44 protein-coding genes, 3 rRNA genes and 1 pseudogene (2 of these 48 only partly in view) are annotated in these 57,671 nt (G+C 57.6%); 34 read left to right on the forward strand and 14 right to left on the reverse strand.

What is annotated here, in order from left to right:
• Both pheT and AC1Z3F_RS02685 read left to right on the forward strand, forming a co-directional pair.
• A protein-coding gene (gene pheT / locus AC1Z3F_RS02680; protein WP_131089901.1) for a phenylalanine--tRNA ligase subunit beta crosses the window boundary here: on the forward strand, positions 1-2,388 show its 3' portion. The gene continues 153 nt to the left of window position 1, outside the view; 2,388 of the gene's 2,541 nt are visible here — the last part of the coding sequence; the start codon falls outside the window, past its left edge; it ends in the stop codon at positions 2,386-2,388.
• Between the two features lie 206 nt (positions 2,389-2,594).
• Positions 2,595-2,756, forward strand: a complete 162-nt coding sequence (locus tag AC1Z3F_RS02685; RefSeq protein WP_165477351.1) for a hypothetical protein — start codon at positions 2,595-2,597, stop codon at positions 2,754-2,756.
• A gap of 17 nt (positions 2,757-2,773) precedes the next feature.
• On the opposite strand, the gene AC1Z3F_RS02690 is transcribed toward AC1Z3F_RS02685, so the two are convergent.
• The gene (locus AC1Z3F_RS02690; RefSeq protein ID WP_131089900.1) at positions 2,774-3,229 is read right to left on the reverse strand and encodes a GNAT family N-acetyltransferase; all 456 of its coding nucleotides are present in this window, start codon (positions 3,227-3,229) and stop codon (positions 2,774-2,776) included.
• Between the two features lie 115 nt (positions 3,230-3,344).
• On the reverse strand, positions 3,345-3,866 hold the full coding sequence (locus tag AC1Z3F_RS02695) for a phosphoribosyltransferase (protein WP_131089899.1): 522 nt from the start codon (positions 3,864-3,866) through the stop codon (positions 3,345-3,347).
• Positions 3,867-4,160: 294 nt separating this feature from the next.
• Between AC1Z3F_RS02695 and AC1Z3F_RS02700 the strand changes: the two genes are divergently transcribed.
• The gene (locus tag AC1Z3F_RS02700; protein WP_131089898.1) at positions 4,161-5,675 is read left to right on the forward strand and encodes a DUF5129 domain-containing protein; all 1,515 of its coding nucleotides are present in this window, start codon (positions 4,161-4,163) and stop codon (positions 5,673-5,675) included.
• Complete coding sequence (locus tag AC1Z3F_RS02705; RefSeq protein WP_131089897.1) at positions 5,675-6,370, forward strand: 4'-phosphopantetheinyl transferase family protein; 696 nt, start codon at positions 5,675-5,677, stop codon at positions 6,368-6,370. The genes AC1Z3F_RS02700 and AC1Z3F_RS02705 overlap by 1 nt, the downstream gene beginning before the upstream one ends.
• 8 nt (positions 6,371-6,378) lie before the next feature.
• Here AC1Z3F_RS02705 and ppk2 read toward each other — a convergent pair whose 3' ends face one another.
• The 4 genes from ppk2 to AC1Z3F_RS02725 form a co-directional block, all read right to left on the reverse strand.
• Positions 6,379-7,275 (reverse strand): polyphosphate kinase 2, encoded by an 897-nt coding sequence (gene ppk2 / locus AC1Z3F_RS02710; protein WP_131089896.1) that lies wholly within the window; start codon positions 7,273-7,275, stop codon positions 6,379-6,381.
• Positions 7,276-7,341: 66 nt separating this feature from the next.
• Positions 7,342-8,643, reverse strand: coding sequence for a M1 family metallopeptidase (locus tag AC1Z3F_RS02715; RefSeq protein ID WP_131089895.1), 1,302 nt, complete (start codon positions 8,641-8,643; stop codon positions 7,342-7,344).
• Positions 8,644-8,657: 14 nt separating this feature from the next.
• The gene (locus tag AC1Z3F_RS02720; protein ID WP_131089894.1) at positions 8,658-12,593 is read right to left on the reverse strand and encodes a Pls/PosA family non-ribosomal peptide synthetase; all 3,936 of its coding nucleotides are present in this window, start codon (positions 12,591-12,593) and stop codon (positions 8,658-8,660) included.
• A gap of 251 nt (positions 12,594-12,844) precedes the next feature.
• The gene (locus AC1Z3F_RS02725) at positions 12,845-13,813 is read right to left on the reverse strand and encodes a quinone oxidoreductase family protein (protein WP_131089893.1); all 969 of its coding nucleotides are present in this window, start codon (positions 13,811-13,813) and stop codon (positions 12,845-12,847) included.
• 176 nt (positions 13,814-13,989) lie between these two features.
• On the opposite strand from AC1Z3F_RS02725, the gene argC reads away from it, so the two are divergent.
• The 7 genes from argC to AC1Z3F_RS02760 all read left to right on the forward strand — a co-directional run bounded on the left by argC (position 13,990) and on the right by AC1Z3F_RS02760 (position 21,927).
• Positions 13,990-15,021 carry an N-acetyl-gamma-glutamyl-phosphate reductase gene (argC, locus tag AC1Z3F_RS02730; protein ID WP_131089892.1) on the forward strand — a complete coding sequence of 344 codons (1,032 nt, stop codon included), beginning with the start codon at positions 13,990-13,992 and terminating at the stop codon, positions 15,019-15,021.
• The gene (gene argJ, locus AC1Z3F_RS02735) at positions 15,018-16,232 is read left to right on the forward strand and encodes a bifunctional glutamate N-acetyltransferase/amino-acid acetyltransferase ArgJ (protein WP_262198069.1); all 1,215 of its coding nucleotides are present in this window, start codon (positions 15,018-15,020) and stop codon (positions 16,230-16,232) included. The genes argC and argJ overlap by 4 nt, the downstream gene beginning before the upstream one ends.
• Before the next feature lie 11 nt (positions 16,233-16,243).
• The gene (argB, locus tag AC1Z3F_RS02740) at positions 16,244-17,182 is read left to right on the forward strand and encodes an acetylglutamate kinase (protein ID WP_483566521.1); all 939 of its coding nucleotides are present in this window, start codon (positions 16,244-16,246) and stop codon (positions 17,180-17,182) included.
• Complete coding sequence (locus AC1Z3F_RS02745; RefSeq protein ID WP_396267940.1) at positions 17,179-18,435, forward strand: acetylornithine transaminase; 1,257 nt, start codon at positions 17,179-17,181, stop codon at positions 18,433-18,435. Before argB ends, AC1Z3F_RS02745 begins: the two co-directional genes overlap by 4 nt.
• Positions 18,436-18,465: 30 nt before the next feature.
• On the forward strand, positions 18,466-19,425 hold the full coding sequence (gene argF / locus AC1Z3F_RS02750) for an ornithine carbamoyltransferase (protein WP_207306519.1): 960 nt from the start codon (positions 18,466-18,468) through the stop codon (positions 19,423-19,425).
• A 4-nt stretch (positions 19,426-19,429) separates the two neighbouring features.
• Positions 19,430-19,933 (forward strand): arginine repressor, encoded by a 504-nt coding sequence (locus tag AC1Z3F_RS02755; RefSeq protein ID WP_131089888.1) that lies wholly within the window; start codon positions 19,430-19,432, stop codon positions 19,931-19,933.
• A 128-nt stretch (positions 19,934-20,061) separates the two neighbouring features.
• Positions 20,062-21,927 carry an HNH endonuclease signature motif containing protein gene (locus AC1Z3F_RS02760; protein WP_483566522.1) on the forward strand — a complete coding sequence of 622 codons (1,866 nt, stop codon included), beginning with the start codon at positions 20,062-20,064 and terminating at the stop codon, positions 21,925-21,927.
• 109 nt (positions 21,928-22,036) lie between these two features.
• Here AC1Z3F_RS02760 and AC1Z3F_RS02765 read toward each other — a convergent pair whose 3' ends face one another.
• The gene (locus AC1Z3F_RS02765) at positions 22,037-22,588 is read right to left on the reverse strand and encodes a macro domain-containing protein (RefSeq protein WP_131089886.1); all 552 of its coding nucleotides are present in this window, start codon (positions 22,586-22,588) and stop codon (positions 22,037-22,039) included.
• Positions 22,589-22,805: 217 nt separating this feature from the next.
• On the opposite strand from AC1Z3F_RS02765, the gene argH reads away from it, so the two are divergent.
• Positions 22,806-24,224: an argininosuccinate lyase gene (gene argH / locus AC1Z3F_RS02770; protein WP_131089885.1), complete on the forward strand. Its 1,419-nt coding sequence runs from the start codon at positions 22,806-22,808 to the stop codon at positions 24,222-24,224.
• A 147-nt stretch (positions 24,225-24,371) separates the two neighbouring features.
• Positions 24,372-25,112 (forward strand): maleylpyruvate isomerase family mycothiol-dependent enzyme, encoded by a 741-nt coding sequence (locus tag AC1Z3F_RS02775; protein ID WP_131089884.1) that lies wholly within the window; start codon positions 24,372-24,374, stop codon positions 25,110-25,112.
• Positions 25,113-25,179: 67 nt separating this feature from the next.
• On the opposite strand, the gene AC1Z3F_RS02780 is transcribed toward AC1Z3F_RS02775, so the two are convergent.
• Positions 25,180-26,088, reverse strand: coding sequence for a helix-turn-helix domain-containing protein (locus tag AC1Z3F_RS02780; RefSeq protein WP_131089883.1), 909 nt, complete (start codon positions 26,086-26,088; stop codon positions 25,180-25,182).
• A 146-nt stretch (positions 26,089-26,234) separates the two neighbouring features.
• Between AC1Z3F_RS02780 and AC1Z3F_RS02785 the strand changes: the two genes are divergently transcribed.
• The 20 genes and pseudogenes from AC1Z3F_RS02785 (at position 26,235) to AC1Z3F_RS02880 (ending at position 50,654) form a co-directional block, all read left to right on the forward strand.
• A complete protein-coding gene (locus tag AC1Z3F_RS02785) occupies positions 26,235-27,071 on the forward strand; it encodes an SDR family oxidoreductase (RefSeq protein ID WP_131089882.1) in 837 nt (278 codons plus the stop codon).
• A gap of 80 nt (positions 27,072-27,151) precedes the next feature.
• Positions 27,152-28,129 (forward strand): aldo/keto reductase, encoded by a 978-nt coding sequence (locus tag AC1Z3F_RS02790; protein ID WP_131089881.1) that lies wholly within the window; start codon positions 27,152-27,154, stop codon positions 28,127-28,129.
• A gap of 80 nt (positions 28,130-28,209) precedes the next feature.
• Positions 28,210-28,743 (forward strand): adenine phosphoribosyltransferase, encoded by a 534-nt coding sequence (locus AC1Z3F_RS02795; protein ID WP_483566523.1) that lies wholly within the window; start codon positions 28,210-28,212, stop codon positions 28,741-28,743.
• 202 nt (positions 28,744-28,945) lie between these two features.
• The gene (locus tag AC1Z3F_RS02800; protein ID WP_483566524.1) at positions 28,946-31,195 is read left to right on the forward strand and encodes a HelD family protein; all 2,250 of its coding nucleotides are present in this window, start codon (positions 28,946-28,948) and stop codon (positions 31,193-31,195) included.
• A gap of 189 nt (positions 31,196-31,384) precedes the next feature.
• Positions 31,385-32,704, forward strand: coding sequence for a tyrosine--tRNA ligase (gene tyrS, locus AC1Z3F_RS02805; protein WP_131089879.1), 1,320 nt, complete (start codon positions 31,385-31,387; stop codon positions 32,702-32,704).
• Between the two features lie 523 nt (positions 32,705-33,227).
• Positions 33,228-34,753 (forward strand): 16S ribosomal RNA (locus tag AC1Z3F_RS02810).
• 20 nt (positions 34,754-34,773) lie between these two features.
• A complete protein-coding gene (locus AC1Z3F_RS02815) occupies positions 34,774-35,100 on the forward strand; it encodes a hypothetical protein (RefSeq protein WP_262198064.1) in 327 nt (108 codons plus the stop codon).
• Positions 35,101-35,429: 329 nt separating this feature from the next.
• Positions 35,430-38,565 (forward strand): 23S ribosomal RNA (locus tag AC1Z3F_RS02820).
• Positions 38,566-38,730: 165 nt separating this feature from the next.
• Positions 38,731-38,847 (forward strand): 5S ribosomal RNA (rrf, locus tag AC1Z3F_RS02825).
• Together the 16S, 23S and 5S rRNA genes form the textbook arrangement of a ribosomal RNA operon.
• Before the next feature lie 528 nt (positions 38,848-39,375).
• Positions 39,376-40,728 (forward strand): annotated as a pseudogene (locus tag AC1Z3F_RS02830) (hypothetical protein); the annotation flags it as partial.
• A 168-nt stretch (positions 40,729-40,896) separates the two neighbouring features.
• Positions 40,897-41,682: a tetratricopeptide repeat protein gene (locus tag AC1Z3F_RS02835; protein WP_207306443.1), complete on the forward strand. Its 786-nt coding sequence runs from the start codon at positions 40,897-40,899 to the stop codon at positions 41,680-41,682.
• Between the two features lie 49 nt (positions 41,683-41,731).
• The gene (locus AC1Z3F_RS02840; RefSeq protein ID WP_131087706.1) at positions 41,732-42,739 is read left to right on the forward strand and encodes an HAD-IIA family hydrolase; all 1,008 of its coding nucleotides are present in this window, start codon (positions 41,732-41,734) and stop codon (positions 42,737-42,739) included.
• A 2-nt stretch (positions 42,740-42,741) separates the two neighbouring features.
• On the forward strand, positions 42,742-42,915 hold the full coding sequence (locus tag AC1Z3F_RS02845; protein WP_165477242.1) for a hypothetical protein: 174 nt from the start codon (positions 42,742-42,744) through the stop codon (positions 42,913-42,915).
• The gene (locus tag AC1Z3F_RS02850; RefSeq protein ID WP_131087707.1) at positions 42,912-43,700 is read left to right on the forward strand and encodes a TlyA family RNA methyltransferase; all 789 of its coding nucleotides are present in this window, start codon (positions 42,912-42,914) and stop codon (positions 43,698-43,700) included. The genes AC1Z3F_RS02845 and AC1Z3F_RS02850 overlap by 4 nt, the downstream gene beginning before the upstream one ends.
• Positions 43,701-43,774: 74 nt before the next feature.
• On the forward strand, positions 43,775-44,803 hold the full coding sequence (locus tag AC1Z3F_RS02855) for an NAD kinase (protein WP_131087708.1): 1,029 nt from the start codon (positions 43,775-43,777) through the stop codon (positions 44,801-44,803).
• A gap of 116 nt (positions 44,804-44,919) precedes the next feature.
• Complete coding sequence (recN, locus tag AC1Z3F_RS02860; protein ID WP_131087709.1) at positions 44,920-46,662, forward strand: DNA repair protein RecN; 1,743 nt, start codon at positions 44,920-44,922, stop codon at positions 46,660-46,662.
• A gap of 122 nt (positions 46,663-46,784) precedes the next feature.
• Positions 46,785-48,461 carry a CTP synthase gene (locus AC1Z3F_RS02865; RefSeq protein ID WP_131089738.1) on the forward strand — a complete coding sequence of 559 codons (1,677 nt, stop codon included), beginning with the start codon at positions 46,785-46,787 and terminating at the stop codon, positions 48,459-48,461.
• A 119-nt stretch (positions 48,462-48,580) separates the two neighbouring features.
• Positions 48,581-49,225, forward strand: coding sequence for an NUDIX domain-containing protein (locus AC1Z3F_RS02870; RefSeq protein WP_262198062.1), 645 nt, complete (start codon positions 48,581-48,583; stop codon positions 49,223-49,225).
• A complete protein-coding gene (gene xerD, locus AC1Z3F_RS02875) occupies positions 49,222-50,145 on the forward strand; it encodes a site-specific tyrosine recombinase XerD (RefSeq protein ID WP_131087711.1) in 924 nt (307 codons plus the stop codon). The genes AC1Z3F_RS02870 and xerD overlap by 4 nt, the downstream gene beginning before the upstream one ends.
• Positions 50,146-50,147: 2 nt before the next feature.
• A complete protein-coding gene (locus AC1Z3F_RS02880) occupies positions 50,148-50,654 on the forward strand; it encodes an 8-oxo-dGTP diphosphatase (protein ID WP_483566525.1) in 507 nt (168 codons plus the stop codon).
• 28 nt (positions 50,655-50,682) lie between these two features.
• On the opposite strand, the gene AC1Z3F_RS02885 is transcribed toward AC1Z3F_RS02880, so the two are convergent.
• From AC1Z3F_RS02885 to AC1Z3F_RS02910, 6 genes are all read right to left on the reverse strand, one after another.
• Entirely contained in the window at positions 50,683-50,895 is a 213-nt protein-coding gene (locus AC1Z3F_RS02885; RefSeq protein ID WP_131087713.1) for a helix-turn-helix domain-containing protein, read from the reverse strand.
• On the reverse strand, positions 50,895-51,371 hold the full coding sequence (locus AC1Z3F_RS02890) for a DUF2975 domain-containing protein (RefSeq protein ID WP_483566526.1): 477 nt from the start codon (positions 51,369-51,371) through the stop codon (positions 50,895-50,897). Before AC1Z3F_RS02890 ends, AC1Z3F_RS02885 begins: the two co-directional genes overlap by 1 nt.
• Before the next feature lie 148 nt (positions 51,372-51,519).
• Positions 51,520-52,659: a bifunctional 2-methylcitrate synthase/citrate synthase gene (locus AC1Z3F_RS02895; protein WP_483566527.1), complete on the reverse strand. Its 1,140-nt coding sequence runs from the start codon at positions 52,657-52,659 to the stop codon at positions 51,520-51,522.
• A gap of 88 nt (positions 52,660-52,747) precedes the next feature.
• A complete protein-coding gene (prpB, locus tag AC1Z3F_RS02900; protein WP_131087716.1) occupies positions 52,748-53,677 on the reverse strand; it encodes a methylisocitrate lyase in 930 nt (309 codons plus the stop codon).
• Between the two features lies 1 nt (position 53,678).
• Entirely contained in the window at positions 53,679-55,196 is a 1,518-nt protein-coding gene (locus tag AC1Z3F_RS02905) for an MmgE/PrpD family protein (RefSeq protein WP_483566528.1), read from the reverse strand.
• A gap of 4 nt (positions 55,197-55,200) precedes the next feature.
• Positions 55,201-55,848 carry a GntR family transcriptional regulator gene (locus AC1Z3F_RS02910; RefSeq protein WP_131087718.1) on the reverse strand — a complete coding sequence of 216 codons (648 nt, stop codon included), beginning with the start codon at positions 55,846-55,848 and terminating at the stop codon, positions 55,201-55,203.
• A gap of 183 nt (positions 55,849-56,031) precedes the next feature.
• Here AC1Z3F_RS02910 and AC1Z3F_RS02915 point away from each other — a divergent pair, with 183 nt between their 5' ends.
• On the forward strand, positions 56,032-57,671 hold the 5' portion of the coding sequence (locus AC1Z3F_RS02915) for an AMP-binding protein (RefSeq protein ID WP_444613104.1). The gene runs 277 nt beyond the window's last position; the window shows 1,640 of its 1,917 coding nt (coding positions 1-1,640); it begins with the start codon at positions 56,032-56,034; its stop codon lies off the right edge, out of view.

Consider the following 57,671-nt stretch of genomic DNA (forward strand, 5'->3'; position numbering starts at 1 on the left):
CAGGTGCTCTCCTTGGAAAAGGAAGTTGCCTCCAACGGCAAGACCATCAACTGGTGCCAGGTCCGCGTGGTCCCAGAAGGTACCGAGCAGACCCTGACCGGTAAGGGCATCGACCCAACAGGTGTACAGGGCATCGTTTGCGGTGCGCACAACTTTGTGGAGGGCGACAAGGTAGTTGTCACGCTTCCCGGCGCTGTGCTGCCCGGTGACTTCAAGATTTCGCCACGCAAGACCTACGGCCACACCTCGGCTGGCATGATCGCTTCCTCGCGCGAACTGGGCATCGGTGATGACCACGACGGCATCATCGTGCTTTCCAACTACGGTCTTGACCCAGAAGTTGGCACCGACGCATTCGAGCTCTTCGGACTTGATGACCAGGCTGCTGAAATCAATGTGACCCCGGACCGTGGCTACTGCTTCTCCATTCGTGGCGTAGCCCGCGAATACGCACTGGCCACCGGCACTTCCTTCACCGATCCAACCACCACCGTGGTTGTTTCTGAAGCTAGCGCTGCGGGCCACGAAGTCACTTTGGCTGACGCTGCACCGATCTACAACGTTCCTGGCTGCAGCCGTTTTGTCACCCGCGAAGTCACCGGCATTAACCCGAGCTTGCCAACCCCACGCTGGATGGCTTCACGCCTACAGCTGGCTGGCATGCGTTCGATTTCTCTACCCGTAGACATCTCCAACTACGTCATGCTTGAACTCGGTGCACCACTGCACTTCTACGACGCTGACAAGCTCACCGGTGGTATCACCGTGCGCCGCGCCAACGCTGGCGAGAAGCTAACCACCTTGGACGACAAGGAGCGCGAGCTCTCCACCGAGGACCTGCTGATCACCGACGAGTCCGGAGCACTAGGCATTGCCGGTGTTATGGGGGGAGCGTCCACCGAAGTCTCGGGGACCACCAGCCGCGTGCTGATCGAGGCCGCTCACTTTGATGCGGTATCCATCGGCCGTTCACGTCGCCGTCACAAGCTACCTTCCGAAGCATCCAAGCGTTTTGAACGCGGCGTAGATCCACACATCATGCAGGTTGCAGCACAGCGTGCGGTCAACTTGTTGGTGGAACTAGCTGGCGGTACCGAAACCACCAACATCACCGACGCTGGCGCGCAGCCAGCCGACGTGCAGATTCAGTTGCCTGCTGGTTTTGCCGGCGCACTGATTGGTGTTGACTACACCGACGAGCAGACCGTTGCTGCCCTAGAGGGCATCGGTGCAAGCGTTGAGCAGAACAGTGCTGGCTTCTTGGTCACCGCTCCAAGCTGGCGCCCAGACCTGGCCATCAAGGAAGACCTGGTTGAAGAAGTAGCCCGAGTAGTTGGCTACGACAAGATTCCAGCAACCTTGCCAGTGGCGCCTCCGGGCCGTGGTTTGACTCGTGCACAGTCGCAGCGTCGTCGCCTGCTTCAGGGCTTGGCTGACGCCGGACTGACCGAGATTCTGTCCTACCCGTTTGTCTCCGAGTCGCAGAACAACACCTTCGGTGCTGCGCAGGCTGGGACCGAGGTCAAGGCCATCTCGTTGGCTAACCCGATCTCCAAGGAATTCCGATTCCTTCGCACCAGCTTGCTACCAGGACTGCTGGAAACCGCACGCCGCAACATTGGCCGTGGCTTCCGCGATCTGGCCTTGTACGAGGGCGGTCTGGTGTTCTTGCCAGGAGCGCAGCTCGGTTCCTCGGTACTTCCACCGTTGGGCGTCAAGCCTAGTGATGAAGTACTGGCCGAATTGTTCAATGGTGTACCTAACCAGCCATGGCACTTGGCTGCAGTCTTCACCGGTAACGAGGCTTCGGCTGCGGCCGGCTTCGCGCCACGTGCGTGGGATTGGGCTGACGCACTGGACGCGGCCCACACCGTGGCAGAAATCCTCGGCGTAGAGCTCGAAGTTGCTCAGGGAAATCACCAAGCATTCCACCCGGGCCGTGCCGCAACCTTGAAGGTTGCCGGCGAGGTTGTTGGTTACGCAGGTGAATTGCACCCACAGCTGCTCAAGGATTCGGACCTGCCAGCACGCACCGTGGCTATGGAACTGAACGCCGCAGCACTGATGGAGGCAACTCCTGCTGTGGTAGTTGCGCCGCAGCTTTCCACTCAGCCGCTGGCTACTCAAGACGTCGCCTTGGTCGTTGACCAGGACGTCGTTGCCGGAGACGTACTAGCTGCACTGCGCGAAGGCGCAGGGGAGCTGCTTGAAGATGTTGCACTCTTCGACGTCTACCAGGGCAAGGGTATTGAAGAAGGCAAGAAGTCTTTGGCTTTCGGTCTTCGCTTCCGAGCTACTGATCGCACCCTGACTGCTGATGAAGCTTCAGAGGCGCGGGCCGCCGCCGTCGCAGTGGCAGCAGACAAGTTTGGTGCTACTCAGCGCTAACGCAGGTTTGCCGATGCCCCGGTGTTTGTTTCGATTTTTTTATCTGAGCAAGCACCGGGGCATTCTTGTGCGCAACCGCGCCCGAAAGTGGCGACTACAATTAATCTTGAGAAAGCTCTAAAGGGCTACGAGATGCAAAGGTGGAGTGACCGGCAGTGAAGGGTCTACGTTCTTGTGGTGCGGTACTTCTAATTTTATTTCTTGGAATGCTCGCCATTGCTGCACTAATCGCTGCTGGCTGGGGTGTTGTAGTCTTCATCGAACGCGGCGCCGGGGCACACCTCAAAGATGAACCGACACCTAGTTACCAACCAACGGACGAGCCTGTTGATCCATTGCGTCCAACCAGTGGAACCATGGCGCCTTAACTATTTGATGGCGGCGACTAAACGACGCTTTGTCGCATCGTAATTAGCTCTGCAGTGTCTTCTTGGACCACGAACCCAAGGCGTTGTAGTACCTTGAGCGACGCTTTGTTTTCCGGCATCACGCGCGCCATCAGCTGGCTAAAGCCCACCGCATTTAGCGCTTTGATACCTAGTGCTACGATCGCTTTCGCCAATCCCTGACCCCAAAATTCTGGGGCAATCCAATAACCGATTTCGGTTGCCTGCTCGCGCTGCACGGCAGTAAACAACCCGACCCTAATACCGTCTCTTCGAGCGACAAACCAAGAGATTTCAGGACTGTTTATCGCATCCTCAATACGTTGCCCCGTGTATTGATCGCTCCATGGCTGACCGTCACCGATGTAGGCAGTAATCCTCTTATCGGCAGCCAATTGCGCGATAAAATCTGCGTCGGCTTCGGTCAGAGCGGTCAGCACAATAGATGGATCCATAGGCTCAGCCTAGGACATCTGCATTCGCGGATTCTAATGTTGCTTATTAGATGGTTGCTTATTAAACACTGCAGGGAACGACCATCAGATCGTTCCCTGCAGTGTCAGAAAATATTTACTTTGCTCCACCAGCGGTGACCGGTGGCAGATCCGACCATGGGAAAGTGATCCACTTGTCGGTGCGGCGCCATTCGTAGTCTGGAACCATGATGGTGCGTGGCTTGGTGTAGAGGCAAACGGTCTTGACCTCTGCGCCCCAAGCGGAAACCAACTCGACAACCTTTTCCAGGGTGCGGCCCGAATCCGAGACGTCATCAACGATCAGGATCTTCTTGTCACGCAGGTGGCCGTCATCCAGCATTGGAGGCAGAACTACTGGTTCTGGCAATACGGTGCCGATGCCGGTGTAGAACTCGACGTTGAGGGCGCCGCAGGCCTTGACACCCAGCGCGTAGGAGATCGATCCGGCCAAGAGTAGGCCACCACGCGCAACAGCCAAAACGATGTCTGGCTCAAAGCCACTATCGACAACGGTCTGTGCAAGTTCGCGGGAGGCTGCGCCGAAGGTATCCCAAGTAAGGATCTCGCGTTCCGGCTCTGAAAGGACGGATGCGCCTGAATCATCAATGCTAGTCATTCTGTAATATTAGCGCCGAATTCGGGGCAATGTTGCACGGTTCAAACCAATCGTTCACTTTTTCCTCCCAAGCCCGGAGGATTCTTATCCGCTGATTAGGCGTGAATAGGTATGCAATGGACCTGCTTGAGGAATCCATCACTTTTCGGGAAACCGGGGTTGGAACGAACACGTTGTGACCCTAATGCGCCAAAAGCAGCCTCAAGAATGATCGGTGCCACATTCTGACTCGCTAGGATAGGGGAAAGGCCATCGACCGGAGATAACCCGGAAACCCGATGAAGGAGACGCGACATGGGCCCACGAACTTGGAACATTTCACTAGTCGGTGCCTTAACGGTGCTCTCCTTGGGGCTGATCGGAGTCCTGCCTGCCGCGCAAGCGGCCAACTCAGTGCAAGTCGCAGCCGGGCAGAACCTAGAATCGGTCACCATCGATGACTCCACGGGAAAACTTAATAAGCAGCGGCTGCGCGACGCCTTGGAAGACCTCGATTTTAACGAGCCAACAGACGTTGCAATTTATGCCCGCAACGGCGAATACTCCGATGACATCAACACCAAAACTCTTGATTACGCTAAGTCATCACATCCGGAATGGATATCTGACAAGCCTGAAGACTACGGCGACTACTGGGCCGACGGACTATTGATCATCACCCTGTCCATCGAAGGACCGGGAGATGGACAGATCGGAACGTACTTCGGCGAAGACCGTAAAGTCTCCGAGAGCGCCATAGAGAGCATCCATGAAGCTGGCCACGATGACTTTAATCTTTCCCGTTGGACTGACGGCGTCATCGCTGTCGCCGACCAAGCATCCGTGATCATGAATCGCCCCTGGTACCAGCACCCGGCCTTATGGATCACCAGTGGTGTCGGTGGATTTGTCGCTCTCATCGTGGGTGGCTTTGCACTGCATACCCGGTCCACACGACGAGAAACTTTTGCAGAAGAACTGCAACAAGGATCCGTGCATCTGACCAACGTCACCATGGACTTAGAAGAAACCGAATTGGCGGCCCGTACACTGCCGTCCACTTCAGCGCACGCCTCCGAGCTGGAACAGCGTTTCAGCAAGTTCATGACCAAATACCGTGCCTGCTTCGAAGCCCAGCAGTCGCTAGAAAGTTCAAACAAAAAGGAACGTTCCAGCGCCGAAGGTGTTCGCCTTACTAAGGAGTTCCGGGAGTCAGCGCAGTCCCTGGATCTGACCGATGACGCCATCATCGCTGCGTCTGCGCTCTATACTCGTTCGGCCTCCTGGCAAGACGCATGGCATGCACAGATCAAGCCGCTGGAAGATGACCTGGAGGAGATCAAGGGATTGGTCCATGATCTCGAACCAGAGCTGCAGGGCAGTGCAGCCGCATTGACTTCCTACCGGGAAATAGCAATCACCAAACTCAACGAGCTGTCGGCACAGCTGACGCAAGAATCAATCACCGTGGATCAAGCGCTCGATGGATTATCTGCCTTGCGTGCCGAGCTGAGCGAAAAGTTGGATATCTTCGCTCAAGCGCAAATCGAAGTGTATGCACAAAACGTAGAAGAGAAGGCCGATATGCAATCGGCGCTTAAGAAATCCCGATATGAAACCGGCGCGTTTTCGGGTCGCTCGGGCACCATCTTGGACGTGCTGAATCCCGCTACGATGTATTGGCGCGTGGGTAGTTATAACCACGGATATTCCACGGGCGTCAGTGCAGTGACTGCCTCGCGTGAAGCAGCGAGTTCCTCTGGGGGAGTGTCGGGCGGATACTCTGGTGGCGGAAGCTTCTCCGGTTCGGGTGGGTCTTCCCACTTCTAATGAAAGGCAACGATATCTTCGCATCGCTCTTGCCGTCTTCGGTGTACGTAGTTCAGTCCCGTACCGAGCTGGAGGATACCGAATCCTATGGAGAAGAAGAACGGTATATCGCCAATGCGGTGCCTGAACGACAGCATGAATTTCGTACCGTCCGGGTCTGCGCTCGCCGAGCGTTGGGGCAACTGGGTCATGCGGGTATTGCCTTGGTTCCCGATGAAAAACGGGCACCGGTTTGGCCCGCTGGCGTTGTGGGGAGCATGACCCATTGTGTTGGCTTTCGGGCAGCCGCAGTAGCCTCCACCAACGATATTCGCGGTCTTGGCATCGACGCCGAATTACATGCTTCACTGCCTGCCGAAACCCTCGACATCATTTTGCTTCCCGAAGAACAACGGATGGTTGGCGAGCTAAATTCGCGCTATCCGGAAACGGCCTGGGATCGGCTGATTTTCAGTGCCAAGGAAAGTGTCTTCAAAGCATGGTTCCCGCTGACTAGGCAGTGGCTGGATTTCTTGGAATGCCGGATTATCCTTGATGCGCAGGCCCACAGTTTCCACGCTGAAATTCAGGCCAAAGGATCGGTTGCCGCAGAGCATGATCTCACGGTGATGAATGGGCGCTGGATAGCAGAAGGCCCGAGCGGCCAAGGGCTGCTGGGGACCTGCATTACCGTTCCGCTAGCGGCGGTGTGCTAGGTGCGGAGCTAGAATTCTTCACCGTGTGTGATGACATTGGCAGCGCGTCCCACGATGTGTGGGTCAGGGGAACCAACCAGGTCATGATCTTTTCCCTTGTAGTCAAAGAGATCAAGCACGTGTCGCATCGCTTGGAGTCGGGCTCGCTTTTTGTCATTAGACTTCACCACGGTCCACGGAGCATGATCGGTATCAGTCTTGAGGAACATTTCTTTCTTTGCTTCCGTGTACTTCTCCCATTTATCCAAAGATTCAAGATCCATGGGGGAGAGCTTCCACTGGCGCACTGGGTCAATGCGGCGAATCGTGAAGCGAGTGAGCTGTTCACTAGAAGAGACCGAGAACCAGAACTTCACTAGATCGATGCCTTCGTCGACCACCATCTTTTCAAAGGATGGAGTCTGCTCAAGAAAGTGATCTACCTGTTCCGGAGTGCAGAAACCCATCACGCGCTCTACTCCGGCCCTGTTGTACCAAGATCGGTCAAAGAGAACGATTTCCCCGGCTGAGGGGAAATGTTGCACATAACGCTGGTAGTACCACTGAGTTGATTCACGTTCGCTGGGTTTCTCCAGCGCCACCACACGAGCACCGCGCGGATTCAAATGCTCGGTGAAACGCTTGATCGTGCCGCCCTTACCCGCTGCGTCACGGCCTTCAAAAACAATCATGATGCGACGCCCGTTGGCCTTAACCCATTTTTGAAGCTTCAGCAGCTCAATTTGCAGGGCACGTTTTTCAACTTCGTAAGTATCACGGTCAAGCTTCTCGTTGTAAGGGTAATCTTCACGCCACGTGTCAACGACAGTTCCGTCGGCGCGCAACAACACTGGGTCGTCATCATCGTCGTCAAGCACCGAAAAACCGCGGAACGCTTCGTCAAGCAGGGGGACTTCTACACTCATACTTCTCAGCCTAAAATTTCAGAATGAACGGTTAGTGAACTCGTACTGAACTGGAATGGCGCGAGGCTATGCCGGGAAATCAGGCAACCTTTGTTCGGTTAACCAAGCAGTCAAGATTCCTTCAACGTCGACGTTCGTCGCATGCTTTTTTACGTGTTTGGCAAACTTCTCTGTGTTCACAGAAGCATGCTGATATGTGCTGGTCCAGTCCTGGAGCATGGCGTAAAAAGTCTTGTCACCAAGAGCCGTCAACAGAGCGTAGAGCGTGAGCGCACCGCGCTTGTACACGCGGTCATCAAACATGTCTTCGGGGCCCGGATCACCGACCTGCAGATCTTGGGGGAGGCCATCGAGCATTTCCCAAGCCGTGCGAGCACGCTGTTCGAGGGACATGATCTTTGCCTGATCTGAATAGACCCACTCGCTGAAGCAAGCGAATCCTTCGTTGAGCCAAATGTCTTTCCACCGCTCGGGGGTCAGCGAATTGCCAAACCACTGATGGGCAAATTCGTGAGCGATCAGTCGTTGGTCTTCCCATTCCAACGACAAATGGTTCCGGCCGAAAATGCTCATGCCTTGGGCTTCCAACGGAATCTCAAGGTCATCGTCAACAACAACAATCTTGTAATGTTCAAAGGGATAAGGGCCGAACTTCAGTTCAAAGATTTGTGCCATGTCAGCTTGCTTCGCAAAGGCTCCGCGCACCGCGAGGTCATTGCCCGGTACGGAGTAAGCCAGCAGGTGTCCACCACGGTCAAAGGAAATTTCTGCGTAGCGGCCAATCTGCAAGGTTGCCAAGTAGGTTGCCATTGGTTCACGTGCCTCATAAACCCACGTATTTCGGCTTGCCGAACGGCGATGATCCATCAACTCGCCGTTGGCAACAACCCGGTAGCCGGCGTCGGTAGAAACCTCAAAACGATACGAAGACTTGTGACTCGGGTGGTCATTGCAGGGGAACCAAGTTGAAGCGCCCACTGGTTGTCCGGACACCAAAATACCGTCGGTTAACTCTTCCCAGCCGACCTCGCCCCACTGTCCGTTATCTACGCTGGGGTTACCTCCGTAGCGCAATTGAAGTTCGATCTGATCCCCGGCTTTGACCCGGCTTGGGGTGGCAACAACTACTCTGTGGTGCTTTTTGCTGACAGAAACCTTGCGACCTTGGCATGTGGCTTTGACGATTTTTAGCCCGTTGAGGTTCAGTTCAATTTCGTTCAGGTCTTCGAGCGCTCGTATACGTAGGGTGGCTCGGCCATCAAGGTGATTACTGGCAAGTTTGACCACTAAGTTCACGTCGTAATGCTCTACCGTGTAGCTTCCGGAGCCATAGTGTTTGGTGTACTCATCCAAAATGCGATGGGGCATATCTCTACGTATCCTCAGGCTTCGTGCGCGACTGGTTGCGTTGGTTGTTCAACTGGCTTGATGTTCCAGCGTACTGCGGGGTTGCCCCGCCAATAGGTATTGGCAGGCAGTACCTCTCCGCGCAGAACCAAACTGGCTGGACCGGTGGTTGTACCTTCGGAGATCTTGGCCGCTGGCAAGATGACACTATGCGGGCCCAGGGTAGCTCCCGCACCTAGGGTGACCTTGTCGATGGACATGATGCGGTCGTGGAACAAGTGAGTCTGTAGGACCGAACCACGGTTGACCGTTGAATGGTCTTCCAGAGTGACGAGATCGGCTTCGGGCAGCCAGTAGCTTTCGCACCAGACGCCGTGCCCAATCTTGGCCCCTTGGGCGCGTAGGAACCAGACCAAGGCCGGAGTGCCTGAAGCCAAGCGTGCAAACCATTGTGCGCACACAAGTTCGGTGAAGGAATCGACCATTTCGGTGCGCCAGATAAATGAGCTCCACAGTGTGTGTTCACTTGGGCGGATGGCGCCAACTACAAGCCATTTGGCCGCCACTGCGATCAGTGCTGCCAATGCTCCGGCAGCTACGAGTACTGCGCCACTGAGCAGGATGCTCAGCCACACGTTGGTGGAGGTGATCAATGCAGCTAGCGCCCACAGCACTCCACCGGCGATGGCTACGGTGGTGAAGACCGCCAGCGAACGGGTCAGTTCCCAGAAGGAACGCATGATCTTTAGCTTCAACCCTGGCTGATAGGTCCGCTCGGATTCGGCTTCCACGGTGGTACGGCGCAACTTATGTGGAGGCGAACCGATCCAAGAAGTGCCAGCCTTCATCTTCTTCGGGGTAGCGGACAATACTGCGATCAACGAACGCTTGGGGACTCTGCGACCGGCATGCAAGATGCCTGAGTTGCCCAGGAACGCCTTTTTACCAATGCGGACCGGGGCGATATGCATCCACCCGCCACCTAGTTCGTAGGAGGCCACCATGGTGTCGTCGGCCAAGAACGCGCCGGAGGAAATAGTGGTCATCTTGGGAATGAGCAGAACAGTGGAAATTTCGACGTCACGACCCACCTTGGCGCCGAGCAAACGTAGCCAGATCGGGGTGAATAGTGAGGCATACAGCGGGAAGAGCTGATCACGAGCGGTATCAAGTACGCGTTCGGTGGCCCATGCTTGCCAACCCACGCGGGAAGTGACCGGATGCCATCCTTCGACCAGGCCGATGGATAGCAGGCGCACGATGATGATGGTGAGCACCATGCTGCTCAAGAACCAGACAATGGCCGCCACCACAACGGCAGGGATAAAGCGACAGCCGATTTCAGCTAACGAAGGTGCTGGCCGCAAGACTGGGGTGAGCGCAAGCAGTGCCAGAAGAATCGGGATCCACTGTGTCAGGTTGAGCAAGACTGAAGCGAGCCCGCCGAGTAGTCGCGGCAATTTACGATAGGCAGGTTCCTGCTCGGGCCATTTTGGTTTGGCCTTGGACTCTCTGGTTGCCGGGGAACCGGCATAGCGGGAGTTATCACGGGTCGTTCCATAGACGGCTGATCCCGCATCAACAATGGTGTTCGCCCCGATGACTGAGCCGGGAGTCAGGGTACTGCGTGCACCAATGGAGGCATGGGCGCCCACCTCGATGGTGCCGACATGCAGTTTGTCGCCGTCGATCCAGTAGCCACTGACGTCAACTTCCGGTTCAATGGTGGCGCCGGGGCCTACGGTGAGCATGCCGGTGACCGGTGGCAAGGAATGGATTGTCGCGGTGCGGTCAATTTTTGCGCCGAGCATCCGAGCGTACCAAGGCAGTAATGGTGCGCTGGAAAGGGAAATCGGGTCAACAACATCAGCGACATGCTGGGCCAACCAAAGACGCAGGTGCACGGATCCTGAACGAGGATAAGTTCCGGGTTTCAGTCCGCGTAGCAAGAGTTTATTGGCCAGGATTGACAAGCTCATGCGGCCAAGTGGAGTCACGAACACCAGCCACAGTCCGGCTATCACGTACCAAGGGGTTGGCAAGGGGTCTTCAAAAACGTTCATGGCCACGAGGACTAGGTGTCCGAGCAACAGGAAGGTGACCCAACGCAGTCCGGAGAGAATAAACAGCGGGAAGGCGACCAGGGTTTGCGCCAACTGGGTCAGGCGCTTGGTGCGAAGAACCGTGCGCGGTTCCACCGGTTCACTTGATACCTGTTGACCGCCCAGATACTCAACAAGAGCGCCGAATCGCGGGTAGTCGTAGAGTTCGGCAACCGTCAGGTCTGGGTAGCGAACGCGCAATGCCGAGACCAGCTGGGCAGCAGAGAGCGAACCTCCGCCGGAAGCAAAGAAGTCAGCGTCAATTCCGGATACGGGTGCACCGAGTGCCCCTTGCCATGCCTCGGCAATAAATTCGCCAACTTCATCCAGCGGGGGAAGATCTTGGGACTGTTCGGTGTTTTCAGATCCCGGTAGCGGCCAAGGCAATGCGTTGCGGTCTACCTTGCCACTGGTCTTCATCGGCAGGTTATCCATGACCGCAAGGATCGGAACCATTGGTGCTGGCAGGTCTTCTAACAGGGCGGTGCGTGCAGCGGACAGATCGTAGTCTTGGGATGCTTGCAAATAACCGACAAGGATCTTGTTGCCGGTAGCCGTTTCACGGACCGCGACAGCGGCCGAAGATACTCCGACCAGAGAGTTCAGCACTGCGTCGATCTCACCAAGTTCAATGCGCCGTCCACCGATTTTCACCTGATCGTCAACACGACCAATAAAGATCAAACCCAGCGGATCATTGATGACCATGTCGCCGGAACGATAGGCGCGCTTCCAGCCAAGTGTGGGCATCGGTGCGTATTTCTCTGCGTCTTTTTCAGGATCAAGGTAGCGGGCCAGTCCCACGCCGCCAATGATCAATTCACCAGATTCGCCTTCGGCAACCGGAATACCCGCAGGGTCAACGACTGCCAGATCCCATCCGTCCAGCGGCAAGCCGATGCGTACCGGAAGGCTGCCGTCCATGGTGGCGCCGCAGGCGACAACGGTTGCTTCGGTAGGTCCATAGGTGTTCCACACTTCGCGGCCTTCGGTGGCCAGTCGTGCGGCTAGTTCCGGTGGACAGGCTTCGCCACCAAAAATCAGCAGGCGAACCGAATCCAAGGCTTGGGCCGGCCATAGTGCTGCCAAGGTGGGAACGGTGGACACTGCGGTGATGGAACGAGAAATCAGCCAGGGCCCGAGGTCCATGCCGCTGCGCACGAGGGCGCGCGGGGCGGGGACGAGGCAGGCGCCATTGCGCCAAGCAATCCACATTTCTTCGCAGGATGCATCAAAAGCTACGGATAGCCCAGCAAGCACGCGGTCTGTGGTGTTTAGCGGATCAACCGGTAAAAACATCTTGGCTTCAGCATCAACAAACGCGGCCGCTGATCGATGGGAAACGGCAACACCCTTGGGCTTGCCAGTGGAACCTGAGGTGAAGATGATCCACGCGTCGTCTTGAAGATCTGGCAGACGCGGAACAGGAAATGGCTTTGGCCGGGCGGCATCCACCACGATGGTGTCCGTACCCTTAACGATTCCGGCAACTTGCGCTTCGGTAAATACCGTTTTGGCACGTTCGTCCGGGTCATCGGCGTCTACCGGAACGTAGGCGGCGCCGACCCAGAGAATCGCCAAGATCCACTCATATAGGTGACGAGTTCCGGACTCAACACGTACGCCAACGCGGTCGCCAGCTCCCAAACCTTGCTCGTGGAGGCGCAGCGCCTTGGCCTTGACCTCAAGGAGCAACTCTGCGTAACTCTCGGTGCGCTCGCCGTCGTCAATAGCCGCCGCGTCGGGGTGAGCCTGCGCGGTGTTCTGGAGAATGTCTATGAGGGTACGGGCAGCCGGAGCTAATGCACCGGAAGGAAATTGTGGGGTGTAAATTTCTTGATCCGGTACAGGAGTTTGATCGTTGTTCATTTTGAACGGATCCATCGCTTTCACAAAAATGTGTCAGTTGTGTCGGGTCGCTGGGGGAGTGCGTCCCGGAAACGAAATGGATCCTGGAGGGGTGGGACCTGCTGGTCCCGTATTCATTTAATACGCTTTGAACCTCGCCTTAGCCCAGACTTGCTTGAACTGTCGGCTATCTCTCAAAGGATTCACTTCTGCGACGCGAAAGGCCTTCGAAGCAATGGGTTTTATTGCTTCTCAGGCCTTATCGCTGGTACTTATTGCAACAGGATGACTTTGCCAGTGGTGGATCGAGATTCCAAGGCAGTATGCGCCGCGGCTGCCTCGGTCAGCGGATACTGTGCACCGATGCGCACATCAATCTTTCCGCTGGCTACCCAACCAACCATGTCGCCGAAGCGCCAGTGCATCTCCTGCTGCGAGGTCAAGAAGTCCACAAGCTTTGGACGTGTCACGGTCAACGAACCGCCGGCATTCAATCGCTGTATATCAAAAGGTGGGACCTGACCGCTGGCGCCACCAAAGAGAACTAGCGTGCCACGGCGGCGCAAGGCTGCCAGCGACGTATCAAAGGTGTCTTTGCCGATACCGTCATAGACCGCGTTAACTCCCTTGCCGCCGGTGACTTTGTCAACGGTTTGGGCCACCTGGTCGTAATCGACCACGTAGTCTGCCCCGGCTGCCTTAGCCAGATCCTTCTTTTCCTGGGTGGATGCGGTGGTGATAACGGTGGCACCCTTGAGTTTGAGTAGCTGGGTGAGGATCAGGCCTACTCCACCGGCGCCGGCATAGGTGAGGATAACGTCGCCGTTGTGAACCATGTAGCTGGAGTGGACCAGATAGTGAGCGGTCATGCCCTGCAAGGGAAGGGCCGCAGCGACATGTAAATCCACCGCGTCCGGGACCTTGCCGGTAAGCGCGGCATCCACCAATGCATACTGCGAGTAGCCCGCTTCTCCTGAGGCCGTTGCTACGCGATCGCCGATCTTGAAGTTCTGTACGCCTTCACCAATCTGCTCAACTACGCCAGAGAATTCTGAGCCGGGCACAAATGGGTAGTCCACGGTGTAGATGCCGCTGCGTTGATAGGTCTCGATGAAGTTCACGCCGGTCGCCGCGATCTTGACTAGGAGCTGGCCAGCACCCGGGGACGGAACTGGGATTTGAGTTAGCTTCAGTCCGTTGGCGTCGGTTGGTTCGTTAACTGCAATGGCTTGTTGCTCCATGTTGCATTACTCCTGAAATTCTCAGTGTCCCGGGGGTATTCCGGCGGGGTCTCTACGGCCAGTTTAGGACTTTGCTCTTCACGGTGGGGACAGCTTCGCAGGATGTCGGGTTACGTGACGAAGAATTTTATGAATATTTATTAGCGTGGGTGAATATTTCGCGATAGAATCTAGTCATGACGATTTCAGTAGCTGTCTCCGGCGCCAGCGGTTACGCCGGCGGTGAGGTCCTTCGCATCCTTGCGGCCCATCCAGAAGTAGAGATTGGCGCAATCACCGCGCACTCCCAAGCCGGGCAGCGACTGGGCTCGATCGCACCGCATCTGCATGCGCTCGCCGATCGAGTCTTGGTAGAAACCTCGGTAGAAAACCTCGCCGGGCACGACGTAGTATTCCTGGCCCTGCCACACGGTGCCTCCGGCACCGTGGCCGCAGCGTTACCGGAAAACACCTTGGTCATTGATGCCGGGGCAGATCACCGCCTTGAATCAGCAGCCGCCTGGGAAAAGTTCTACGGCTCCGAACACGCAGGCTTCTGGCCATATGGGCTGCCCGAACTACCTGGCCAGCGTGAAAAACTGGTGGGCACCAAGCGCGTAGCCGTACCAGGCTGTTACCCAACCGGCGGTCAGCTCGCCCTTGCACCGGGCTTCGCGGCCGGGCTGCTCGAGTCAGATGACGTGGTCATCGTCTCCGCTTCCGGAACCTCGGGAGCCGGCAAATCGCTGAAGCCAAACCTCTTGGGTAGCGAAGTGATGGGCTCGATGAGCACCTACGGTGTTGGTGGCATCCACCGCCATATCCCGGAAATGGAACAGGGCTTCTCCAAGCTGGCCGGCGAAGAGGTCATCGTGTCTTTCACCCCAACGCTGGCACCGATGCCACGCGGAATTTTGACCACCGCCACCGCCAAGGTGAAAGCCGGAGTCACTGAAGCGCAATTGCGCACCGCTTGGGAACAGGCGTACGCCAACGAGCAATTTGTGCACCTGCTACCCGAGGGCCAGTGGCCGACTACCGGCGCGGTCCAAGGCTCCAACCACGTTCAGCTACAGCTGGCCTTTGATACGCACGCCAACCGTGTGATTGTCACCGCCGCGCTCGATAACCTCACCAAAGGCACCGCAGGAGCGGCAGTTCAGTCCATGAACATCGCCCTGGGCTTGCCAGAAAATACCGGATTGCTCATGCAAGGAGTTGCACCGTGAGTCTCGCCCACACCAATACCTATCCTTCGGCACCAGCTTTAGGTGTCACCGCACCGGCCGGCTTCAGCGCTGCCGGGGTACCAGCAGGTCTGAAGTCCACCGGCAAGAACGACGTTGTTCTGGTCAAAAACCTTGGTCCAAACTTTAACGCCGCCGGTGTCTTCACCTCCAACCGTGTGGCCGCCGCCCCGGTGCACTGGTCCAAGCAGGTCTTGGCTGATGGTCGAATTGATGCGGTGCTGCTGAACTCCGGCGGAGCCAATGCCTGCACCGGCGCCGAAGGTTTTGGCAATACCCACCAGAGTGCCGAATACGTCGCTGAACTGCTCTCGGTGTCCGCAGGGGATGTCGCAGTGGCCTCCACCGGCCTGATCGGCATGCAGCTTCCTATGGATAAGCTGCTTCCCGGGGTGAAAGCCGCCGCCGATGTGTTGGCCACCGACCAGAATGCCGCCGATCAGGCCGCAGCCGGAATTATGACCACCGATACCGTGCCGAAGTTAGTTTCGCGCACGGTGGGGGATGCTGCAAGTGGCCAAGTGGTCATCGGCGGTATGGCCAAGGGCGCGGGCATGCTCGCCCCGGCGCTTGCCACCATGTTGGTTGTTCTCACCACCGATGCGGTGCTTTCTTCCGATCAGGCCGATCAGGCTCTGCGCGTAGCCACTGCGATGAGCTTTGACCGTGCCGACTCCGATGGCTGCATGTCCACCAACGACACCGTGTTGCTGCTGGCCTCCGGTGCCTCGGGCACCACCCCGGACTTGGGCGAATTCACTGCAGCACTGACCGACGCCTGCTGCGAACTGGCCGCGATGCTGATCGAAGACGCCGAAGGGGCCGATCACACCATCGCGATCCGCACCTACAATGCCGCCAGTGAAGCCGACGCCCTGGAAGTTTCCAAGGCCGTATCCCGCTCCAACCTGGTCAAGACCGCAGTGTTTGGCAAAGACCCTAACTGGGGCCGTGTGCTCTCCGAGGTTGGCACCACCAAGGCTGCCTTTGAACCAGATCAGCTTAACGTCTCGATCAACGGCGTGATGGTCTGCAAAAACGGCGGGGTGGGCGAAGATCGAAATCTGGTCTCTCTTGAAGAACGCAACGTGTCCATCGAGATCGATCTGAACGCAGGCAGTGAGGAAGCCACCGTGCTGACCAACGACCTGACCCACGACTACGTCCACGAAAACTCCGCCTACTCCAGCTAGGAACGATCCACATGGCTCAAAGCATCCGCACCAACCTGGATTCCGCCCAATCCAAAGCCGAAGCGCTCATTGAAGCACTGCCGTGGATCCAGCGCTTTGCCGGAACCACCATGGTCATCAAATACGGTGGCAATGCGATGGTCAACGAAGAGTTGCGACGTGCCTTCGCCGAGGACATCGTCTTCTTGCGGCATGCCGGAATCAATCCGGTGGTGGTGCACGGAGGCGGACCGCAGATCAATAAAATGCTTGATACTTTGGGCATCAAGTCGGAATTCCGCGGGGGACTGCGGGTGACCACGCCCGAGGCCATGGACGTGGTTCGTATGGTGCTCACCGGCCAGGTGCAGCGCGATCTGGTGGGGCTCATCAACTCCCACGGACCCTACTCGGTGGGCATGTCCGGCGAGGACGGCGCAACCTTGCAGGCCGTGCGGACCGGCACCATCGTTGACGGATTGCCGGTGGATTTGGGTTTGGTTGGTGAGGTCACGCGCGTGCGCACCGATCAGGTTGACTCACTGGTGGACGCCGGCATGATCCCGGTGATTTCCACCGTCGCCCCGGAATTTGATGACAATGGCGATCCAACCGGTGCGGTGCTCAACGTTAACGCCGATACCGCCGCGGCCGCCCTAGCCACCGCGCTGGGCGCCACCAAACTGGTGATCCTCACCGATGTGGAAGGGTTGTACGCGGCCTGGCCGGACAAGTCCTCGCTGATCAGTTCCATCACCAACGATGAGCTGCGCGGCATGCTGCCAAGTCTGGAATCGGGCATGATCCCCAAAATGGGTGCCTGCCTGAAAGCCGTCGATGAAGGCGTGGGCCAAGCGCACATCGTGGACGGTCGAGTCCCGCACTCCATGCTGCTAGAAATCTTCACCACCGCCGGGGTGGGCACCCAGGTGCTCCCGGGGGTAATCACCCACGCAAAGGACAACTTGTGAGCGAGCAATCCACGCACACCAACAGCGCTACCGATGTGGCCATCGATGAGGTGGCGCAGCTAACCCAGCTTTCTTCGGCGGCTCTTTCCGAGCGCTACTCCACCTCGCTACTTGGCGTTTTTGGCACCCCGCAGCGTGTACTCGTGCGTGGTGCTGGCTGCCATGTGTGGGATGCTGACGGCAACCAGTACCTGGACCTGCTCGGTGGGATCGCGGTGAATACCCTAGGGCATGCCAACCCGCTGCTGACCTCCGTGATCACCAGCCAGCTGGCTACCTTGGGGCACGTGTCGAACTTCTTCACTTCCCCGAGCCAGATCGCCCTGGCCGAAAAGCTACTGGAAATCTCTGCCGCACCGGCAGGTTCCAAAGTCTTCTTCGCCAACTCCGGAACCGAAGCCAACGAGGCGGCCCTGAAGCTGACCCGGCGCAACGCTGGCACCGACCAGACCCCGCGTACCCGGGTGATCGCCCTAGAACACGCCTTCCACGGCCGCACCCTAGGTGCACTGTCGCTGACCTATAAGGAAAAGTACCGGGCTCCTTTCGCTCCGCTACCCGAAAACGTCACCTGGATTCCAGCCGGCGATATCGAGGCGCTGCGTGAGGCAGTGGACGAAACTGTCTCGGCGGTGTTCATCGAGCCGATTCAGGGTGAGGCCGGAGTGAAAATGCTCTCGGCTCAGTACCTGCAGGCAGCCCGGGACATTACCCGCAAGGCTGGCGCCTTGCTGGTCTTCGACGAGGTGCAAACCGGCATGGGGCGCACCGGCGCATTCTTCGCCTCGGCACCGGTCATTCCCGACGTGATGACCTTGGCCAAGGGTCTGGGCGGCGGCTTCCCGATCGGCGCGATGATCGTCTTTGGTGAAGAAAATACCGGACGCCTAACCCCGGGCGATCACGGCACCACCTTTGGTGGTAACCCGGTAGCCTGCGCGGCGGGCCTGGCGGTCATCCACACCATCGAATCCCAGAACCTGCTTAAACAGGTTCGAGAAAATGGTCAGTGGCTGCGTCAACAGCTAGCCGGGATCACCGGCGTGGGACAGGTGCGCGGGGCAGGGATGCTCACCGCCTTTGAGCTTACCGAGGCCAACGCCCCGGCACTGGTGACCGCGGCGCTAGATGCCGGATTTATCATCAACGCCACCGACGAGTTCACCATCCGTCTGGCCCCGCCACTGGTGATCACCCAAGAGCAGCTGGGCAGCTTCTTGCAGGCGCTGCCACAGCTGATCGCCGCCGCCTAAAACTTCGCACAAATTCTAAGGAACAAACTGATGAGCACAACCCGCCACTTTTTGACCGACCTGGATTTCACCGCCGACGAACAGTCCAAGGTGCTTGATCTGGCCGCTGCGATGAAGGCCGACAAGTACGGCTACCAGCCATACGCTGGCCCGCAGACCGTCGCGGTCTTTTTTGACAAGACCAGCACCCGCACCCGCGTTTCCTTCCACGCCGGCATCGCCGAACTGGGCGGCTCCCCGCTGATCATCAACTCCGGCGAATCCCAGCTGGGCCATAAGGAGTCCATCGCCGACTCCGCCATGGTGCTCGAACGTATGGTCTCCACCATCGTGTGGCGCACCTACGCCCAGTCTGGCCTGGAAGAAATGGCGGCAAACTCATCCGTGCCGGTCATCAACGCGCTGAGCGATGACTACCACCCGTGCCAGTTGATCGCCGATCTGCTCACCGTGCGCGAGCACAAGGGCGCCACCCAAGGGCTGACCATGAGCTACCTGGGCGACTCGGCCAACAATATGGCCAACTCCTACCTGCTTGCTGGTGTCACCGCCGGCATGCATGTGCGCATTGCCGGTCCCGAAGGCTACCTGCCTGCCGAATCGATCGTCGCCGCCGCACAAGAGCGGGCGAAGCTCACCGGGGGATCGGTCACCATCACCACCGACGCTGCCGCCGCGCTGAAGGACGCCGATGTGGTGGTCACCGACACTTGGGTTTCCATGGGTCAGGAAGATGAGAAGGAAGCACGCCTGAAGCTGTTCACCGACTACTCGGTCACCTCCGAGGCGATGAAGCTGGCCAAGGCGGATGCGATCGTACTCCATTGCCTTCCTGCCTACCGCGGCTACGAAATTTCCGCCGAGGTCATTGACGGCCCACAGTCGGTAGTTTTTGACGAAGCCGAAAACCGCGTGCACGCCCAAAAGGCCGTCATGACCTGGCTTATGGTCGCTTCCGGCCTGGCCCAAGATCCCCGAGTGGAGCTGTAAAAAAATGTCCTCGCAGCCAAGCACCAAAACCGCTCGACAGGCCCGCATCCGCGCATTTTTGGGCAACAACTCGGTCAAATCACAGGCCGAGCTACTCGGGCTGCTCAAGGACGACGGGCTGGAAGTCACCCAGGCCACGCTCTCCCGTGATCTGGTGGAAATCGGCGCGGTGCGCATCCGCGACCACTCCGGCCAGCTGATTTACGCGGTGCGCCAAGAAGGTGGGGATCGTTCCCCGCAGACCGCGATTACCCAGGAAGTGCTCGACGCGCGCCTGGCCAAGATTTGCGCCGAACAGCTCGTCACCGCCGAAGCCTCCGGGAACATCGTGGTGCTGCGCACCCCGCCCGGCGCGGCGAATCTGCTGGCCCTGGCCATCGACCACTCGCAGATGCCGCTCATTTTGGGCTGCATCGCGGGAGATGACACCATCATGGTCACCACCCGCGACGTGGATGGGGGAGCCGAGGTGGCTGCCCGCTTCCTCGCACTGGCCGAACCGCGCTAACCCGCAGCCCGCCCGCTTCCACACGCCGCTTCCACGCGCCCGCTTCGGCTAGCCCAGGCCGCCACGCACTTTTCCACAGTGCGCGGCGGCCTGCGTTGTTAACCGCCCGATCGGCGCATCATCAACCCATGGACAAAAACAGTGTTACCAGTGCGCTGACCGAGGTCGCTTCGGCGCTGGCCTCGGGCATCACGCTGGAGCCGGCGCAGCTGCTGCACGCCGAAACACTGTGCCTGGAACTGGTCCAAAACCTGAGCACCCAGGCATCTTCCATCGCCGATCCACGCGTTGCCGTGGCTCACGCACAACTGGCCGAAGCGTTGAGCCGGCAGGCCACACGCGCCAGCATAGCCGCGGCCAGCACCGTGGAAACCACCGCCGCGCATGCCCTGCACGTGAATGAATTCGACGACCTGCGCGCCGGCGTCACAGATTTCAGCGCCGAGCCGGTTTTTGCCCCAGGCCGCACCCTCTACCAGGACGCGGCGGAGACCCTAGCCAGCGTGCTGGACCTGAACTATTTTGAGGCCGCCCGCCGGATCAGCGACGCACATTTGGTCCACGCCCGCGCCGATATCTCCGGCGCCGCCTGCGCCCCACGGTTCACCTTGTTGGCCGAGCATTTCCATCACCACGCAGCCCCTTCGGATCCTGACCTCTCTGCGGATTCTGCCGCATCGTCATCTTCCGGCTCTGCTCAGGGGTGGAGTTTGCCAGATCTGCACCAGCTGGCTGATCCACGCGAAGTGCTCAAAATTGCCCGCGCGCTCGACAAATTTGAACCCGCAGACACCACCTTCGATGGCAGTCCTACCTCGGCTACCGCCACCGCACCGGACGGCGTCCTGCTCGAAGTTCATGCCGCTGAGCACCTGAATATTCAGCAGGTCCGCACCCGCCAGAAGCAGTTGAATTCTTTGGTCAAGGCGTACAAGGACGCACACGGCGAAACAAAAGCTCCCAAGCTGGGGCTCTTTCGCGGCCCGGTGATCAATGGGGTCCACGAATTTATCGTCCGCGTCCGCTCGCTTGATGCAGAGGTCTGGGAATCGTTGATCGCTCAGGCGGACAACAAGCGCACCCAGGCTGGCGCCGCCGCCCGTCAAGCCGTCGATGCTTCCACCTCTTCCGCTAACGCCTCTTCCGCAGGTTCATCAGATTCCACTTCGGCCACTGGCAAAGCGGATCCGGAGGAAAAGACTGACGAGAAAAACACCAGCGAGGAAAAGACGGGCGACGAAAGCACCAACGAGCAACGCCCCGACGATGCGGATGAGGCAATCGACCCACTCTGGCACAGTGATGACCCGATTCCTGACTGGGCCCGCAGCGACGCTGCGCACCCGCCCAACGAAGACCCGCCGGAACCAACCTATCCACCTGATCCGTTGGCTCCACCCGCACCAAACAAAGCCTTGCCGACGATGCCCTCAACGTGCAGCATTCCCGAGCGCAGACTCAACGCGCTGAACGCGGTGCTTCGAAATGTCGACCCCGACAGCGCCGGCAAACGCGTGACCCCGGAAATTGTGGTGCATGCAAACTACGCTGACCTGTGTGATTTGGCGTCCCTGCAGGGGATTACCGCCCATAGGGTCAAACTCAGCGGGCCCGAACTGCGCACCATGCTGTGCGAAGCTAAGGTGCTCAGCCCGATTTACAACGCCGACGGGGTCATCATGGATATCGGTCGCGACGCCCGGCTCTTCCCACGGTGGATGAAGTTGGCCGCCCGGGACCGCGATGGTGGCTGCCTGGTACCAGGCTGCACCACAGAACCTGCGTTGTTGGAGTTCCACCACTACACGCCTTGGGCCAAAGGCGGGCACACGCGGTTACAAGACTGCTGTCCCTTGTGCACAAAGCACCACGTCATGGTTCATAGCGGATACCTGAAGCTGGTCAAGATTAAGGGTCTGCCCTACGTCATCCTGCCCAAACATTTGGATCCCGAGCAGGTCCCACGGCGCAATACCTACTTCGCGCGCACCTAAACCCGAGTAATACCCAAGCCCCACCAACCCGCAAGACCACACAAAAACTGCCACGTTGTTCGATCAGTGAAACACTGTGCGAACAACGTGGCAGTTTTTGTCTCTCGGCTTAGGCTGCCAATTCGGCTACCGCATCCAACGAGAAGGCCCGCTCAAAAGCGACCTGAACTTCATCGGTGTGGGCGACCAACACGATCTTATGGATCGGCGAAATATGTTTGTTGGTGTCGATCCACCGCGAGATTGCTTCAAAGGCAATGTCGGCAACCTGTTGCGGATCCCAGCCGAAGGCCCCGGCCCCGATTGCCGGGAAAGCGATGGAATGCGCGTCGTGGCGTGCGGCCACGTACAACGAGTTCACAAAGCAGTCGTTGAGAATTTTCGGATTTGGTTTGATCAGTGCCAAGTTCGGCGCTGCGGTATGGATGACCCATTTGGCGTGCAGATCACCGGCCTTGGTAGCCACAGCAATTCCCGAGGGAATCCCATCGGGATAGCGCTGGGCGCGAACTTCGCGACATGCGGCGAGCAGGCCGGGCCCGGCGGCGTCATGAATCGCTCCATCAACACCTCCACCGCCCAACAACGATGGGTTGGCCGCGTTCACAATGGCATCAACGTGCAGGGTGGTGATGTCGCCCCGGTACAACTGGATTTCCATTTCGTACCTCCGAAGGTAGTTCCGATTCGGTTATGGTCATCACCATACGCCCGGGCGACGTGGACTGGAAGAGATTAAATTTCGAGTTTCCTGTGTGTCCTGCCCGAAGCGAGGCTGCATGATTCAACGCAACAGTGAATATTTATGAGCAACATTGCATAAAACTTTGCTAGAGTGGGGTGCAGTGCAATTTTTTACCGGCAGAAAGGAACAGGCCATGGCCTCGTCAACTAATGAAGGATCGCTCTGGGGCGGTCGGTTCTCCGGCGGCCCAGCGGATGCAATGGCAGCGCTGAGCAAGTCCACCCATTTCGACTGGCGCCTAGCCAGCTACGACATTGCCGGTTCCCGCGCCCACGCAAAAGTCCTGAACCGCGCCGGCCTGCTCACCGATGCTGAACTCAAAGACATGATCGCAGCTCTAGATCAGCTTGAGGCCGACGTTTTATCCAAGGCCTACGTAGCCGCTGAGTCCGACGAAGACGTCCACGGTTCCTTGGAACGCGGATTGCTCGAACGCGCAGGCACCCAATTGGGTGGAAAGCTACGCGCCGGACGATCCCGCAACGACCAGATCGCCACCCTCGGCCGGATGTTCTTGCGCGATCACGCCCGCATCATCGCCACGGGCGTCATCGACACGCTTGATGCCATGGTTCAGCAGGTTAAAGCGCATCCTTATGCGCCGATGCCTGGCCGCACCCACCTGCAGCACGCCCAGCCGATCCTGCTCTCGCACCTTTTGCTGGCCTACTCGTGGCCACTGCTGCGCGATGTGCAGCGACTGGTCGATTGGGATAAGCGCGCGGCCGTTTCACCGTATGGCTCGGGCGCACTAGCCGGCCAAACCCTAGGTCTTGACCCGAATTTTGTGGCCGCAGAATTGGGCTTTGACTCGGCCGTACATAACTCCATCGATGGCACCGCGGCCCGCGACGTGTTTGCCGAGTTCTCGTGGATCGCTGCGATGATCGGTGTGGACCTTTCGCGCGTCTCCGAAGAGGTCATCCTCTGGGCCACCAAGGAATTTAGCTTCGTGAAGCTGCACGATTCCTTCTCCACCGGTTCATCGATCATGCCGCAGAAGAAAAACCCGGATATCGCCGAGCTGGCTCGCGGTAAGGCTGGACGTTTGATCGGCGATCTGACCGGCCTGCTGGCAACACTCAAGGCCCTGCCATTGGCCTACAACCGCGACCTGCAGGAAGACAAGGAGCCGGTCTTTGACGCGGCGGATACCTTGGAAATTCTGCTGCCGGCTGTGGCGGGAATGATGGGAACGCTGACCTTCAACACCGAGCGTATGGCCGAACTGGCACCCCAAGGCTTCGCTTTGGCTACTGATATTGCCGAATGGCTGGTTCGTCAGGGTGTGCCGTTCCGGGACGCCCACGAGCTTTCCGGCGCCGCGGTTCAGCTGGCAGAATCCCGTGGTGTGGAACTCTGGGACCTCACCGACGAAGAGTACGCCGGCATCTCCGAGCACCTGACCCCGGCGGTACGCGAGGTACTCTCCACCGAGGGTTCGCTGAACGCCCGCAACGGTCAGGGCGGCACCGCACCGAGCGCCGTGGCAGCGCAGCTAGTTGAGTTCGAGCGCCAGCTTGAAGAGATCCGCGCGTGGGTTAACCAGTAACCCGTTAGCGCTCAACGACCACGGTCGACGCATCACCACAAATGTGTGGCCGCGTCGACCGTGGTCTTTTTCTGCCCTCACCGCGCGGGCCTTGCACCGAGGTGAGACGGCTTTTGTTCGACCCGCACCAACGCTAGAGTGTGTGCCATGACATATGAACTTCCTCCGGGTGAACTGATCAAGCAGGTAACCTCCGCCTTAGATGAATTGCAGGCCCAGCTGGCCGCGCTGCCGGACGAAGTTTTTGCCAAGCCAAGCTCGTTGCCCGGATGGAGCACCGCGCAGCTCGTGGCGCACCTGCATTCACTCGCGCAGGCCGCGCACCGTCAGTTTGTCCACGCCGGACAAGCGCAGCTTCCTCAAATGTACGACGGGGGAACAACTGGCCGGACCGAAGCCATCAACATGGTGGCCTTACTGCGTCCGGAAAAGCTACGCGAACTTGTGGCCGCTTCGCTGGATGAATTGCGCGCCGTGCTCCCCGAAGCACGTGAACGCTGGGATGAACCGGTCGGTTACCGTCCCGGGGCCAAGGTCGCCGACATGATGTACGCAACCTGGCGTGAGATGCTCATCCACGCGACCGATCTGGACGCGCAGCTACGCCCGGCGGCCAGCTGGCCACAGGAATTTTCCGAGCACCTGTTGCGTGCCCTCGGTGCGCGTGTTCGGCCAACCGATCGAATCGTGTTGCAACCACTGGGGAAAAAGCCTCTGGTGCTCGGCGACGGACCACATTCGTGGGTGTTGGAAGGAACCGATTTTGACCTGGCCGCATGGTTGGCCGGACGACCGGCGGGCGGTGTGGTGCGGGCTACGGCCGCAGCCGACGGCGCCGAATTCCCGACCTTGCTCCCATGGCCTAGCGATCGGCTATTGCCTCGTTAGATCCGGCACGGCACAGGACCTGAGTATGCTGCCGATCCTGATCCCCACCAACATTAAGGCCTCGCGTTTAACTATCTCGACGTGTCTCGGAGTGATGCGCCAGTTTGTCGACGGGCGACTGAGCGGGTGCAGTTTTGGTCCACTGCGCCAAAATCTGCAGTCCATCATGCGAAGCGGAGCCAGGTTCGGCGGAGAAAATTAGCATCTGGTTCCCACGGTCCACCGACAAGTCCACCCCCACATAGGTCAGATCCAGATCGCCGACCAAGGGATGATGAACGCTCTTGGTTCCGGTGCGGTGCTCGCGCACATCATGAGCGCCCCACAATTTGCCAAAAAAGTTACTACGGGTGGACAGCTCGCCAACCAGATCGCTTAATTGCCGGTCATAGGGCGAACGACCAGCTTCGGCACGCAGAAGTGCCACAATTTGGTGCGCGTTTGCTTCCCAATCCCGGTAAAACTCTTGAGCTTTCGGATCGAGAAAAATAAAGCGCGCAGCATTCACCGGTTGTGATTGGTCCTGGAACATGGGTGAAAATAACGCGCGACCAAGATCGTTGGTGGCGATCGCGTCCAGCCGACCATTTTGCACAAAAACCGGGACCGTCGACATCGCGCTAATCGTCTGGAGCACGTCGGCGCTCAGCTGAGTTTTGCGTGGCGCAGCTCGACGCTGCGAACTGGCTCCCACATTCACTGCCCGAACCAGATCGAGCAAATGGGAGTGCTCAGCCGAATTAAGTTGTAGGGCCCGGCTGATGCCGTTGATCACCGATTCGGAGACACCCTTGGCGTTACCACGCTCCAGGCGCTTGTAATACTCGGCGCTCATGCCCGCCAAAAGGGCCACTTCTTCGCGGCGCAATCCTGGAACGCGTCGGCGTCCACCGTAATCGGGGAGCCCAACTTGTTGCAGGTTCAACTTGGCGCGGCGCGAAATGAGGAACTGGCTGAGGTCATCCTGGTGGTCCATATTTTCGACGATACAGCACCACTCACGCGCTAAAGGTGCCCTGCTGGGGAACCCATAATCAGGGTCTGGCTCAGCACTTCGGCCGACGATTGAATTGATGCATCGACCCTAGAACCTCAAGGTATTGCACAACGAAAGGCACCATTATGAGCAACGTTTGGTTTATCACCGGAGCAGCCCGCGGCATGGGCATCGAACTGGCCAAGGCGGCACTGAACGCCGGACACCGCGTGGTGGGCACCGCCCGCGACGCCAAAAAAGTCACCGCTGCACTGGGCGAGCACAAAAACCTTTTGCCACTCTCACTAGACATCACCAACGCCGAAGCTGCGGTGGCCGCGGCAGAAGCAACCGTAGAACATTTTGGAAGCATCGACGTGTTGGTCAATAACGCTGGTAACTTCTACGCCGGATATTTTGAAGAAATCAGCGACCGGCAGATGCGCCTGCAAATGGAAACCAACTTTTTTGGTCCGCTGAACGTCACCCGCGCCATTCTGCCCACCATGCGCGCCCAGCGCAGCGGTCACATTTTCACTATCACCTCGGCCGCCGGGCTGATCGGACAAGAATTCTGTGCCGCCTACGCAGCCTCGAAGTTTGCGCTGGAAGGCTGGATGGAATCCCTGCACTTTGATCTTGACCCCTACGGTATCGGGACCACCGTTGTTGAGCCAGGTTTCTTCCGCACCGAACTGCTAGTGGAAGGCGCCTCATCGATCTGGCCTGAACTGTCGATTAGCGACTATCAGGAACGAACCAGTTCAACGATCGCCGCGTGGAAGGCCATGAACGGAAAGCAGGGAGGCGATCCTGCCAAGTTGGGTCAAGCCTTGGTGACTTTGGCGGCGCTGCCAACACCTCCGCAGCGATTTGTGGCCGGCGCGGACATCGTCGCCGGCGCAGAGCAGAAGGCACAGCAGCTCCTGGCTCAGGTAGATGCCCATCGTGAACTCTCATCTGCCATGGATCTAGAGGATTAAGACTTCGATCCGCCGGTACATCACGGCGCAGCCAGTAATTTTTAGCACCCCAGAACATCTCAGAACAGGAAGTTGCACTCATGTTAACCGCACAATTGGGGGACCTAGAGGTCTCACAAATTGGCCTTGGTGCCATGACCATGGCCGGCACCTACACCAGTGAGGGCCAGCTGGATCATGCCCAGTCCATCCGCACCATTCACCGTGCCCTAGACCTTGGGGTCACGCACCTAGACACCGCCGAAATTTATGGACCATACTTGAGTGAGAAAATTGTTGGGCAAGCTCTCAAAGGGCGTCGCGACAAGGTAGTTTTGGCCACAAAATTTGGGCTGGTGTCACATGACGGCGGTCCGGGCACGATCGACAGCTCGCCGGCCAACGTGCGTCGTGCGGTAGAGGGATCGCTACAACGACTGGGAACCGACTACATCGATCTTTACTATCAGCACCGGGTAGATCCCAATACGCCGATTGAACAGACCGCTTCAGTCGTCGCCGAGCTCATCGCCGAAGGTAAAGTGCGCCACTTTGGGCTCTCGGAAGCGTCGGTGCAGACAATTCGCCGGGCGCATGCAGTGCAGCCGGTCTCGGCGCTGCAAACCGAATACTCGTTGTGGACCCGTGACGTTGAATCACAACTACTGCCGGTGCTGCGCGAACTTGGTATCGGGCTGGTTCCATATTCTCCGCTCGGCCATGGTTTGCTGACCGGTTCTATTCGCACTGTGGATGATTTTGCCGACGATGATTGGCGCAAAACCAATCCGCGATTCCTCGCGGAGAACTTCCAGAAAAACCTGGCGATCGTTGACGAAGTGCGCAAAATTGGTGCGGAAATTGGTGCGACGCCAGCCCAAACGGCACTGGCCTGGCTACTCTCGCAAGGAAATGACATCGCTCCGATCCCCGGAACCCGACGCGTGAGCCGAGTTGAAGAAAATACGGCCGCCGCAGAGGTGCGCCTGAGCGCCGGGCAGCTTGCACGCCTCAACGCGCTAGAACCGGCGGCCGGAGCCCGCCATGACGATAACAACATGTCCTCGATCGACCAGTGAGCCAGCGCGGAGCCCGCGCGCAGGGGCAAGAAAAATGCTCCGGTTGGGAGTACCACGCTCAAGGAACTAAAATCTTATGCGTGACTAATAACGAGAGCATTACAGACCTGCTGGATCGACTGTGCGCGGTAGTGCCCGATTACCCACAGCCAGGTATCTCCTTTAAGGACCTCACCCCAGTATTTGCCGATCCGATCGGACTACGACGCCTCGTTGATGAACTGATCGCGCCGTTCGCTGGCAGCTACGACATTGTGGCTGGGCTGGAAGCGCGTGGTTTTGTGCTGGCCGCGGCGGCAGCCTACGCATCGGGCAAGGGCATGTTGACCATTCGTAAGGCGGGCAAGTTACCGCGTGAGGTATTCCGCGACGACTACACCCTGGAATATGGGTCCGCCTCGCTGGAAATCCATAAGGATGAGATCGCACCGGGCACCCGAGTATTAGTGCTGGACGACGTGCTGGCCACCGGCGGCACGGTTGGTTCCTCGGCCCGATTGATCGAACGTGCCGGAGGCGTCGTCGCAGGCGTCGGCGTCATCTTGGAACTTGAGGAACTTGCAGGGCGCAAAAAACTGTCCGGTTACGACGTGCGCAGCCTGCAACTGGTCTGAGCTACCAATGCTCTGGGCTACCAATGCTCTGAGCCACCAAATTCCGGGCGTGATCTTGGCGCCGGGAAACCGCGTTGGTGCACACACTAAGTAGATGACGCCTAGGGTCCGCGAGGATTCGTTCCGAGCCACCTTAGGCGCGTATCATTATCTGTCCTGTGTTTTTGCGCAGGAGCAGATTTTAAGCGCGAGGGGAACTAGGTTGACCGAGACGATCGAACGCGACTTGTTAGCTGAATCCGACTATGTGGGCCGGCTGTATGCGCGACTTGATGAGTTGCGCGCCGAGAAGGTTGAGCAGCTTGAACGCACCCGAGCCCAGGGCGCCATCGGCACATTCCAAAATATGTCCGAACGCGACTCCTTCGCCACGTTGTACGAGGACCGGATCGCCCAATTAGACGCCGTGCAGGATCGCCTGGTCTTTGGCCGTCTTGATATGGCCGGCGACGAACAAACACCGCGCTACATCGGGCGTATCGGTCTGTCCGACGAAGAACTGAACCGGATGATGATCGACTGGCGCGCCACCGAGGCCGCCCCGTTTTATCAGGCCACCGCACTGAACCCGCGCGGGGTACGCCGCCGCCGCCACCTGATGCTCAAGGGCCGTGGTGTCGCAGGGATTGAAGACGACGTACTTGATGAAACCTGGCTGGATGAGGGACACACCCATCACGGCGAGGGTGCGCTGATGGCGGCGCTGCGTGAAAAGCGCACCGGTCGCATGGGAGACATCGTCGGTACCATTCAGGCCGAACAGGACGCGATCATTCGCGCCCAGCTGCCCGGCGCCGTGGTAGTTCAGGGCGGACCGGGTACCGGTAAAACCGCGGTCGCCCTGCACCGTGCAGCGTTTTTGCTCTACGAATACCGCGAACGACTCAAAAATGCTGGTGTGTTGATCGTCGGCCCATCAAATTCCTTCATGCGCTACATCGAGCGTGTGCTGCCCTCCCTTGGTGAGACCGGCGTGGTCATGTCCTCAGTGGGCGACCTGTACTACGGCCTGCATGCGATCCCGGAAACCAACCGCACCGTCGCGCGACTTAAAGGCCAGCTGTCCATGGCCAAGGTCATCGCCGCCGCGGTCCGTAACCGTCAGCGCCTCATTGATCAGAACCGCACCGTGGTGGTTGAAGGCACCCGCCTGACGCTGACCCCGAAGATGGTGCGCAACGCTCGGGAACGCGCGCGCCACACACATAAGCCGTACAACGAGGCGCGCGAAACTTTCACCAAGGTCCTTGTTGGGGATCTCGCGGAGCAGCTGCGTCGCAAACTGGAGGAATCGGCCGGTCAGTCCTCGACCACGGATCGTTCCTACCTGCCGCAGGAAGTGCGCGAAGCCTACGACGTGCGCATTGTGCTCAACCTATGCTGGATGCCGATGACTCCTTCGCAGCTGGTGAGCGAACTTTTTGCCAACCCGCACCTGTTAGAAGCCGCCGCACCGCATTTGAAGGAAGCCGAGCGCGACGCACTGTACCGTCGGGCCGGTTCACCTTTCACCGAGGCCGATGTGCCGCTGCTTGATGAAGCCGCGCAGCTGCTCGGCGAATTTGCGGACCCCAATATCGCTGCCCACACCGCCCAATACGAGGCGGATATTGAGAACGCGAAGGCCGCGTTGACCAATATGCATACGATGTTGGAGAACGCCGGGATCGACGGGGTGATCACCGCCGAACAGGTCGCCGGGGTCAACCAAGAAACCGCATCGAAGCTTTCGGCTGCCGAACGTGCAGTGGCCGATCGCACCTGGGCCTACGGACATATTGTTGTTGATGAGGCGCAGGAACTTTCGCCCATGCAGTGGCGTTTGTTGGTGCGTCGATGCCCGATGAAGTCCTTCACCATTGTGGGCGACATTGCGCAAACTTCAGCTGCTTCCGGTGCGAGCAGTTGGGCCCAAGCGCTGAAGCCGTTCTTCGCAGATCGCTTTAATCTTGAAGAGTTGAGCGTGAACTACCGTACGCCGGCGCAGATCGCGGACGCGGCAGTTCGAGTGGCCCAAGCAGCTGGCCTACGCATCACCACCCCGCAAGCCGTGCGTGAGGGGGACTGGCCACCGGTGCTCACACAAAGCACCGAGGAAAATCTGGAATCCACCGTCCTTGAGGCCTTGGCGCAGGAGTTGACGTATTCGGCTGGCGGCTTGCAGGCCGTGATCGTTCCACAACAGCATTTGGCCCGCATGCGCCAGGCGGTCAGCAATAAATATGGCGATCGTGTGGGAACCGGTTCGGGTGGTTTGAGCCAAGACATTGTGGTGATCACCGCGCGCGAGTCCAAGGGCCTTGAGTTTGATGGTGTGTTGATTCTCGAGCCGGCCCAGCTGGTCGCGGAAGTTGATGGTGGCGTGGGCGATCTCTATGTAGCCATGACCCGTACCACCCAACGCTTGCACGTGGTCCACAGCCAAGAGCTACCGCAGGGATTGCGCGCCTAGGAGCGAGTTGTTGAGTATCGAATTGTTGATTATCGACGGGCAAGGCAACTGGCACTTATGTGTTGCCAAGCGATAATCTGGAAGTTGTGCGCCGGTGGGCAACCCCAACCGCGGCGCGAGAGCAAGTGCGCGTGAATTATTCACGCGTACTAGGGGCAGAACGAAGAGCGAAAATTGGTCACAGAGAGCATGTCTGAAACTAAGCAGAATCCGGTGATTGCCGGACAGAAGAATGATGCATCTTTCCAGAACGTCTGGCAGGAACTGAAGTGGCGCGGCCTAGTGCACGTATCCACCGACGAAACCGAGCTGGAGCGTGCCCTGTCCGAACAGACCGTGACCTACTATTGCGGGTTTGACCCCACCGCTCCGTCCCTGCACTTGGGCAACCTGGTTCAGCTACTGAACATGCGCCGTTTGCAACTCGCGGGTCACAAGCCGCTGGCTTTGGTGGGTGGTTCCACCGGTTTGATCGGCGATCCGCGTCAAACCGCAGAGCGCACCCTCAACACCAAAGAGACCGTGAACGAATGGGTCGCCAAGCTCCAAGCCCAGGTATCGCGTTTCCTTTCCAACGAGGGGGATAACGCGGTCCAGCTGGTGAACAACTTGGATTGGACCTCCGGACTCTCGGCCCTGGACTTCCTACGCGATGTTGGCAAGTACTTCCGTGTGGGCACGATGATCAAAAAGGAGATCGTGGCCGCACGCCTGAACTCCGATGAGGGCATCAGCTACACCGAATTCTCCTACCAGGTCCTGCAGGGCTACGACTACCTGGAGCTAAACCGTCAGTACGGTTGCACCTTGCAGACCGGCGGCTCAGATCAGTGGGGCAACCTCACCAGCGGCACCGAGCTCATCCGCAAGGTCACTGGCAACTCCGCGTTCGCCTACGGCACTCCGCTGATCACCAACTCGGATGGCACCAAGTTCGGTAAGTCCGAGGGCAATGCCATCTGGCTGGATGCGCAAATGTGCAGCCCGTACACCTTCTACCAGTTCTGGTTGAATACTGCAGACGCCGATGTGGCTAATCGCCTCAAGGTCTTCACCTTCTTAACTCGCGAGCAGATCGAAGCCCTAGAGGTTGAAATCGCCGAGCGTCCGTTCAAGCGGGTTGCCCAGCGCACCCTTGCTTGGGAAGTCACTTCCTTGGTGCACGGCGAACAGGCTACCGAGCAAGTTATTGCTGCTTCGGCTGCGGTCTTTGGCAATGGCGATCTGAGCGCGATCGATTTGCCAACGCTTGAATCCGTCATCGCAGAACTCCCAACTGCCCAGGTGCGTGCCGAGGATCTTGGCATCCTCAACGTGCTGGTTGCTTCGGGACTGAGTAAGTCTCAGTCGGAGGCTCGACGCACTGTCAGCGAAGGCGGCGCCTACGTGAATAACGAAAAGGTTGAAGGTATCGACTCCGTACTTAGCGAGTCGGACTTCCTCCACGGTCGTTACGCAATTGTGCGCCGCGGTAAGAAGAACATGGCTGTTGTTGAACTGAGCAAGTAACCCTCAGCCGGACCCGTAATACACGAAACCACCAGAAAATGTTGTGAAGCAGCACACTTTTTTGGTGGTTTTGTTGTACATGGATACTAAAAGCACTAGTCGGAGTAGGAATAGGCCACTAAATACGACACGGAAGCCGATTTTGCGCCGGGTGGGAATCCGTGTAGAGTCTTATCTCGCGCCGCTGATCCGGACGGGCCGAAAAGGCCTGAATGAAACAGTGGGGCAAACAAGCTGGAAACATCGAGTTGACTTTGGTTGACGCGGTGGTAAGCTTGAAAAGTTGCTCCGGAGCGAAGCAGTCACTGAGAAATGGTGGTTGTGGTGTCGAGAGTGTTTGTTGTTTGAGAACTCAATAGTGTGCCAAGTTTGTTGATACCGAATATTTATTTTATTTGGTGAATACATAACATTTGCTTGAGGCATTGCACCCCCGTGTGATGTTCTTGAGTGTTTTTTATTCGCCAGGACTTCATTGGTTTCGCCCTTATTTTCCGAGGGGTTGCTGATGGCTTTTTATTTTTTTATGGAGAGTTTGATCCTGGCTCAGGATGAACGCTGGCGGCGTGCTTAACACATGCAAGTCGAACGATGACCCCGTGCTTGCACGGGTGATTAGTGGCGAACGGGTGAGTAACACGTGAGTAACCTGCCCCCGACTTTGGGATAAGCCCGGGAAACTGGGTCTAATACCGGATATGACTTCTTACCGCATGGTGGGTTGTTGAAAGATTTATCGGTGGGGGATGGACTCGCGGCCTATCAGCTTGTTGGTGAGGTAATGGCTCACCAAGGCGACGACGGGTAGCCGGCCTGAGAGGGTGACCGGCCACACTGGGACTGAGACACGGCCCAGACTCCTACGGGAGGCAGCAGTGGGGAATATTGCACAATGGGCGAAAGCCTGATGCAGCGACGCCGCGTGAGGGATGACGGCCTTCGGGTTGTAAACCTCTTTCAGTAGGGAAGAAGCGAAAGTGACGGTACCTGCAGAAGAAGCGCCGGCTAACTACGTGCCAGCAGCCGCGGTAATACGTAGGGCGCAAGCGTTATCCGGATTTATTGGGCGTAAAGAGCTCGTAGGCGGTTTGTCGCGTCTGCCGTGAAAGTCCGAGGCTCAACCTCGGATCTGCGGTGGGTACGGGCAGACTAGAGTGATGTAGGGGAGACTGGAATTCCTGGTGTAGCGGTGAAATGCGCAGATATCAGGAGGAACACCGATGGCGAAGGCAGGTCTCTGGGCATTTACTGACGCTGAGGAGCGAAAGCATGGGGAGCGAACAGGATTAGATACCCTGGTAGTCCATGCCGTAAACGTTGGGCACTAGGTGTGGGGGACATTCCACGTTTTCCGCGCCGTAGCTAACGCATTAAGTGCCCCGCCTGGGGAGTACGGCCGCAAGGCTAAAACTCAAAGGAATTGACGGGGGCCCGCACAAGCGGCGGAGCATGCGGATTAATTCGATGCAACGCGAAGAACCTTACCAAGGCTTGACATGTGCCAGACCGCCTCAGAGATGGGGTTTCCCTTCGGGGCTGGTTCACAGGTGGTGCATGGTTGTCGTCAGCTCGTGTCGTGAGATGTTGGGTTAAGTCCCGCAACGAGCGCAACCCTCGTTCCATGTTGCCAGCACGTAGTGGTGGGGACTCATGGGAGACTGCCGGGGTCAACTCGGAGGAAGGTGGGGATGACGTCAAATCATCATGCCCCTTATGTCTTGGGCTTCACGCATGCTACAATGGCCGGTACAATGGGTTGCGATACTGTGAGGTGGAGCTAATCCCTAAAAGCCGGTCTCAGTTCGGATTGGGGTCTGCAACTCGACCCCATGAAGTCGGAGTCGCTAGTAATCGCAGATCAGCAACGCTGCGGTGAATACGTTCCCGGGCCTTGTACACACCGCCCGTCAAGTCACGAAAGTTGGTAACACCCGAAGCCGATGGCCTAACCACCTTGTGTGGGGGGAGTCGTCGAAGGTGGGACTGGCGATTGGGACTAAGTCGTAACAAGGTAGCCGTACCGGAAGGTGCGGCTGGATCACCTCCTTTCTAAGGAGCTAACCATTATTATGGTTGCCCATGTCTGTGCACGAGTGTTGTACGGGTGGGTTGCTCATGGGTGGAATATCAATGAACTCAATACTGGAAAACGTGTGCACGCTGGTCCTCATTATGAGTGGTTGGGGTGTGTGTCGGGGTATTGGCTGTGGCTGTATGGTGTTGGTGCTTGCGAGTACGCATTGTTACTTCACATGAATGAATCCGTCCTTTTGGGTGGGTTTGTTGGTGTGTGGTGGTGGTGTTGGAATGTGGGTGTTGATGGTGTGTGGTTTGTATGGTTTGGCATGCTGTTGGGTTTTGAGGCAACAAGCCTCCGTCCCTGGTGGATGATTTGATCAAGTGTTGCGGTGCTGGCCTTTTGGGGTTGGTGTTGTGATGGTTGGTTGATTGTCTTCTTGGGTGGCGGGGTTCTTGGTGTTTCGGTGTTTGTCCTGTGTTTGCTGCAGGCATGCTCGGTACGAGCAATGGTCCTTTTGGGTTGTTGTTGGTGGGTGTGTTTGTGGGGGTGTGGGGTTGTTGTTTGGGAACTGTATAGTGAACGCGAGCATCTTGCAGATGAGATGAGTCTTATGACCCTTTTTCCTTGGGTTGTGGGGTGTTTGAGTCTTGTCTGTGTGATTTTGTTAGATTGTTTTATTGCTCAATTCTGAGAACTTTGTTTTGTGTTGAAGTTTTTAAGGGCGCACGGTGGATGCCTTGGCATCAAGAGCCGATGAAGGACGTGGGAATCTGCGATAAGCCTGGTGGAGTCGATAACCGGACGTTGAGACCAGGATTTCCGAATGGGGGAACCCCGCACCATGTTATGTGGTGTGACCTGCAGCTGAATGTATAGGCTGTGTGGAGGGAACGCGGGGAAGTGAAACATCTCAGTACCCGCAGGAAGAGAAAACAATAGTGATTCCGTTAGTAGTGGCGAGCGAACGCGGATGGGGCTAAACCGGTTGGTGTGTGATAGCGGATAGGCGTTGCATCATCGGGGTTGTGGGGTTGACATGTACCAGCGCTATCTTGCTGGTGGGATGAGGTGCAGGCGTATAGGTGAATCGGTTGGAATGCCGGACCATAGAGGGTGATAGTCCCGTAGGTGTAATGCGTGTCTGCCGTTCTAGTGTTGATACCCGAGTAGCACGGGGCCCGTGAAACCTTGTGTGAATCTGCCAGGACCACCTGGTAAGCCTGAATACTACTTGATGACCGATAGTGAATCAGTACCGTGAGGGAATGGTGAAAAGTACCCCGGGAGGGGAGTGAAATAGTACCTGAAACCGTGCGCTTACAATCCGTTAGAGCCTGGGACTTGTTCCTGGGTGATGGCGTGCCTTTTGAAGAATGAGCCTGCGAGTTAGTGTTACGTCGCGAGGTTAACCCGTGTGGGGAAGCCGTAGCGAAAGCGAGTCTGAATAGGGCGTTTGAGTGGCGTGATCTAGACCCGAAGCGAAGTGATCTACCCATGGCCAGGTTGAAGCGCGTGTAAGAGCGTGTGGAGGACCGAACCCACTTCAGTTGAAAATGGAGGGGATGAGCTGTGGGTAGGGGTGAAAGGCCAATCAAACTTCGTGATAGCTGGTTCTCCCCGAAATGCATTTAGGTGCAGCGTTACGTGTTTCTTACCGGAGGTAGAGCTACTGGATAGCTAATGGGCCCTACAAGGTTACTGACGTTAGCCAAACTCCGAATGCCGGTAAGTGAGAGCGTAGCAGTGAGACTGTGGGGGATAAGCTTCATAGTCGAGAGGGAAACAGCCCAGAACGCCAACTAAGGCCCCTAAGCGTGTGCTAAGTGGGAAAGGATGTGGAGTTGCTTTGACAACCAGGAGGTTGGCTTAGAAGCAGCCACCCTTGAAAGAGTGCGTAATAGCTCACTGGTCAAGTGATTCCGCGCCGATAATGTAGCGGGGCTCAAGCACACCGCCGAAGTTGCGTCATTCAAATATTTGCTTGGTCTTCGGATTGGGCGTTTGGATGGGTAGGGGAGCGTCGTATAGCGGGTGAAGTCGCGGTGTAAACCAGCGGTGGACGCTATACGAGTGAGAATGCAGGCATGAGTAGCGAATGACGGGTGAGAAACCCGTCCGCCGAATGATCAAGGGTTCCAGGGTTAAGCTAATCTGCCCTGGGTTAGTCGGGGCCTAAGGCGAGGCCGACAGGCGTAGTCGATGGATAACGGGTTGATATTCCCGTACCGGCGAAGGACCGCCCATACTGAGCTGTTGATGCTAACCATGATGGATTCCAATTGTTGATGCCTTCGGGTGTTTTTGTTGGTTGATGTGGTGGGAACCGATGCAGTGAGGTCAGCGTATTAACAGGTGTGACGCAGGAAGGTAGCCGAGCCAGGCAATGGAATTGACCTGGTCCAAGGGTGTAGGACGAGTCGTAGGTAAATCCGCGGTTCATGATGTCTGAGACCTGATAGGCGCCCACTTTGGTGGGTGATTCGGTGATCCTATGCTGCCTAGAAAAGCATCGGCGCGAGGTCCCAGCCGCCCGTACCCCAAACCGACACAGGTGATCAGGTAGAGAATACTAAGGCGATCGAGAGAATCATGGTTAAGGAACTCGGCAAAATGCCCCCGTAACTTCGGAAGAAGGGGGGCCTGCCCCGTGATCAGCTCTTGCAGTTGTGAGCGGGTGTGGGCCGCAGAGACCAGGGGGAAGCGACTGTTTACTAAAAACACAGGTCCGTGCGAAGTCGCAAGACGATGTATACGGACTGACTCCTGCCCGGTGCTGGAAGGTTAAGAGGACCGGTTAGCAACTTGTTGCGAAGCTGAGAATTTAAGCCCCAGTAAACGGCGGTGGTAACTATAACCATCCTAAGGTAGCGAAATTCCTTGTCGGGTAAGTTCCGACCTGCACGAATGGAGTAACGACTTCCCCGCTGTCTCAACCATGAACTCGGCGAAATTGCAGTACGAGTAAAGATGCTCGTTACGCGCAGCAGGACGGAAAGACCCCGAGACCTTTACTATAGTTTGGTATTGGTGTTCGGTGCAGCTTGTGTAGGATAGGTGGGAGACTGTGAAGCTTGGACGCTAGTTCAGGTGGAGTCATCGTTGAAATACCACTCTGGCTGTACCGGTCACCTAACTTCGGACCATGATCTGGTTCAGGGACAGTGCCTGATGGGTAGTTTAACTGGGGCGGTTGCCTCCTAAAATGTAACGGAGGCGCCCAAAGGTTCCCTCAGCCTGGTTGGCAATCAGGTGTCGAGTGTAAGTGCACAAGGGAGCTTGACTGTGAGAGTGACAGCTCGAGCAGGGACGAAAGTCGGGACTAGTGATCCGGCGGCACCTCGTGGAAGGGCCGTCGCTCAACGGATAAAAGGTACCTCGGGGATAACAGGCTGATCTTGCCCAAGAGTCCATATCGACGGCATGGTTTGGCACCTCGATGTCGGCTCGTCGCATCCTGGGGCTGGAGTAGGTCCCAAGGGTTGGGCTGTTCGCCCATTAAAGCGGTACGCGAGCTGGGTTTAGAACGTCGTGAGACAGTTCGGTCCCTATCCGCTGCGCGCGTTGGAAATTTGAGAAGGGCTGTCCTTAGTACGAGAGGACCGGGACGGACTAACCTCTGGTGTGTCAGTTGTACTGCCAAGTGCATCGCTGATTAGCTACGTTGGGAAGGGATAACCGCTGAAAGCATCTAAGCGGGAAGCCTGCTTCGAGATGAGATTTCCATGCACCTTGAGTGTGTGAGGCCCCCAGCTAGACCACTGGGTTGATAGGCAGGATGTGGAAGCAAGGACTAAAGACTTGTGTAGCTGACCTGTACTAATAGGCCGATGACTTTCAACACACAATATATACAATAATGACTAATAAGATCATTGCTGTTCGCGTTCACTATGCGGTTACGAGACAACAACTCGACAACCGAAACTAAACATGAGACTTGACAAGTAGTTTTTGTCGCATCGTTTCATACAACACCAGAAAATTGGTTTGTGTGCTTCGTGATTGTTACGGCGGTCATAGCGTGGGGGAAACGCCCGGTCCCATACCGAACCCGGAAGCTAAGGCCCACTGCGCCGATGGTACTGCACTCGTGAGGGTGTGGGAGAGTAGGTCACCGCCGGACTTAACTTAATAAAGATGAATGTTGGTTTGAGGCCCTAACCTTTTGGTTGGGGCCTCACCTGTTTAACCACCAACGGTGGGTTGGTTGCTGATTGTCGGCCGCTGATTGCTGGTTGGTAGGGGGTTGAGCTGAAGCTCGACCCCCTTTTTTCCTGTTTAAAGAACTGGTGGCAGGTGCCGGCTTATGGGCCTACAACCGTGGGACATCGGTGTTTGCTGGATTTCACCAAGTGCCTGGAACGATCTCCTGTACTTTCCTGTAGCGTTCAAGCTGCGTTCTCCGGAGGTGATTATCCGACTTTTGGTGTTGAACCGGCCGGAACGAAGAACTTTCGTACTCGGTATGTTGCTTTCCACTGAGTGTCTTACCACAATGGCACTCTTTCTCTATTGTGTGAGTCCATACTCCCGTAGACTGGAATTTAGTTGTTCGTGCCTATAGAGCACGCTGATTAATTAATAGTGAAGTGCATCGTGTGAGCGATCACGAAGGTTGCGGTATCGAGATTGCCGCTGAAGGGGACATTAAATGTCTAACGAATTCCGCCGTAATTCCGACACCGGACGAGGCGACTTCCGGAACTCAGATTCAAACCGCAACAATTCAGGTAACGACGGATTCAAACGTCGTGATGATCGTGGTGGTTTCAAGCGCAACGATGATAACCGTGGCGAACGCCGCGATGATAACCGCGGTGGCTTCAAGGGCAACGACGATCGCGGTGGCTTCCGTGGCGAACGCCGCGATGATAACCGCGGTGGTTTCAAGGGCAACGACGATCGCGGTGGCTTCCGTGGCGAACGCCGCGATGATAACCGCGGTGGTTTCAAGGGCAACCACGATCGCGGTGGCTTCCGTGGCGAACACCGCGATGATAACCGCGGTGGTTTCAAGCGTGATGACAACCGTGGTGGCTTCAAGGGCAACGACGATCGCGGTGGCTTCCGTGGCGAACGCCGCGATGATAACCGCGGTGGTTTCAAGCGTGATGACAACCGTGGTGGCTTCAAGGGCAATGACGATCGTGGCGGATTCAAGCGCAACGAAGACCGTGGTGGATTCCGTGGCGAGCGTCGCGACGACAACCGCGGTGGCTTCAAGGGCAATGACGATCGCGGTGGTTTCAAGCGCGATGATAACCGTGGTGGATTCCGTGGCGAGCGTCGCGATGACAACCGCGGTGGCTTCAAGCGTAATGATGACCGTGGCGAGCGTCGCGATGACAACCGCGGTGGCTTCAAGCGTAATGATGACCGTGGCGAGCGTCGCGATGACAACCGCGGTGGCTTCAAGCGTAATGATGACCGTGGCGGTTTCAAGCGTGATGATAACCGCGGTGGTTTCAAGCGTAATGATGACCGTGGCGGTTTCAAGCGTGATGATAACCGCGGTGGTTTCAAGCGTAATGATGACCGTGGCGGTTTCAAGCGTGATGATAACCGCGGTGGTTTCAAGGGCAACGATGACCGTGGTGGATTCCGTGGCGAACGCCGCGACGACAACCGCGGTGGCTTCAATCGCGACGACAACCGTGGCGGTTTCAAGGGTAATGACGATCGCGGTGGCTTCAAGCGCGACGAGAACCGTGGCGGATTCCGTGGCGAGCGTCGCGACGACAACCGTGGCGGTTTCAAGGGTAATGACGATCGCGGTGGCTTCAAGCGCGACGAGAACCGTGGCGGATTCCGTGGCGAGCGTCGCGACGACAACCGCGGTGGATTCAAGCGCGACGAGAACCGTGGTGGATTCCGTGGCGAACGCCGTGATGATGATCGTGGCTTCAAGCGCAACGATGACCGTGGCAACTTCCGCAAGGATGATCGTTCGAATGGGGATCGCCCAGCGCGCACTCCACGTTTCGAAGATCCACGCGGCGAGGCAGTTCGCGCTCACAACCCAGGCGATCTTCGTATCTCCAACCGTGCAGACCGCTCCCAGTCACCAGATATCGATGAGGACGTTACCGGTAAAGAGCTGGACCGCGTCGCTCGCGCCCAGCTGCGTTACCTCGAAGAGCGTTCTGCAAGCTGGGTAGCTAAGCACCTAGTTATGGCTGGCCGTTTGCTCGAAGAAGATCCAGAATTGGCTTACGAGCACACCTTGGCAGCTTCCCGTCGTGGTGGCCGCGTGGCAGTAGTGCGTGAAGCAGTGGGAATTGCTGCTTACCACGCCGGCAAATACGCCGATGCTTTGCGCGAACTGCGCACCCACCGTCGTATCTCCGGTTCGGATTACAACCTGCCGCTGATCGCCGACTCGCTGCGCGCCCTGGGTCGTCCAGAAAAGGCTATTGAGTTGGCTCACTCTGAAGAATCTGCGAACCTCGAAGCCGCTGTAAAGGTTGAGATGCAGATTGTTTCGGCTGGCGCTCACGGTGACTTGGGCAAGCTAGATGAAGCATTGGCTGAGCTGGAATCCTTGGAACAGCTGAACTTCAACCGCGCGTTCTCCTTCAGCCCACGTCTGTTCACCGCATACGCCGATCTGCTTTCGGCTGCCGGTCGTACCGAAGACGCACAGCGTTGGAACGAGCAGGTCGTTGTGGCCGAGAACGCTCTGGGCATTGAGCACGAAACCGAATCGTTCATCATGGACCTTGCTCCAGAAATGGATGAGGAAGAGGACGAAACTCCTCGTGCCAAGGACCTGATCGAATCCGGTGACGAAGACCAGGATGCTGACGAAGCTGAAGAAGCAGACGCTGACGAAGCCGAAGAAGCTGACGAAGTTGAAGCTGCTGAAACCGGCATCGACGAAGAAGACGGCTTGACCGAGGTTAGCGAGTCCGACACGGAAGTCGAAACCACTGAGGTTGAAGACGACTCCGCCAAGTAAGCTGTGGCAGTAGTAGTCATAAACAACAAGTAGTAGGAACCCCCACCGAATGCTGATCTCTGGATTTGATTCTGTCCTCTCCGACCTTGACGGTGTCGTCTACGCTGGCCCTGATGCCATCGACGATGCGGTCCAGTCGCTGAACACCCTCGCGGAAGTGAACGTCACTTTGGCGTTCATTACCAACAATGCGGGGCGTTCACCGATGTCTGTCGCAGCGCACCTGCGGCAGCTAGGAGTTAAGACGAGCGCCGAGCAGATATTCGGTTCCGCTGATGCCGGAGCCGAAATGCTCGCCCGCGAATTAAATCCAGGATCCAAGGTTTTGGTGGTGGGTTCCCCCTACCTGCGTGAATGCATTGCCGTTCGCGGACTGGAAGTGGTCGAATCGCACGCTGATCAACCCGTTGCGGTGATTCAGGGATTCGATCCGGATTTGTCGTGGAAAAATTTGGCTGAGGCCTCCTACGCCATTAACAACGGTGCGATGTGGGTAGCCACCAACACCGACCTGACCATTCCCCGCGCTGAAGGTATCGCGCCGGGCAACGGTTCGCTGGTCAACGCGGTTAAGCTAGCCACAGGTAGCGAGCCGAAGGTGGCTGGTAAGCCTGAATCGTACCTCTTTGCTAGGGCTGCGGACCGTTTGGATTCAAAGCGCCCGTTGGTTGTCGGTGACCGATTGGATACCGATATTCTCGGTGGTTTCCGTGCTGGATTCTCCACCGTGTTGGTCCTGACCGGCGTTGATTCCCCGCGCACCGCGCTTGGTGCCCCCATGGATCAGCGTCCAAACTACCTTATTAATACGCTGGCCGATCTGTACCGCCCGTACCCAACCATCAAGGTTCTTGGCTACGGAGTACAGGTAGGCGACGCGGTGGCCAAGATTGATGCTGGGGCCATCGAAGTTGCCGGCAGCGAATCAGATCTGAACGCATGGCGCGCAGCCTGCCACGCTTGGTGGTTGGCCCACCCACGCCAAGCTGGTCACGAAGAACCAGAAATTCGCTTCACCGAGCGTGGGCTCGATACCCTGCGCCGGGTTCGGAGCTAAAGGTGCTGCCACACAATTCGCAGCCGGCCCCCGGCCCGCATGGCGTTAACGATTCACAGGTCGAGCAGGTACTTTCCTCCTTGGCAGATCATGACATTACCGAGCACGCTGGGATCTACGAGCACCTGCTCAATGGTTTACAGCAGGAGCTCAATCGAACGGAGCAGGGCCGATGAATCGGGTAGACCAAGAACTTCTCACCCGCGGACTAGCACGTTCGCGCACCGAAGCTGGCAAACTATTGGCAGAAGGCCGTGTACTACTGGCCGGTGAGCCGGTGACCAAGGCTTCCAAAAAGGTGTCGGACACCGACGAACTAACGTTGGTACCTACCGACGGTGAAGAGTACGTCTCGCGCGCAGGGTATAAACTCGCCGGCGCACTAGATGTATTTACGACTATTAATCCCGAGGGGTTGCGCTGCCTAGATGCTGGCGCCTCAACCGGTGGATTCACCGACGTACTGTTGCGCCGCGGGGCAAAGCATGTGGTCGCAGCGGATGTTGGCCATGATCAGTTGGTCACCGAGATCCGCGAAGACCCACGCGTCTCGGTGCACGAAGGTCTGAATGCAAGGTACCTGACTCCCGAAGATATCGGGGGAGTTGTCGACCTCGTAGTAGCCGACTTGTCCTTTATATCCTTGCGACTGGTCGTTGATGCCTTGGCCGGGGCGACCCAGCCTGGCGGCTCGTTGGTCCTTATGGTTAAACCGCAATTCGAAGTAGGTCGTGAGCTGCAAAACCGCACGGGTGTGATCAGCGATCCGCAGCTACGCCAGTCAGCGGTTGAAGCGGTGATCGCCAGCGCGAAGACAGCAGGGCTGAACTTGCGCGGTTTGGCACGCAGTCCGCTTCCTGGTCGAGACGGCAACATTGAGTTCTTCCTTTGGCTTGTAGCCGAAGAAGACGTACAGGCACCCGATGTTCCGCCGATCTGGCACAACGTTGACTATTCTTAGAAGTGAAGTGCATTAGCCGGGGTCGAACGCCACGGTCATTTTGCGTCTCACGATCCTGAGAGGGGCCGCCCGCCTTGCGTCGAATCCTAGTCTTCACTCATACCGGACGCCAAGAAGCGGTTGCCGCAGCCATTGAAACTTGCTCGCTACTTGCCTCCGCCGGCGCGATGAGCGTTATGCGCCGCAAAGACTACGGAGCGATGATCGACGCAGTCGGGTCCATCATCGAACCCATCGAGATCCTTGGTGAAGATTGCCAGATCGAAGATGTTGATCTTGGGGTGGTTTTGGGCGGAGACGGATCGGTACTGCGTGCAGCCGAGTTGGTTCGCCAAGCACCACTGCCGTTGGTGGGCGTAAACCTCGGGCACGTGGGTTTCCTTGCGGAGGCCGAGCGCACCGAACTGGCCGCGACGGTTGATGCCCTAGTCAATCAGGCCTACACGGTCGAAGAACGCATGACCATCGACGTGAAAGTCTGGCTCGACAACGTCTGCCTGGCACAAACCTGGGCGCTGAACGAAGCGGCAGTGGAGAAAGCCAATCGGGAACGCATGGTCGAAGTCGTGATCGAGGTTGACGGCCGACCCATTTCAACCTTTGGCTGCGACGGCGTCGTCATGGCAACCCCTACTGGCTCCACCGCCTATTCATTCTCCGCCGGCGGCCCAGTGGTCTGGCCAGATGTAGCAGCGCTGATCATGGTGCCAATTTCTGCCCACGCGCTGTTTGCCAAGCCACTGGTGGTTTCCCCAGATTCGGTGATGGCAGTGGAAATGCTGACCCGCACAGACGCCGGTGCGGTGCTCTGGTGCGACGGACGACGCACGATCGAACTTCCGCCCGGAGCTCGAGTAGAAGTAACCCGTAGCGATTGCCCGGTCTACCTGGCTCGACTGAACACCACTCCCTTCTCCGAGCGACTAGTTAACAAGTTTGAGCTGCCGATCGCCGGTTGGCGAGGTCCAGCTGATGAGCAATCGCGCCGACCTGCGACCTCGTCGCTGCCGGTGATTGGCTCTGGGGTGCAGAGTATTGAACCGCACTATCGTGATGAGCCCGGAATTCCGATGGTGGCTCGGCCTGAAACGAACGGCGACTAACCGCGCAAAGGCAAAAAACTTTTCCACACTCTCGAACATAGTTGCGAAAATCGTGATTAGAACACATATACTAAGTTCGCACGGTACGACTTGAACGCGACCTTCGGGAGTAGGCAATGATTCAGGAAATCCAGATCTCCAACCTTGGTGTGATTACCGAGGCGACCCTGCCACTGGGGCCGGGGCTGACTGTTGTCACCGGTGAAACCGGTGCCGGCAAGACCATGGTGATTACTGCCCTGTCCTTACTGCTAGGGCGTCGTGCAGATGCCGGAGCTGTGCGCAACGGTGCAAAGCACGCTCTGGCCGAAGCTGTCGTTCACCTTCCGCCGGATCATCACGTTCTTGACGCCGCCGGCCAAGCAGGTGCATTCATCGAGCCCGCCGGTGAGCAAAGTGAGCTGTTGATTTCGCGCTCGCTTTCCGCGCAGGGACGCTCGCGTGCCACCATTGGCGGACGTAGCGCGCCGGTTGGGCTACTCGCGGAGTTGGGGCATGACCTCGTAGCGGTGCACGGCCAATCTGACCAGATTCGCCTCAAAGAGCCGGTTGCACAACGCGATGCACTGGATCGTTTTGCCGGCCAATCCCTAGCTCGGACCTTGAGCAACTATCAACGTTCCTACCGCCAATGGCGCGCGGTCACCAAAGAACTAGCAAATCTGAAGACGGAATCGCGCAATCGAGTGCGCGAAGCGGAAAACCTCAGACTGGCCTTGGTGGAGATTGACGAGTTGGACCCGCAGCCGGGCGAAGATGAAACCTTGCGCGAGCAGTCGATGAAATTGGGCAACGTTGAGTCCTTGCGTTCGGCCAGCCAGCAAGCGCAGACCGTTATTGACTCCGAGGACTTTGAAAACCCTGGGGTGACCACGCTGGCTGAGACGGCTAGGGGAGTGCTCGCCCAGGCCAGCGACGATGATCCAGTGTTAGCTTCCTTTGTTGAACGGGCGGCGGAACTTGGCATCCTCGCTTCCGAATTATCCAGTGACCTCGCTGCCTACGTAGCCGACCTGGATGAGGAAGGACCGGAGCGTCTTGCACAGATCGAGGCGCGACGTGCGGATCTGAACAAGCTCATGCGTAAATACGCGCCGAGCATCGATGAGGTCATCAGCTGGGCTGTCGAGGCTCGCACTCGACTGGAACAGCTCGGGGGCGATGACTCACGCATCGAAGAGCTGGAAAGTGAAGTGGTGGAGCTAGAGCATCGTGTCGCTTCTTTGGCCTCCGAGCTTTCCGAGTCCCGCCGAAAAGCCGCCAAGAAGCTTTCGAGCCAGGTCTCCGCGGAACTCAAAGCGTTGGCCATGCCTGATGCAAAGCTCGTCATCGAAGTTACTGAATTGGATGAGCCGGGGGCGTTCGGACAGGACGGAATCTCGATGCTCCTGGCCCCACACGCTGGTGCGTCTGCTCGACCATTGGGCAAGGGTGCCAGTGGCGGTGAGCTCTCACGCGTCATGCTGGCCATTGAGGTCGTGCTTGCTGCCGTAGACCCAGTGCCCACATTCGTCTTTGATGAAGTCGACCAAGGCGTAGGCGGCAAGGCTGCTGTGGCCATTGGTGAGCGACTGGCGATGCTCGCAAGGCACGTGCAGGTTATCGTCGTGACGCACCTGCCGCAGGTTGCTGCTTATGCGGATCGGCATATTCGCGTTATCAAGAACTCCGATACCAAGGCGAAGGCCGGTTCCGGGTACACCGCCAGCGACGTTATCAGTCTTGATCAGGACGCGCGTGTTAAAGAATTGGCGCGCATGTTGGCAGGGCAAGAAGAATCAGACACGGCGCAGGCCCACGCAGAAGAATTGCTGTCGGAAGCGCAGCTTCTAGTGTCATCGCTCACCACTGCTAAGTAAATATTTGGCTAAAAGTCTTGGTGAAGCCCTGTTTTACGGCGTTGCTATGGCATCGCGTGATGGTGCACTAGAGTTTTAGAAGGATGCGAAATATTGGAATGGTGATAGGATGAAATCCCGTGATGCAGCGTAATTCAACTCGTGATTCTCGGTCGTCTGAAACGACAAAGCATATCTTCGTCACCGGCGGTGTGGCCTCTTCCCTTGGTAAGGGATTGACGGCATCCAGCCTTGGTCACCTACTTCGGGCTCGTGGTCTCTCAGTGACCATGCAGAAGCTCGACCCGTACCTGAACGTCGATCCAGGTACCATGAACCCATTCCAGCACGGTGAAGTCTTCGTTACTGACGATGGCGCTGAAACCGATCTGGATATCGGACACTACGAACGCTTCTTGGATGAAAACCTTCCAGGAACTGCTAACGTAACTACCGGTCAGGTTTACTCCACCGTTCTCGAACGTGAACGCCGTGGTGAATACTTGGGCGATACCGTCCAGGTCATCCCTCACATTACCGATGAAATCAAGCGCCGTATGCGCTTGGCAGCTACTGACCCGATCGAGGGTAAGTCGGCTCCTGACGTAATCATCACTGAAATTGGTGGCACCGTTGGTGACATCGAATCTCAGCCATTCCTTGAAGCCGCGCGTCAGGTCCGCCAGGACATTGGCCGCAAGAACGCGTTCTTCGTTCACGTCTCATTGGTGCCGTTCATCGGTCCTAGCCACGAACTGAAGACTAAGCCAACCCAGCACTCAGTTGCTGCTTTGCGTTCAATTGGTATTCAGCCAGACTCCTTGGTGATCCGTTCGGATCGTCCAATTCCTGCTGAGATGCGTGCGAAGTTGGGACGTACCTGCGACGTTGATACCGAGGCGGTCATCAACTGTGCAGATGCGCCAAGCATCTACGACATCCCTAAGGTCATTCACGCACAGGGCTTGGACGCATACATCGTTCAGACTCTGGAAATGAAGTTCCGCGACGTTGACTGGACCTCGTGGGATCGTCTGCTTGACGTCGTACACAACCCAAGCACCGAACTGACCGTAGCCTTGGTCGGCAAGTACATCGACCTTCCAGATGCTTACCTTTCGGTAACGGAAGCTTTGCGTGCCGGCGGATTCGCTAACAATGCCAAGGTCAACATCCGTTGGGTACCTGCAGATGATTGCGCCACCGAGGCCGGTGCTGCCAAGGCACTAGCCGGGGTAGAAGCAATTTGCGTTCCTGGTGGCTTCGGCATCCGCGGACTTGAAGGCAAGCTTGGCGCCCTGCGCTTTGCTCGTGAAAATAAGCTGCCAACCTTGGGCCTATGCCTTGGTCTGCAGTCGATGGTCATCGAGTATGCGCGTAACGTCGCAGGACTTGAAGGGGCCTCGTCCACCGAGTTTGATCCAGAAACCAGCACCCCAGTTATTGCAACTATGGAAGAACAGCTGGCAATTGTTGATGGCAAGGGCGATCTTGGCGGCACCATGCGACTGGGTCTCTATGAGGCAAAGTTGGCTGAAGGTTCCGTACTGGCCGAAACCTATGGCAAGACCGATGTCGCCGAGCGCCATCGTCACCGTTACGAAGTTAACAACGCTTACCGCGCGCAGCTTGAAGAAGCAGGTCTGGTCTTCTCCGGAACCTCACCTGATGGCAGCTTGGTCGAGTTTGTTGAACTGCCAAAGGACGTACACCCTTACTACGTCTCCACGCAGGCTCACCCAGAGCTTTCCAGCCGTCCAACCCGACCACACCCAATGTTTGCGGGTCTGGTTGAGGCTGCTCTGTCGCAGCGTAGCTAGTAGTTCTCTTGCGGGGTGAAAACTCTGCAGACAAATGCGCGCCGGTCACTCTTGACCGGCGCGTTGCTGTTTAAGCTGGAGAATGCAGTCCAGCAATTACCGACCGAAGGACGAACCCGGTGCAGACGCCTCCGATTTCTGATGAATTTTCTCCGCGCGAACTATTGGCCCGAGAAACCCTATATCAAGGCCGAATCTGGAACGTGATTCACGATTCGGTAAAGCTGTCTGAAACCGGCGGAACCATCGAACGCGACTACATCGATCACCCAGGAGCGGTGAGCGTACTGGTGATGGACGAAGAAGAACGAGTGCTGATGATCAATCAGTACCGTCACCCAGTCGGAATGCGTTTATGGGAGATCCCGGCAGGTCTATTGGACGTCGAAGGGGAACTCCCACTAGATGGCGCCAAACGTGAGCTCTGGGAAGAAGCCGATCGAACGGCAGAGCAATGGTCCATTCTGACCGACGTGTTCCTCAGCCCTGGATCCTCAGCCGAAGCAGTACGCGTGTATTTGGCTCGTGAGCCAAAGCTCGCCCCCGAAGATCAGCGTCACCTACGAACTGAAGAAGAAGCCGAGATGATCAGCGCCTGGGTGCCACTGCAGGATGCTGTGGCAGCAGTATTGTCGGGCAAGATCCACAATCCGACGGCGATGATCGCAATTTTGGCGGCGCAAGCGGCCCGCGCAGACAACTATGCGAACCTGCGAGACGCTAACGAACCATTCGATGTGCATCCATACCTGCGCCAGGGATGAGCGGAAAGTTTGAGCGTGCTGTAAACCGTTACCTGCAGCACTTAGCAATCGAGCGAGGTCTGGCCGAAAACACGCTCGACTCTTATCGCCGGGACCTTAACCGCTATACGGCCGCACTGTGCTCCTATGGGGTCCTCGATCCGCAGGACATCACCGAAGCTACGATTAGCGGTTATCTGCAGGAGCTGTCCCGAGGCGATGAAGAGCATCAGGCTTTGGGTGCGCGATCGGTGGCCAGACATGCAGTGGCGATCCGGCAGGTTCATAAGTACTGGGAGCTAGAAGGGATTTGCGCGCCCAATCCAGCACGCGAAATTCAACCGCCCACCATCGGTGCGTCGCTACCGAAGGCAATTTCCATCTCTCAAGTCACCAAATTGCTTGACTCGATCAATACCGAAACTCCAGCCGGACTTCGCGATCGGGCGATTCTTGAATTCCTATACGCCACCGGAGCACGAATTTCTGAAGTTGTTGATCTGGATGTTGACGATCTGCACTTCGCCGATGATGCGGTCGTGAGGCTTTTTGGTAAGGGCTCAAAGGAGCGGATCGTGCCAGTAGGCGGATATGCCCAGCGAGCCGTCAGTGACTACCTGGTGCGTTCGCGCCCGGGGCTGGCAGCCAAGGGCAAAGGAACTCCGGCGCTGTTTTTGAACCAGCGCGGCGGCAGACTCTCCCGCCAATCAGTGTGGCTCTTACTTAGCAAAGCAGCGCAGCGGGCCGGCATCACCGGTGACGTATCTCCGCATACGATGCGCCATTCCTTTGCTACGCACCTCTTAGAAGGTGGAGCTGACGTAAGGGTGGTCCAAGAGCTTCTTGGTCACGCTTCGGTGACAACAACGCAGATCTATACCAAGGTGAGCGTTGATTCCTTGCGTGAGGCCTACCAACTGGCTCACCCGAGGGTGAACTAAAAATGCCGAATAGTCTGGCGTCCAATTCTGCTCGGCAAATAGCGCTGGTTGCCCTGACCGATGAGCGCGAGGGCCGAGTTCACGTTCTGTTGGGACGCAAGCTGCGCGGGTTTGGCCAAGGAAAGATCGTGCTTCCCGGCGGAAAAGTTGAGGCAGGCGAGAGCTGTGTGGATGCCGCGATTCGTGAGTTTCGCGAAGAAACTGGACTTGAGGTTGTGTCCGACGATTTAGAGTTGTCAGCTCAGATCAACTTCAGATTCAGCGCCCTTGAATCTGCGAATATGCACTGCACTACATTCGTCACCCGCCGTGCGTCGGGAGAAGCATTAGTTAGCGATGAACTTCAGCCACTCTGGGTGGATCCACAACGCCTTCCCATTGAACACATGTGGCAGGACTCGCCTTTCTGGTTACCAAAGTTGGTCGCCGGGGAGAAGTTTACTGCGACGATTGTGCTGGCTGCGGATAATGCATCGGTACAAAGTATCCACATTGAGCCTTGGACTTAGCCTGCCACGTGGGACCGTGTCTTAGTGGCTAATCCTCGTCAGGTTCGAAGACCAGCAGATCGCCAGGCTGGCACGCTAGTTCTCGGCAGAGCGCTTCAAGGGTGGTGAATCGCACTGCTTTGGCTCGACCGTTTTTGAGCACTGCAAGATTGGCTGGGGTAATGCCGATTTTCTCCGATAGCTCACCCACGGCCATCTTCCGCTTGGCCAACATGACGTCGATATCTACTCGAATCCCCATTAGATGACCTCGCCGAGTTCCGTGCGCAGCTGCGCGGCCTGTTCCAGAAGGTGGCGCAGAACGAGAACGATGAAGCTGATGCCGATCATAAGAACCCCAGCGCCACCGATCAGAAGCACGATGCCTGGTGCGATTTCTGAACTGCTGGCAAAAATTGCCGCCAGGGTGAATGTGGCCAGCGCACCAATAACAAATGCGAAGATGATCGGTGAAACGGAGCGTAGCGAGGCCGGATCAAACACGGTTCCGCGTCTCACCCGAGTGGCGAGCTTCCACACACAGTAGACGCAGGCTTCGATGATGAGCCCGGCAATGAACAAGTAGGCCAGAAATGATCCGCTGACTAGGCGTTCGGCTCCGGTTCCGGGGGAGTCGTTGAAGATGATCATAGGGATCATGCCAAATTGCACAAAGAGCGCGCCGGCGGTAGCGATGGCCAGAATGATCTTAAGGCAGAGAATGCTGAGTTTGCCCATGCCGAACGAACCTATCGTTAGTCGAAATTATTCTATCGTTAAACGATAGGTGCGATCGGGGTTGAGCGCAAGTTCGCATGGCGCAAAAAAGCCATCGAGTCAACGCTGTGAAGCGTGGACCCGATGGCCTCGAGCTGATTTGAGCGTACTAGAGCGCGCGCTGATCCTCACCGTTGTAAGCGGAGAGTGGGCGAATCAGCGCGTTGGCTGCACGCTGCTCGAAGATATGGCTCGTCCATCCGGTGATGCGCGCCGCGATAAAAATCGGGGTGAACATTTCGGTGTCGAATCCCATCAGGTGATAGGTGGGGCCGGCGGGGTAGTCGAGGTTTGGCTTGATGGCCTTTGCCTCGTCCATGGCCGCTTCAAGACCGTCATACAGTCCGAGCATTTCTTGCCGGCCATAGTGCTCGATCATGCGATCGAGCGCGGCCTTCATGGTCGGTACGCGCGAGTCACCGTGCTTATAAACCCGGTGACCAAAGCCCATGACCTTCTTCTTGTTGGCCAGTGCGTCTTCCATCCAGGTCTTGGCACGCTTGGCGGCGTCCTCGCGAGATTCTTCCTTGTTGATGCCAATCTCATTAAAGGTGTGCATCACCGCTTCGTTCGCTCCACCGTGCAGCGGGCCCTTGAGTGCGCCAATGGCACCGGTGACCGCCGAATGCAGATCCGAAAGGGTTGAAGTAATCACGCGGGCGGTGAAGGTCGAGGCGTTAAAGGAGTGCTCCGCGTAGAGCACCATGGAGACACGGAACGCGTCGATCACCTCGGGTGCGGCTTCCTCGCCGAATGTCATCCACAAGAAGTTTGCTGAGTAGTCCAGATCTTCGCGCGGAGCAACTGTTTCTTGTCCACGACGTCGGCGCTGATCGTAGGCAACAACCGCCGGGAATGCCGCGAAAAGCTCTTTGGCTTTGAGCAGTTCGGCTTCGGGTGAGGAGTCTTGCGCCTGCGGGTGATTGGCACCGATGACGGATACCGCGGTACGGCCGACGTCCATCGGGTGGCAATCGGTAGGCAGCAAATCGATAGCGGCCTTCACCCGTGGATCCAGGGCGCGGTTGGCGCGTTCAAAGGCGCTGAATTCAGTCAGCTCGCTTTGGGAAGGCAATTCACCGCTCCACAACAGCAGGGCAACCTCTTCGAAGGACTTGCTGGCCGCCAGATCTTGCACTGGATAACCGCGATACAGTAGCGAATTTGTTTCCGGGTTGACCTTGGAGACGGCGGTGTAGTCAACGACGACGCCTGCTAGGCCCTTTTTGATGTCCTCGGTGGTAGTCATTCTTGCTCCTCTTCATTGGCGGAGTACTAATGCGTTGGGTGCGCCGACCGGATGTGCCGGTCGGCGCAGGTCCTAATTTGGTGCGAACCTAGAGGTTCGCGCTATTGGAATCAATGTCCAGGGTCGGAACCTGGAAGTTGAAAATACCGGTGTCGAAGCGGTTGTAAGCTTCGTAGTCCACGAGCTCGTAGAGACGTGACCTAGTTAACATGTTATCCACTTCGCGCTGCTGAGTTCCATCTTCACTGATGGCATCAAGCACACGTTCGGCCGCTCCCATGGCACTGCGCAACAGGGTGACCGGGTAGATGATCAGCGCGACGCCGGCATCGGCCAGTTCCTGACGGTTGAACAGTTCGGATTTGCCGAACTCGGTCATATTCGCCAGCACCGGCACGTCAACGGCCTTGCATACGGCCTCAAATTCGGCGACGGATTTCATCGCCTCGGGGAAGATCGCATCCGCTCCGGCATCGACCATGGCTTTGGCGCGTTCAATCGCTGCGTCAAGACCGTCCACCGCCCGAATATCGGTGCGGGCCATGATCAGGAAGTTTGAATCGATCCGGGCATCGGCGGCGGCGGCAATACGCTTGAGCATGGTTTCGGTATCAACCACATTTTTGCCGTCCAGGTGGCCACAACGCTTGGGGTTGAACTGATCCTCAATGTGGCACCCGGCCAGACCCGCGTATTCAAGTTCCTGAATGGTGCGTGCCACGTTCATTGGTTCGCCAAATCCGGTGTCGGCATCCACGATGGAAGGCAGATCGGACATGCGGGCGATCTGCCCGGCGCGGGTGGCAACCTCGGTGAGGCTGGTCAACCCAATATCGGGCAGGCCCAGATCGTTAGCTAATACGGCACCCGAGATGTAGATGCCGTCGAATTGCTTTTCGCTGATGAGCTTGGCCGAGAGCGGGTTGAACGCTCCGGGGAACTGGCGGGCAGCACCCGGGGTGAGCATTTCGCGCAGTGCCTGACGCTTGACGGCAGGGGTTTTTGTGGAGTACAACATTTTAGAACAGACCCTTCGGTGCCGCAGCGGTGTTGATGACTCCATCAGCGGCTTGGATGTTCAGCTGGTCTAGCTCGCCGGCGCCAAGGTTTTCCAGGTTTTCTGCGGCCGCGATGAAGCGGTCGATCTCTGCCTCGTCAACCAGGCCGGTGGCCAGGGTGCGGAACTTGTTGATGTACTGATCACGAGCGAAGGGACGAGCGCCCAGTGGGTGTGCGTCGGCCACGGCGATTTCATCGGTGATCACGGTGCCATCGTTCAAGGTGATTTCCACCGAGCCGCCGAAGGCCTTTTCTGCGATGTCCAGCGAGTGGTAGCGGCGGGTCCACTCGAGATCTTCTTCGGTGGTGACCTTGTGCCACAGCTCAACGGTGTCGGCACGGCTGGCACGCTCTGGCGAGTAAGAATCCACGTGGTGCCACGCGCCGTCCTGCAGGGCCACGGTGAAGATGTACGGGATGGAGTGATCCAGGGTCTCGCGGCTGGCGGTCGGGTCGTACTTCTGTGGATCGTTGGCGCCGGAGCCGATGACATAGTGGGTGTGGTGGCTGGTCTTGATCAGTACCGAGGCCACGTTTTTAGGATCGGCTGCTTCTGGATGTTCGCCGTGCAACTTACGAGCCAAGTCGATCCAAGCCTGCGCCTGGTACTCGGCGGAGTGTTCCTTGGTGTAGGTATCCAAAATGGCCCGCTTCGCTTCGCCGGCTTCTGGAAGTGGCACTTCATAGGCGGCGTCCGCCCCGTCAAGCATCCAAGCGATGACGCCGTCTTCACCCTCGTAGATTGGCACTGGGGAAGTCTGTCCACGCATGGCGCGGTCCGCAGCTTCCACGGCCATCTTGCCGGCGAAGGCCGGGGCGTGCGCCTTCCAGGTGGAGATTTCGCCCTTGCGTGACTGGCGGGTAGCGGTGGTGGTGTGCAATCCCTGGCCCACAGCCTGGAAGATCGTCTCCAAATCCAAGCCGAGCAGGGTACCGATGCCGGCGGCTGCCGATGGGCCCAGGTGAGCCACGTGGTCGATCTTGTGCTTGTGCAGGCAGATGGCCTTGACCAGATCAACCTGAATTTCATAACCGGTGGCGATGCCGCGGATCAGGTCCTTACCCGATGCGCCGGTGTGCTGAGCGACGGCGAGGATCGGCGGGATGTTATCGCCCGGGTGGGAGTACTCGGCGGCCAAGAAAGTGTCGTGATAGTCCAGTTCACGCACGGCGACACCGTTGGCCCAAGCGGCCCACTCGGGGGAGACCTTTTCGGAAATGCCGAAGACCGAGGCACCGGATCCACCGGTGGATGGGGCGTGGGTTAGTGCCTGGGCGCGGGCAGCGATGATCGGCCCGCGGTTTAGCGAAGCAATGGCCACCGAGGCGTTGTCGATGATGCGGTTGATGATCATATCGGTCACTTCGGCAGTGACTTCAACCGGGTCGGTGGCAACCGCGGCAATTTTGTGGGCCAGCTGGTCTTCGCGGGCCAGCTTTTCCTCGGAGCGGTAAACGCGTACTGGGTGCTTGATCATAGTGTCAGTGCCTTTCTGATCCGACCGCGTGGGCCATGATGTGGGTGAAGGATTGGTGCAGGTGAACTGTGGTGGCTGCCGCGGCGACTTCTGGATTTCCGCTGGCGATCGCCCGTGCGATGGCGGCGTGTTCACCGGCGGAGGCTTTAAGGCGATCCGGATTGTCCTTGGCTAAACGCCGTACCCGTTGCAGGTGAACCCGCAGGGTTCGCAGTGCATTGGATAGGTAGGTGTTGTCCGCTGCCTCGTCGATACTCTCGTCGAGCAACTGAACCAATTCGTAGTAAGCCTCGCGAGACCCCGGGATCGATACTTCATCGGCGGCTTGCTCAAAGCGCTGCGCCAATTGGGTGAAACCTTGGTTCTTCGGCGAGGTGGCAGCCGCTTTGGCGCTGGCGCATTCCAAAGCGACGCGTAGTACAAACAAGTCTTCTACGTGGTCTTCGCTGACCTCGGAGACGACGGTGCCGCGTCCTCTCTGTTGCACGGCTAGCCCGTCAGCAACCAGTCGGCCCAATGCTTCGCGAACCGGGGTTCGTGAAACTCCCAGGCGTTCTGACTGCTCAACTTCGCCAAGTACGGTGCCCGGAGCCAAGCGCCATTGAACAATGTCCGCTCGGAGGCTCTCGTAAACCTTGTCGCTTGCTCTCATGGCTCAAGTGTATACACAGAAGCGTCGAAAATGGGAGATCTTCCAAAAATCTCGGCGAAACATTCGATATTTGTATACATAGACCTTGCAGTGGAGTGAGCTGGCTCATAGAGTTGTTAACGAGGGCGATCTCAGTCACCACGCAGATGTCGGGCAATGATGCCCGGTGTCAGGAGGAAAATCATGGCGCAGGAATACCGTCGGGCATTTGCCCAATCCACCACCGATCCATCGGCTTTCTGGCTTAAAGCCGCACAGGACATCCAGTGGGACTCATTCCCACACACCGCGATCGACGATTCGCGCAAACCGCTGTATTCCTGGTTCCCCGACGGGAAGCTGAACCTTTCGGTTAATGCGTTAGATCGCCATGTGGCTGCGGGGCGCGGAGAAAACACGGCGCTGATCTACGATTCCGCCATGCTCGAATCGGTGGAAACCTACAGCTACAACCAGTTACTGCACGAAGTTGAAACTTTCGCCGGTGTGCTGGCTGCCAATGGTGTGGGTCTGGGGGACCGTGTACTGATCTACCTGCCGATGATCCCGCAAGCGGTGATCTCGATGCTGGCCTGCGCACGCCTCGGGGCTGTGCACTCGGTGGTCTTTGGTGGTTTTGCACCCAAAGAACTAGCTGCCCGCATCACTGACTGCGCCCCGGTGGCGGTGGTGACAGCTTCGGGCGGTATTGAGCCGAGTCGGCATATTGAATATTTGCCGGCCGTGGCCGAAGCCTTGTTGATGGCGCAGCCCGCTGTCAAGAATGTGATCGTCGCTCATCGTGAGGGATTTGAGCACACCGTGGCCGAGTACCAAGACCAAACGATCAACGGCCAAGACATCAATTGGCTGGACTGGGACCAACAGTGTGCCCAAGCCACCGGCGCCGCACCGGTGAGTGTGCCCTCAACCCATCCGCTCTACGTGCTCTATACCTCGGGCACCACCGGAGCACCCAAAGGGGTCGTGCGGGATACCGGCGGCTACGGCACGGCGCTGCAGTATTCGTTGAACGCCATCTACGACGTGCACCCCGGGGATACGATGTTCACCGCCTCCGATGTGGGCTGGGTTGTGGGCCACTCCTACATTGTGTACGCACCATTGATCGCGGGAGCGACCTCGGTGCTCTACGAAGGCAAACCCGTGGGCACCCCGGATGCCGGGGTCTTCGGCCGGATTATTCAGGACCATCAGGTCACCACGATGTTTACCGCACCGACCGCACTGCGCGCGGTGCGCAAGGCAGATCCGCAAGGGACCCTGATCGCCAGCCATGACCTGAGCAGCCTGCGTTCGCTCTTTGTTGCCGGCGAGCGCCTGGATCCTGATACTTATCAATTTGCCGTCAACCTGTTCGGCATCCCGGTGGTGGATAACTGGTGGCAGACCGAAACGGGATGGCCGATTGCTTCGAACCCGCTGGGGCTTGAAGAATTACCAGCCAAAGCGGGATCACCGACTACGCCTGTTCCGGGTTTTGCGGTGGAAATTCGTGACGCGATGGGCCAGGCGGTGCCTGCCGGACAAGAGGGCAATATTGTGGTGCGCCTGCCGTTGCCACCGGGAGCACTGAGCACTTTGTGGGGCAATGATCAGCGGTTTATCGACACCTACCTGAGCCAGATTGATGGCTGTTACCTGACCGGTGACTCCGGATACCTCGATGAAGATGGCTACCTGTTTGTGATGGGGCGGACCGATGACGTGATCAACGTATCCGGTCACCGCTTGTCCACCGGCGCCATGGAACAAGTGCTGGCCAGTCATCCGGCGGTGGCCGAATGCGCCGTGATCGGCTTGGCCGATGCGCTCAAAGGCCA

The sequence above is a fragment of the Glutamicibacter sp. MOO4 genome (assembly GCF_056934395.1).

Excerpts from the sequence above, each read along its gene's own strand:
- xerD (WP_131087711.1), top strand. The coding sequence starts at position 49,222 with ATGAGCGGAAAGTTTGAGCGTGCTGTAAACCGTTACCTGCAGCACTTA.
- AC1Z3F_RS02720 (WP_131089894.1), bottom strand. The coding sequence starts at position 12,593 with ATGAACAACGATCAAACTCCTGTACCGGATCAAGAAATTTACACCCCA.
- AC1Z3F_RS02895 (WP_483566527.1), bottom strand. The coding sequence starts at position 52,659 with ATGACTACCACCGAGGACATCAAAAAGGGCCTAGCAGGCGTCGTCGTT.
- AC1Z3F_RS02815 (WP_262198064.1), top strand. The coding sequence starts at position 34,774 with ATGGTTGCCCATGTCTGTGCACGAGTGTTGTACGGGTGGGTTGCTCAT.
- AC1Z3F_RS02785 (WP_131089882.1), top strand. The coding sequence starts at position 26,235 with ATGAGCAACGTTTGGTTTATCACCGGAGCAGCCCGCGGCATGGGCATC.
- AC1Z3F_RS02880 (WP_483566525.1), top strand. The coding sequence starts at position 50,148 with ATGCCGAATAGTCTGGCGTCCAATTCTGCTCGGCAAATAGCGCTGGTT.
- AC1Z3F_RS02905 (WP_483566528.1), bottom strand. The coding sequence starts at position 55,196 with ATGATCAAGCACCCAGTACGCGTTTACCGCTCCGAGGAAAAGCTGGCC.
- argB (WP_483566521.1), top strand. The coding sequence starts at position 16,244 with ATGGCTCAAAGCATCCGCACCAACCTGGATTCCGCCCAATCCAAAGCC.
- AC1Z3F_RS02725 (WP_131089893.1), bottom strand. The coding sequence starts at position 13,813 with ATGGAGCAACAAGCCATTGCAGTTAACGAACCAACCGACGCCAACGGA.
- AC1Z3F_RS02790 (WP_131089881.1), top strand. The coding sequence starts at position 27,152 with ATGTTAACCGCACAATTGGGGGACCTAGAGGTCTCACAAATTGGCCTT.
- AC1Z3F_RS02885 (WP_131087713.1), bottom strand. The coding sequence starts at position 50,895 with ATGGGGATTCGAGTAGATATCGACGTCATGTTGGCCAAGCGGAAGATG.
- AC1Z3F_RS02690 (WP_131089900.1), bottom strand. The coding sequence starts at position 3,229 with ATGGATCCATCTATTGTGCTGACCGCTCTGACCGAAGCCGACGCAGAT.
- AC1Z3F_RS02850 (WP_131087707.1), top strand. The coding sequence starts at position 42,912 with ATGAATCGGGTAGACCAAGAACTTCTCACCCGCGGACTAGCACGTTCG.
- AC1Z3F_RS02700 (WP_131089898.1), top strand. The coding sequence starts at position 4,161 with ATGGGCCCACGAACTTGGAACATTTCACTAGTCGGTGCCTTAACGGTG.
- ppk2 (WP_131089896.1), bottom strand. The coding sequence starts at position 7,275 with ATGAGTGTAGAAGTCCCCCTGCTTGACGAAGCGTTCCGCGGTTTTTCG.
- AC1Z3F_RS02705 (WP_131089897.1), top strand. The coding sequence starts at position 5,675 with ATGAAAGGCAACGATATCTTCGCATCGCTCTTGCCGTCTTCGGTGTAC.
- AC1Z3F_RS02765 (WP_131089886.1), bottom strand. The coding sequence starts at position 22,588 with ATGGAAATCCAGTTGTACCGGGGCGACATCACCACCCTGCACGTTGAT.
- AC1Z3F_RS02775 (WP_131089884.1), top strand. The coding sequence starts at position 24,372 with ATGACATATGAACTTCCTCCGGGTGAACTGATCAAGCAGGTAACCTCC.
- AC1Z3F_RS02840 (WP_131087706.1), top strand. The coding sequence starts at position 41,732 with ATGCTGATCTCTGGATTTGATTCTGTCCTCTCCGACCTTGACGGTGTC.
- AC1Z3F_RS02910 (WP_131087718.1), bottom strand. The coding sequence starts at position 55,848 with ATGAGAGCAAGCGACAAGGTTTACGAGAGCCTCCGAGCGGACATTGTT.
- tyrS (WP_131089879.1), top strand. The coding sequence starts at position 31,385 with ATGTCTGAAACTAAGCAGAATCCGGTGATTGCCGGACAGAAGAATGAT.
- AC1Z3F_RS02755 (WP_131089888.1), top strand. The coding sequence starts at position 19,430 with ATGTCCTCGCAGCCAAGCACCAAAACCGCTCGACAGGCCCGCATCCGC.
- AC1Z3F_RS02890 (WP_483566526.1), bottom strand. The coding sequence starts at position 51,371 with ATGGGCAAACTCAGCATTCTCTGCCTTAAGATCATTCTGGCCATCGCT.
- recN (WP_131087709.1), top strand. The coding sequence starts at position 44,920 with ATGATTCAGGAAATCCAGATCTCCAACCTTGGTGTGATTACCGAGGCG.
- AC1Z3F_RS02715 (WP_131089895.1), bottom strand. The coding sequence starts at position 8,643 with ATGCCCCATCGCATTTTGGATGAGTACACCAAACACTATGGCTCCGGA.
- AC1Z3F_RS02865 (WP_131089738.1), top strand. The coding sequence starts at position 46,785 with ATGCAGCGTAATTCAACTCGTGATTCTCGGTCGTCTGAAACGACAAAG.
- AC1Z3F_RS02760 (WP_483566522.1), top strand. The coding sequence starts at position 20,062 with ATGGACAAAAACAGTGTTACCAGTGCGCTGACCGAGGTCGCTTCGGCG.
- argC (WP_131089892.1), top strand. The coding sequence starts at position 13,990 with ATGACGATTTCAGTAGCTGTCTCCGGCGCCAGCGGTTACGCCGGCGGT.
- AC1Z3F_RS02835 (WP_207306443.1), top strand. The coding sequence starts at position 40,897 with ATGGCTGGCCGTTTGCTCGAAGAAGATCCAGAATTGGCTTACGAGCAC.
- AC1Z3F_RS02695 (WP_131089899.1), bottom strand. The coding sequence starts at position 3,866 with ATGACTAGCATTGATGATTCAGGCGCATCCGTCCTTTCAGAGCCGGAA.
- AC1Z3F_RS02685 (WP_165477351.1), top strand. The coding sequence starts at position 2,595 with ATGCTCGCCATTGCTGCACTAATCGCTGCTGGCTGGGGTGTTGTAGTC.
- AC1Z3F_RS02780 (WP_131089883.1), bottom strand. The coding sequence starts at position 26,088 with ATGGACCACCAGGATGACCTCAGCCAGTTCCTCATTTCGCGCCGCGCC.
- argF (WP_207306519.1), top strand. The coding sequence starts at position 18,466 with ATGAGCACAACCCGCCACTTTTTGACCGACCTGGATTTCACCGCCGAC.
- argH (WP_131089885.1), top strand. The coding sequence starts at position 22,806 with ATGGCCTCGTCAACTAATGAAGGATCGCTCTGGGGCGGTCGGTTCTCC.
- prpB (WP_131087716.1), bottom strand. The coding sequence starts at position 53,677 with ATGTTGTACTCCACAAAAACCCCTGCCGTCAAGCGTCAGGCACTGCGC.